This is a genomic window from Pseudoalteromonas sp. A25 (genome assembly GCF_009176705.1).
Lineage (GTDB): Bacteria > Pseudomonadota > Gammaproteobacteria > Enterobacterales > Alteromonadaceae > Pseudoalteromonas.
The window spans coordinates 2932885-2990555 of record NZ_AP021846.1; the positions used below are offsets into that span (position 1 = coordinate 2932885).

At 41.8% G+C, this 57671-nt stretch carries 48 protein-coding genes (2 of these 48 only partly in view); 24 read left to right on the forward strand and 24 right to left on the reverse strand.

The features are described 5' to 3' along the window. On the reverse strand, positions 1-3405 hold the 5' portion of the coding sequence (locus GDK41_RS12655; protein WP_152086740.1) for an ATP-binding protein. It extends 312 nt beyond the left edge of the window; the window shows 3405 of its 3717 coding nt (coding positions 1-3405); it begins with the start codon at positions 3403-3405; the stop codon falls past the left edge of the window. 115 nt (positions 3406-3520) lie between these two features. Then, positions 3521-4927, reverse strand: a complete 1407-nt coding sequence (locus tag GDK41_RS12660; RefSeq protein WP_152086741.1) for a PhoH family protein — start codon at positions 4925-4927, stop codon at positions 3521-3523. A gap of 274 nt (positions 4928-5201) precedes the next feature. Between GDK41_RS12660 and rapA the strand changes: the two genes are divergently transcribed. Then, complete coding sequence (rapA, locus tag GDK41_RS12665) at positions 5202-8099, forward strand: RNA polymerase-associated protein RapA (protein ID WP_152086742.1); 2898 nt, start codon at positions 5202-5204, stop codon at positions 8097-8099. Between the two features lie 113 nt (positions 8100-8212). Then, positions 8213-8866 (forward strand): bifunctional tRNA pseudouridine(32) synthase/23S rRNA pseudouridine(746) synthase RluA, encoded by a 654-nt coding sequence (gene rluA, locus GDK41_RS12670; protein WP_152086743.1) that lies wholly within the window; start codon positions 8213-8215, stop codon positions 8864-8866. A 136-nt stretch (positions 8867-9002) separates the two neighbouring features. Here the strand turns inward: rluA and GDK41_RS12675 are convergent, their stop codons facing one another. Further along, the gene (locus tag GDK41_RS12675) at positions 9003-10319 is read right to left on the reverse strand and encodes an amidohydrolase (RefSeq protein ID WP_152086744.1); all 1317 of its coding nucleotides are present in this window, start codon (positions 10317-10319) and stop codon (positions 9003-9005) included. Positions 10320-10958: 639 nt separating this feature from the next. Between GDK41_RS12675 and GDK41_RS12680 the strand changes: the two genes are divergently transcribed. Continuing rightward, complete coding sequence (locus GDK41_RS12680) at positions 10959-12101, forward strand: S8 family serine peptidase (protein WP_232056460.1); 1143 nt, start codon at positions 10959-10961, stop codon at positions 12099-12101. A 52-nt stretch (positions 12102-12153) separates the two neighbouring features. On the opposite strand, the gene GDK41_RS12685 is transcribed toward GDK41_RS12680, so the two are convergent. Then, on the reverse strand, positions 12154-12879 hold the full coding sequence (locus GDK41_RS12685; RefSeq protein ID WP_152086746.1) for an XRE family transcriptional regulator: 726 nt from the start codon (positions 12877-12879) through the stop codon (positions 12154-12156). Between the two features lie 261 nt (positions 12880-13140). Here GDK41_RS12685 and GDK41_RS12690 point away from each other — a divergent pair, with 261 nt between their 5' ends. The 4 genes from GDK41_RS12690 to GDK41_RS12705 all read left to right on the forward strand — a co-directional run bounded on the left by GDK41_RS12690 (position 13141) and on the right by GDK41_RS12705 (position 16086). Then, complete coding sequence (locus GDK41_RS12690; protein WP_152086747.1) at positions 13141-13395, forward strand: helix-turn-helix domain-containing protein; 255 nt, start codon at positions 13141-13143, stop codon at positions 13393-13395. Between the two features lie 19 nt (positions 13396-13414). Then, on the forward strand, positions 13415-14002 hold the full coding sequence (locus tag GDK41_RS12695) for a lysophospholipid acyltransferase family protein (protein ID WP_152086748.1): 588 nt from the start codon (positions 13415-13417) through the stop codon (positions 14000-14002). Between the two features lie 126 nt (positions 14003-14128). Next, positions 14129-15409, forward strand: coding sequence for a Xaa-Pro dipeptidase (locus GDK41_RS12700; protein WP_152086749.1), 1281 nt, complete (start codon positions 14129-14131; stop codon positions 15407-15409). A 164-nt stretch (positions 15410-15573) separates the two neighbouring features. After that, a complete protein-coding gene (locus GDK41_RS12705; RefSeq protein WP_152086750.1) occupies positions 15574-16086 on the forward strand; it encodes a TIGR00645 family protein in 513 nt (170 codons plus the stop codon). Positions 16087-16370: 284 nt separating this feature from the next. Here the strand turns inward: GDK41_RS12705 and GDK41_RS12710 are convergent, their stop codons facing one another. After that, positions 16371-18356, reverse strand: a complete 1986-nt coding sequence (locus GDK41_RS12710) for a S8 family serine peptidase (RefSeq protein ID WP_152086751.1) — start codon at positions 18354-18356, stop codon at positions 16371-16373. Positions 18357-18693: 337 nt separating this feature from the next. Here GDK41_RS12710 and GDK41_RS12715 point away from each other — a divergent pair, with 337 nt between their 5' ends. Both GDK41_RS12715 and GDK41_RS12720 read left to right on the forward strand, forming a co-directional pair. After that, positions 18694-19083 carry a hypothetical protein gene (locus GDK41_RS12715; RefSeq protein WP_152086752.1) on the forward strand — a complete coding sequence of 130 codons (390 nt, stop codon included), beginning with the start codon at positions 18694-18696 and terminating at the stop codon, positions 19081-19083. A gap of 462 nt (positions 19084-19545) precedes the next feature. Next, the gene (locus GDK41_RS12720; RefSeq protein WP_152086753.1) at positions 19546-21225 is read left to right on the forward strand and encodes a hemolysin D; all 1680 of its coding nucleotides are present in this window, start codon (positions 19546-19548) and stop codon (positions 21223-21225) included. Between the two features lie 49 nt (positions 21226-21274). Here GDK41_RS12720 and GDK41_RS12725 read toward each other — a convergent pair whose 3' ends face one another. Further along, positions 21275-23431, reverse strand: a complete 2157-nt coding sequence (locus tag GDK41_RS12725; RefSeq protein WP_152086754.1) for a hypothetical protein — start codon at positions 23429-23431, stop codon at positions 21275-21277. A gap of 334 nt (positions 23432-23765) precedes the next feature. Between GDK41_RS12725 and GDK41_RS12730 the strand changes: the two genes are divergently transcribed. The 6 genes from GDK41_RS12730 (at position 23766) to GDK41_RS12755 (ending at position 30748) form a co-directional block, all read left to right on the forward strand. Then, positions 23766-26018, forward strand: coding sequence for a cytochrome-c peroxidase (locus GDK41_RS12730; RefSeq protein WP_152086755.1), 2253 nt, complete (start codon positions 23766-23768; stop codon positions 26016-26018). Positions 26019-26164: 146 nt separating this feature from the next. Beyond that, positions 26165-26521, forward strand: a complete 357-nt coding sequence (locus GDK41_RS12735; protein WP_152086756.1) for a RidA family protein — start codon at positions 26165-26167, stop codon at positions 26519-26521. Between the two features lie 189 nt (positions 26522-26710). Beyond that, a complete protein-coding gene (locus tag GDK41_RS12740; protein ID WP_152086757.1) occupies positions 26711-27232 on the forward strand; it encodes a GNAT family N-acetyltransferase in 522 nt (173 codons plus the stop codon). 542 nt (positions 27233-27774) lie between these two features. After that, a protein-coding gene (locus tag GDK41_RS12745; RefSeq protein ID WP_152086758.1) for an IS3 family transposase occupies positions 27775-28883 on the forward strand; the annotation gives its coding sequence in 2 pieces (ribosomal slippage) (positions 27775-28021 and positions 28021-28883; 1110 coding nt in all). Positions 28884-28924: 41 nt separating this feature from the next. Next, complete coding sequence (locus GDK41_RS20245) at positions 28925-29098, forward strand: hypothetical protein (RefSeq protein WP_172971616.1); 174 nt, start codon at positions 28925-28927, stop codon at positions 29096-29098. 495 nt (positions 29099-29593) lie between these two features. Further along, on the forward strand, positions 29594-30748 hold the full coding sequence (locus GDK41_RS12755; protein ID WP_152085814.1) for an IS110 family transposase: 1155 nt from the start codon (positions 29594-29596) through the stop codon (positions 30746-30748). Between the two features lie 388 nt (positions 30749-31136). Here GDK41_RS12755 and GDK41_RS12760 read toward each other — a convergent pair whose 3' ends face one another. From GDK41_RS12760 to GDK41_RS12785, 6 genes are all read right to left on the reverse strand, one after another. After that, positions 31137-31469 carry a hypothetical protein gene (locus GDK41_RS12760; RefSeq protein WP_152086759.1) on the reverse strand — a complete coding sequence of 111 codons (333 nt, stop codon included), beginning with the start codon at positions 31467-31469 and terminating at the stop codon, positions 31137-31139. A 278-nt stretch (positions 31470-31747) separates the two neighbouring features. Then, a complete protein-coding gene (locus GDK41_RS12765) occupies positions 31748-32164 on the reverse strand; it encodes a hypothetical protein (protein ID WP_152086760.1) in 417 nt (138 codons plus the stop codon). 10 nt (positions 32165-32174) lie between these two features. Continuing rightward, positions 32175-32522, reverse strand: a complete 348-nt coding sequence (locus GDK41_RS12770; RefSeq protein ID WP_152086761.1) for a hypothetical protein — start codon at positions 32520-32522, stop codon at positions 32175-32177. A 125-nt stretch (positions 32523-32647) separates the two neighbouring features. Then, complete coding sequence (locus GDK41_RS12775; protein ID WP_152086762.1) at positions 32648-32869, reverse strand: hypothetical protein; 222 nt, start codon at positions 32867-32869, stop codon at positions 32648-32650. Between the two features lie 87 nt (positions 32870-32956). Beyond that, complete coding sequence (locus GDK41_RS12780) at positions 32957-33880, reverse strand: hypothetical protein (RefSeq protein WP_152086763.1); 924 nt, start codon at positions 33878-33880, stop codon at positions 32957-32959. A gap of 121 nt (positions 33881-34001) precedes the next feature. Further along, positions 34002-34526, reverse strand: a complete 525-nt coding sequence (locus GDK41_RS12785) for a hypothetical protein (RefSeq protein WP_152086764.1) — start codon at positions 34524-34526, stop codon at positions 34002-34004. A gap of 355 nt (positions 34527-34881) precedes the next feature. Between GDK41_RS12785 and GDK41_RS20375 the strand changes: the two genes are divergently transcribed. Then, on the forward strand, positions 34882-35145 hold the full coding sequence (locus tag GDK41_RS20375) for a phage integrase N-terminal SAM-like domain-containing protein (protein WP_232056461.1): 264 nt from the start codon (positions 34882-34884) through the stop codon (positions 35143-35145). A 192-nt stretch (positions 35146-35337) separates the two neighbouring features. Here GDK41_RS20375 and GDK41_RS12795 read toward each other — a convergent pair whose 3' ends face one another. Then, positions 35338-36213: a LysR family transcriptional regulator gene (locus tag GDK41_RS12795; protein WP_152086765.1), complete on the reverse strand. Its 876-nt coding sequence runs from the start codon at positions 36211-36213 to the stop codon at positions 35338-35340. Positions 36214-36232: 19 nt separating this feature from the next. Further along, a complete protein-coding gene (locus GDK41_RS12800) occupies positions 36233-37216 on the reverse strand; it encodes an NAD(P)-dependent alcohol dehydrogenase (protein WP_152086766.1) in 984 nt (327 codons plus the stop codon). A 265-nt stretch (positions 37217-37481) separates the two neighbouring features. Here GDK41_RS12800 and GDK41_RS12805 point away from each other — a divergent pair, with 265 nt between their 5' ends. Next, the gene (locus tag GDK41_RS12805; RefSeq protein ID WP_152086767.1) at positions 37482-37967 is read left to right on the forward strand and encodes a PaaI family thioesterase; all 486 of its coding nucleotides are present in this window, start codon (positions 37482-37484) and stop codon (positions 37965-37967) included. Between the two features lie 3 nt (positions 37968-37970). Here the strand turns inward: GDK41_RS12805 and GDK41_RS12810 are convergent, their stop codons facing one another. Continuing rightward, a complete protein-coding gene (locus GDK41_RS12810; protein ID WP_152086768.1) occupies positions 37971-38273 on the reverse strand; it encodes a DUF1330 domain-containing protein in 303 nt (100 codons plus the stop codon). A gap of 349 nt (positions 38274-38622) precedes the next feature. On the opposite strand from GDK41_RS12810, the gene GDK41_RS12815 reads away from it, so the two are divergent. Next, positions 38623-39399: a substrate-binding periplasmic protein gene (locus GDK41_RS12815; RefSeq protein ID WP_152086769.1), complete on the forward strand. Its 777-nt coding sequence runs from the start codon at positions 38623-38625 to the stop codon at positions 39397-39399. 9 nt (positions 39400-39408) lie between these two features. On the opposite strand, the gene GDK41_RS12820 is transcribed toward GDK41_RS12815, so the two are convergent. Then, a complete protein-coding gene (locus tag GDK41_RS12820) occupies positions 39409-40092 on the reverse strand; it encodes a hypothetical protein (RefSeq protein WP_152086770.1) in 684 nt (227 codons plus the stop codon). 140 nt (positions 40093-40232) lie between these two features. Here GDK41_RS12820 and GDK41_RS12825 point away from each other — a divergent pair, with 140 nt between their 5' ends. The 3 genes from GDK41_RS12825 to GDK41_RS12835 all read left to right on the forward strand — a co-directional run bounded on the left by GDK41_RS12825 (position 40233) and on the right by GDK41_RS12835 (position 44832). Beyond that, the gene (locus tag GDK41_RS12825) at positions 40233-41408 is read left to right on the forward strand and encodes a helix-turn-helix domain-containing protein (RefSeq protein WP_152086771.1); all 1176 of its coding nucleotides are present in this window, start codon (positions 40233-40235) and stop codon (positions 41406-41408) included. A 64-nt stretch (positions 41409-41472) separates the two neighbouring features. Continuing rightward, the gene (locus GDK41_RS12830) at positions 41473-43800 is read left to right on the forward strand and encodes a TonB-dependent receptor (protein WP_152086772.1); all 2328 of its coding nucleotides are present in this window, start codon (positions 41473-41475) and stop codon (positions 43798-43800) included. A gap of 99 nt (positions 43801-43899) precedes the next feature. After that, positions 43900-44832, forward strand: a complete 933-nt coding sequence (locus GDK41_RS12835; protein ID WP_152086773.1) for a bile acid:sodium symporter family protein — start codon at positions 43900-43902, stop codon at positions 44830-44832. 106 nt (positions 44833-44938) lie between these two features. On the opposite strand, the gene GDK41_RS12840 is transcribed toward GDK41_RS12835, so the two are convergent. From GDK41_RS12840 to GDK41_RS12860, 5 genes are all read right to left on the reverse strand, one after another. After that, positions 44939-45385, reverse strand: a complete 447-nt coding sequence (locus GDK41_RS12840) for an Hsp20 family protein (protein WP_152086774.1) — start codon at positions 45383-45385, stop codon at positions 44939-44941. 246 nt (positions 45386-45631) lie between these two features. Next, complete coding sequence (locus tag GDK41_RS12845) at positions 45632-46651, reverse strand: S41 family peptidase (RefSeq protein ID WP_152086775.1); 1020 nt, start codon at positions 46649-46651, stop codon at positions 45632-45634. Positions 46652-46788: 137 nt separating this feature from the next. Further along, positions 46789-47172 (reverse strand): MmcQ/YjbR family DNA-binding protein, encoded by a 384-nt coding sequence (locus tag GDK41_RS12850; RefSeq protein ID WP_152086776.1) that lies wholly within the window; start codon positions 47170-47172, stop codon positions 46789-46791. A 37-nt stretch (positions 47173-47209) separates the two neighbouring features. After that, positions 47210-47860: a nicotinamide riboside transporter PnuC gene (gene pnuC, locus GDK41_RS12855; RefSeq protein ID WP_152086777.1), complete on the reverse strand. Its 651-nt coding sequence runs from the start codon at positions 47858-47860 to the stop codon at positions 47210-47212. 131 nt (positions 47861-47991) lie between these two features. After that, positions 47992-50103, reverse strand: coding sequence for a winged helix-turn-helix domain-containing protein (locus GDK41_RS12860; protein WP_152086778.1), 2112 nt, complete (start codon positions 50101-50103; stop codon positions 47992-47994). A gap of 130 nt (positions 50104-50233) precedes the next feature. Between GDK41_RS12860 and GDK41_RS12865 the strand changes: the two genes are divergently transcribed. After that, positions 50234-51316, forward strand: coding sequence for an efflux RND transporter periplasmic adaptor subunit (locus GDK41_RS12865; RefSeq protein ID WP_152086779.1), 1083 nt, complete (start codon positions 50234-50236; stop codon positions 51314-51316). Beyond that, the gene (locus tag GDK41_RS12870; protein WP_152086780.1) at positions 51316-54393 is read left to right on the forward strand and encodes an efflux RND transporter permease subunit; all 3078 of its coding nucleotides are present in this window, start codon (positions 51316-51318) and stop codon (positions 54391-54393) included. Before GDK41_RS12865 ends, GDK41_RS12870 begins: the two co-directional genes overlap by 1 nt. A 51-nt stretch (positions 54394-54444) precedes the next feature. On the opposite strand, the gene arfA is transcribed toward GDK41_RS12870, so the two are convergent. Beyond that, positions 54445-54624: a ribosome alternative rescue factor ArfA gene (gene arfA, locus GDK41_RS12875; RefSeq protein ID WP_152086781.1), complete on the reverse strand. Its 180-nt coding sequence runs from the start codon at positions 54622-54624 to the stop codon at positions 54445-54447. A 400-nt stretch (positions 54625-55024) separates the two neighbouring features. Here arfA and GDK41_RS12880 point away from each other — a divergent pair, with 400 nt between their 5' ends. Beyond that, positions 55025-55963, forward strand: a complete 939-nt coding sequence (locus GDK41_RS12880; protein WP_152086782.1) for an alpha/beta fold hydrolase — start codon at positions 55025-55027, stop codon at positions 55961-55963. Between the two features lie 230 nt (positions 55964-56193). Here GDK41_RS12880 and GDK41_RS12885 read toward each other — a convergent pair whose 3' ends face one another. Further along, positions 56194-56634, reverse strand: coding sequence for a DUF2799 domain-containing protein (locus GDK41_RS12885; RefSeq protein ID WP_152086783.1), 441 nt, complete (start codon positions 56632-56634; stop codon positions 56194-56196). Positions 56635-56643: 9 nt separating this feature from the next. Continuing rightward, on the reverse strand, positions 56644-57671 hold the 3' portion of the coding sequence (locus GDK41_RS12890; protein WP_152086784.1) for a tetratricopeptide repeat protein. Its footprint extends 349 nt past the window's final position; the window shows 1028 of its 1377 coding nt (coding positions 350-1377); its start codon lies beyond the right edge, outside the window; the stop codon is at positions 56644-56646.

Below are 57671 nucleotides of genomic sequence, written 5' to 3' on the forward strand. Positions count from 1 at the left end.
TTGCCCATCAAAAAACGAGGTCTCACTCTTGATGTATTGCTGTAGCGTTTGGTGAAGCAGGTTGTGTGCCACTGGCTTGGTTAAATAGTCACTCATGCCTACTTCTAGGGCTTGTGCTTGCTCACTCGTCTGAGCATTTGCCGTGAGCGCGACAACAGGCTTAGTAAATTCAGGTAGTGCTTCTTTGAGCATATGCGTTGCTTGAAATCCATCAATACTCGGCATATGAATGTCCATAAATATAATGTCAGGCTGCAACGCACTTACTACATCAACCAAATTAGTCGCAGAATTCAGAACAACAACATTTGCACCTAATGTGCGCAACATATTCTCGGTGATATCAAGGTTAAGACTATTGTCGTCAACAACTAGACATAAACAGCCTGATATCTCTTGTTGCATTTGAGGCGATTCTGACGTCATTTGCTGATGTGTTAAAAAGCAAAGAACACTTTGCGAAAACATTATTTCGGGTTCACACATCACAGTCGTTGAACGCAGTGTTGGTAAAGAAAAGCTAGGATCGGTCGTGATCACATGCTTTAAACTTCCAACCTGTTTAGGCATATACTGAGCAAGCGCATTCGCTTCGCTGCGCTCACAAATCACTAAACTTTTATACGCTTTTTTCACTAGCTCTTGTGCGGCTTCATTGGCGCTGTGTACAACGCAAATATCGTGCAGGCCAAGTAAGTGCTTTACCTTATCTTTGCCACACAACCACAATACTGGCGCATGTTCTTGGCGTATCGCACATTCTGCCTTGTCAAAATTTAAAGAAAACGAAAACTCGCTCCCTTTATCAAGTTCACTCGATAATGAAATACTTCCCCCAAGTAGTGAGACTTCATGTTTTGCAATCGCCAACCCTAAACCAATTCCCTCATGCTGACGCGATAAAGACTCATCACCTTGCGTGAATGCATCAAACAAACGCTGTTGATCCTCGATTTTGATTCCGATACCAGTATCTGCCACACAAAAACGAATTAACTGCTGCTCTTTATTGTCGGTGATCACTGACAACTTCAACGTGATACTCCCTTTTTGCGTATATTTAACCGCATTGTTGAGTAAGTTCAGCAATATTTGTTTTAGTTTGTTTACATCACTTTGTAATATCGGCCAAACTCGTTCATCAATTTTAAGGCTCAGGGAAAGTTGCTTTTGCTCACTTAAAGGCGCTATCAGCTCTTGGCAATCCTTAATTAATGTTGCAACACAAAACGGTTCGATACATACCGCTTGTTTTTGCCGCTCCACTTTGGCAAATGTAAGAATACTATCAAGCATACTAAGCAACTGGTGTGATGCATGCTCCACCTTTGCTAACATCCCTAAATGCTGCTCGCTACAGTACTGCTTTTTCATTATTCCCACCACACCTTGGATCACATTTAAAGGCGTACGGATCTCATGACTGATGTTAGCGATAAAGCGACTCTTAGCTAAAGTAGCACGCTCAGCATCAAGCTTTGCTTGCGTTAGGCTTGTAATGTCTTGCAAATGCAACACGTAATATTTTGCAACCTTCGCTTTATCCCACACAAGCGATACACTTAGCTGCAGCCAACTGTATGGTGGCTTTTGAGAAATACTTAGCTCTAATACATTTTTAGTATTCTTTAGCAACATGCTCAGTATATGAGAAATCGCTAAATAGTTATCTGAAGAAAACAATGAAGACAAGTGTATATTTGGCTGAAATCCGCTGCACTCAAGATACCGACGTGCCGCTTTATTCATTGCTAACACTTCTTTTTCCAGAGACACTAAAATAACGCCATTGGGCGCATACTCCATGGCAGCTTTAAAGTTTTCCTCGGAGGTTTGTAATGCTTTTATCGCTTGTTGTTGGGCACTAATATCCCGTGCCACTCCCAGACTGCCTAATATCCCTCTTTGTGAATCTAAAAAAGGACTCAGAGTTAACAGGTAGCTTTTGTCGTCTAACACAACGGTTTGCGTAATGGCTTGCATTTGCTCATGCATTTGTTGTTCGAGTGACAATAATTCAGGGTATAAACAGGTAATTTCATGCAACTCACGCCCTACTAAAGACGACTTTTCAATCCCTAAAAACAGTTCAAATGCTTTGTTACAACCAATAAACGAACCATCGATATTTTTAAAATAAATCAGATCAGGGACACTATCTAGCACGGTGTTTAGTAAAGCAGCTTGGCGCTCTTTCGCTTCCAAAGAACGTGACAAAGCCTTTTTTTGCGATTGTACTTGCTCATCTAATATTTCGTTATTGCGTTGTAATTGCTCAAGCAAGCTTTGCTTTTGAGTTATGACTTTTTTTACTGTTTTGAACCATGGCTGCCAATCTGTAGGGACAATATAATCAAAAGTACTTTTTGGCGTTTGCTCTTGATGTGTAAGGTAGTTTAAAAAGTAACTAACAGGACGAATAAAAATACGGTTGCCTAACCAACTTAACAACACATAAATGGCAACCATAAAGGTCATCAAAAAGCTAAATTCAAGCAATACCTCAAATAAAACAGGCTTAATAAACTGCATCTCATCTTGTTCATACACCACATCTATGGGCCCATAACCTCGCAGCGAATACAACTGCACACCACCTAACCATGGAATAGCATTGCTGGTATTATTTTTTGGCCTCAGCTCTATGTATTCATCATTGAGCAAACTGCGTTTATCAGAGTTTAACAAGCTCACCTTAACATGCTCTACCGTCAGCTCGTTTAACCAATCCGCGATATCTTCACTGTCGTACACCAACATCGCATATTCACCCTTTGCATCGCCACTTTGCTTTGCAACACTAAAATAATACTTATCTTCGATTTTTACTCGCTGACTGCTGCTGAGATTATATTTTGAAAAGTCAGGGGCTAATTCGCCGTCGAGCATGGCGCTGAGTAGATGGCTAGTATCGGCGTTCCTTCGTCGAACAAAGGCAAATTGCCCTTCTTTTACATAAGCGATGGCATCTAGCGAAGGGATGAGTGATAAAGCAGTATTGAATGCAGGTCCCAGCGCAAGTATTTGCTGCCAATTATCGGGCACACTCGCATCCTTTTGTAAAGTTCTGCGAACCACAACTTCACCTCCATCAGCTGCAAGTTTATGATAATAACTACCTGTTTTATCGAGCGTTTGCAAAATAGATTCTTCAAACTGATAACTCAGTGGCAATTCAATGCTGGTGAAAATATTGTCAATTACATTGCTGGCCTGCGCCGACTTTTGCTTCACCTGAGAGTCAATGGCCTGATAATAAGCTTGGTGCTCTAAAAAAGCTCGATTTAGCTTAATGTGGTATAAGTGTAAACATAAAAATCCAGCGACAAATATCGACATAAATAACCCCGCCAAAGCAGCTCTTCGATATTTTTTTAGCGGAATAAAGTCTTGCGTCTCGTCCATTGCAGCCAAAGTTCTTATTGTTTATTAGGCAGAAACATTACCAGTAATGAAAGGATTGTCTATTAAAAGTAGTTCAAAGCAGGCTGCAATGTTGCAGCCTGCAAGTGTTTATTGACTATAAGTCTTCTTCTGCAAATGACGCTAAACGACTACGTACTACGCCATTTAAATTAATTGTGGCACTTCCCTCAAAGTGTTTAAAACGCTCAACTAAGTAGGTTAAACCTGATGTAACCGGCGTTAGATAATTACTATCAATTTGCGCCAAATTACCCGTGCATATTAACTTAGTGCCCTCACCACAGCGCGTAATGATTGTTTTCAACTGTGATGCGGTCAAGTTTTGACTTTCATCTAAAATAACAACCGCGTTTTGAATACTTCTCCCTCGCATAAAGTTTACGGATTTAAATTGGATGTTGGCTTTTTCCATAATATAGTTTCGGCTAGATATAGGACTTTCGTCATTTTTATGTAATACCTCCAAAGTGTCGGTAATAGCCGCAAGCCAAGGTGCCATTTTCTCTTCTTCAGTCCCGGGCAAAAACCCGATGCTTTCAGCAATCTCAGGTGTATTACGCGTCACAATGACTTTATCGTAAATACCTTTTTCAATAATCATTTCAAGCGCACTTGCTAATGCTAGCAACGTTTTACCGCAACCGGCAGGCCCTGTAAGAATAACTAACTCAATATCAGGGTCTAATAGTGCATCTAGCGCCATACCTTGATAAATATTCTTTGGTTTTACTCCCCATGCCATTTGGTGCATTAAGCGCTCTCGGCTTAAATCTTTCAAGGTAATATGTTCATCATCATAGCTATCCACTCGCGCTGCAAAGTGCTCACTATCATCAATGAGGTACTCATTGCAAAATACGTCAGGCAGCAGCGCTTTAGGTACGTGGTGCAAAGTGTAACGACCTTGCTGCTGCGAAGTGCATTCGCCTACATTTTGCCAAAAATCACCACTGATCTTTAAAAAGCCAGTGCTGAGTAACTTAATGTCATCAATTAACTGATCGGTACGATAGTCCTCTACAAACTTAAGCCCTGCTCCCTTGGCTTTAAGTCGCATATTGATATCTTTAGTAACTAAAACAACCTTCTTCTCACTATATTGTTTTTGTAAGCGCACCGCACAGTTAATAATACGATGGTCATTCTCGTTACCTGGTAACCCTGAAATGCTATCAGGAAATAAATGATCATTCACAATAACCAACTTGCCTCGTGCAAGTGGACCATGTTCTTTATCAGATTGAATACTGGGTAATCTCACTCCTTCTAGCATTTGTTCGGGGGAGGCATCTTTTAGTACATCGTCAAGGCTACGAATAGCGATTCTGGCGTCACGACTAACATCGCGCTTTCTATCTTTAATGTGATCTAGCTCTTCAAGTACTGTCATGGGAATTACCACGTCATGTTCTTGAAAGGAAAGATAAGCGAGGGGCTCGTGAAGTAGTACGTTGGTGTCAAGTACGTACACTTTTCTGTCTAGGTCTTGATCTTTTCCCATAGCGCATTCCTGTCGTTTGCAATTAAATATGCTATACCCAATACATTTGTAGGCAATGCCAACAATTTGCATGGCTATAATCCAAGTTTAGTCTATTTGTCATAAAAGTCTGTTTCATGACAGCTAACTGCTCACTAATCAAACAAACAGCGAGACTCTTAGCTTTTAAAATAAATAGTCTTTTATAGGCACATTCAGTATCAATAAACAAGATTGAACAACGCCAAGCGAACGGTTAACATAGCCGCCTTTTTTCTGCTAAGACGAGACAAACATGAATTTTTCCTTAGGTCAGCGCTGGATCAGTGATACTGAGTCAGATTTAGGATTAGGTACCATCGTGGCTTTAGAGGGTCGCCAAGTCACTATATTGTTCCCCGCCAGTGGAGAAAATCGCGTGTATTCAATGCAAGAAGCACCTGTTACGCGAGTCGTATTCAACCCAGGCGATGTTATTCGCCATGTTGAAGAGTGGGAATTACAAGTAGAAACGCTTGAGCAACAAGGTGATCTGCTTTGCTATCACGGTATTCGTCTCGATACGCAAGAAAAAACCTCATTAAAAGAAACTTTTCTTGACCACTTTATAAAGTTTAATAAACCGCAAGATAGGTTATTTGCCGGGCAAGTTGACCGTTTTGACCGTTATACGTTGCGTTATCAAACTTGGCAGCATCAATTTAATCGCCAACAGTCTCATTTAAAAGGTGTTGTTGGGCAACGTGCAAGCCTGATCCCCCACCAGTTATATATCGCTGATGAAGTCGGTAAGCGATTTGCGCCTCGCGTGCTGCTATCAGATGAGGTAGGTCTTGGTAAAACCATTGAAGCCGGTATGATTTTGCACCAGCAAATTTTGACTGGCCGTGCCAATCGCGTGCTTATTGTGGTGCCAGAAAATTTGCAACATCAATGGCTTGTGGAAATGCTGCGCCGCTTCAATTTACGTTTTTCTATTTTTGATGAAGAGCGCTGCGATGAAGCCTTTGCCGACTCACCCAATGTGTTTGATACCGAACAACTCGTTTTAGTTAGCCTAGAATTTATAACCAAAAAGCGCCGCTGGTTTGAACAAGCCACTCTAGCTGATTGGGACCTTTTGGTGATTGATGAAGCACATCACCTGACCGTCACCAAAGACAAGCCGAGCACTGAATACTTGCGCATGGCGGAGTTAAGCCAAGATATCCCAGGCCTCATTTTATTAACCGCAACACCAGACCAACTTGGCCACTATAGCCACTTTGCGCGCCTGCAGCTTCTCGACCCTGACCGCTTCTACGATTACGATAAGTTTGTAGAAGAAGAAAGCCACTACAAAGAAGTGGCTGAGGCAGCCAATCAACTGTTGCATGATGGGGCGCTGGATGACAAGGGCCAAGCAACAATTATCGAGTTATTAAAAGAAACCGATATTTCAAGCTTACTATCTGATGCGCAGGGCGGTGATGAGTCGGCAAAGCAAGAGATCTTATCAATGTTGTTAGACCGCCATGGCACAGGCCGGATCTTATTCCGAAATAGCCGCAGTGGCATTGAAGGATATCCAGGGCGTAAGTTACATAGCTACCCCGTTGAGCTCCCTAAGCAGTATAAAACGGCCATGTCTGTGCTCGGCAGCATGGGCGGAATTCAAAGTGCTGAAAAATCAGCATTAAGAGCCCTCTTTCCAGAAAAGATTTTCCAAGAATTTGAGGGGGAAGGCAGTGGCTGGACCGCATTTGATCCGCGTGTAAATTGGTTAATTGACACCTTAAAATCGCTTAAACATGAAAAGGTTTTATTGATCTGCGCACAAGCACAAACAGCGATTAGCTTAGAACAAGTATTGCGTGAACGAGAAGCTATTAAAGCAGCCGTATTCCACGAAGGCATGTCGATTGTTGAACGTGACAGAGCCGCAGCCTTTTTTGCTGATGAATATGACAGCGCGCAAGTTTTGCTGTGTTCAGAAATTGGTTCAGAAGGCCGCAACTTTCAGTTTTCGCACCACCTAGTGCTATTTGATTTGCCGCTGAATCCTGATTTGCTTGAACAACGCATCGGCCGCCTTGACCGTATTGGGCAAAAGTTTGACGTGAATATTCACGTACCTTACTTTGAAAATACGGCGCAAGAGGTATTACTGCGTTGGTATCAAGAGGGCTTAGATGCATTTGAAACCACCAGCACAACAGGGCAACTATTGTATAAAGAGTTCTCTGAAGAGCTGTTAGAGCTAATTAGTGAACACAATTGCGATGAAGAAAGCCTAGACCCATTACTTGAGCAAGTAGCCAAGCAAAATCGCGTACTGCGCTCTCAAATGGAGCAAGGCCGTGACCGACTATTAGAGCTGCACTCAAGCGGCCAAGGTAAAGCCGAAAAACTAGTGAGCGAAATCGAGCTGCTTGATGATGATGTTGTACTCCCTGCATACATGATCAATGCGTTTGATATTTTTGGTGTTTCACAAGAAGATAAAGGTGAAAACACCATCATCTTAAAGCCTACCGAGCATATGCTTAACCCGTCATTTCCTTGCTTAAAAGACGATGGCATTACAGTCACGTTTGACCGCGCAACGGCTTTATCACAAGAAGATGCCCATTTTATTAGCTGGGATCACCCGATGGTACAGGGCACCATGGATATGATCTGTGATGATGATTTTGGTAGTGCATCAGTAGCCCTTCTTAAGAATAAAAAGCTTCCTGTTGGTACTTTTTTTGTTGAGCTAATTTTTATTGCAGAAGCTTCGGCTCCTAAGGCACTGCAGGTAGGTCGCTTTTTACCACCAACCCCTATTCGTATTCTATTAGACAAAGCGGGTAACAACTTGGCAGCAAACGTTGCATTCGATGCATTTAACAGCCAGTTATCGGCTGTTGGACGCCAAACAGCTAGCAAATTAGCGAATGCATTACAAAGCGCTATTCACCCCCTGATCACCAAAGCGAACGAGTTGGCATCTAACGAACTTGATAGTATTCAAGCACACGCCCAGCAAAAAATGCTCGATGTGATGAACGATGAGCAAAGTCGCTTGGTGGCACTCAAAACCATCAACCCAAATATTCGAGATGAAGAGATCAAAGTATTTGATAAACAACGCACCGAATTAACGAGCCATATCTCCAAAGCTCAGCTCAAGCTTGATGCGATCCGTTTAATAGTCGTAACTCACGACTAACTCTTTTAAATGGCCAAAAGTGATGTCTCATTTTTGGCCATTTTTTAGCACCACTTTGCTTATAAACAAAACGCCGCTAAAATAGCGTGCTGAAAGACTCAAAGGGCTTCATTGTGCTGTTAAACTATGCGCCGCCGCGCGACCCCTACCTCGACGTTTTGTACCAAGATGATTATATGCTGGTGATAAACAAACCCAGTGGTTTATTGACGGTACCGGGCAAAGATCCAAAACATGCCGATAGTGCAATTAGCAGAGTGAACACGGTGTTCCCCACCGCTCGTATCGTACACCGTTTAGACATGGCCACTTCTGGTGTGCTTTGCCTTGCGATGAGTAAAGAATCACACCGCTTTTTAAGTATTCAGTTTCAAGATAGGCTAACCAAAAAGCACTACATTGCTCGTGTGTACGGCAAACTTGAACAACAAAGCGGTTCGGTAGATTTGCCACTGATTTGTGACTGGCCGAATAGGCCAAAGCAAATGGTTTGCCATGAATCAGGCAAGCCGTCTTTGACACATTTTGAAGTATTAAATTATGAAGCGCATGCAACCCGAGTAAAGCTCACGCCAATCACCGGTCGCTCGCACCAACTGCGTGTTCACATGCTCTCGCTAGGCCATGTTATTTTAGGTGATAGGCTATATGCCAAAGACGAGGCCCTTGCAGCCGCACCTCGATTACAACTGCATGCCGAAATGCTGCAAATTCGCCACCCACAAACGGAACAATTAATGACCTTTGAAGCGCCTGTGCCTTTTTAGCAATTTTTAAAATGCTTAAAGGCTTAGAAGGCGCCTGAATTTAGGTATTTCTCAATACCGCTTTTACAAAGCACTTTCACTGGTGATCACAAAATTGTGGCCAGTGAAAGTAACGCCAAGTATCAATCAATTTGCTTTATTCACGGTTAACATTAAATAGGTCTAACGCACTGGCGGTCATCGCTCTGACACCCGTATGGATGGTTTTAGCATAATCGGGCGCAAATTTACTTGAATGCAATGAAGGTAAAGTTTCGCCACTGCTTTGCGCTTTTTCATACAACATCGGTTCAACCCCACCTAACCAAAAAATCGTGATCGGCACATCTTCATCTGTTAGGCCATACAATCCAAAATCTTCACCAGCCATTACGGGTTCTGATTTCCAGACATTATTTTCACCTAGCTCATTTTTGATTGCCTGCGTGACGCGTCCAGCAAGTACGGGATCATTATAGGTAGAAGGGATTGTTTCTTCTTCGTGAACATAAACAAGCGGCGCCATTTCATCGGGTAGTCCCGCGCTAAGTGCTATTCCTTTGGTCAAGCGCTTAATCGTCGCAATTTGCTGTTCTCTTACTTGTGGATCATAGGAACGCAAAGTCAACTGCAATTTAACTTCATTAGAGATGATATTGTGTTTAGAACCACCATGAATAGAGCCCACAGTAATAACCGATGGCTGTAACGGAGATATTTCCCGACTCGTAATGGTTTGCAGTGCAAGGACGATACGCGATGCTAAGACAACTGGATCCACCGTGGTATGAGGATAAGCACCATGCCCTCCCTTACCTTTAACAGTAATATCTACCGAGTCTACATTCGCCAATGCATAGCCAGGTGCTATTGCGACTTTTCCAGCAGGCACTGAAGCACTCACATGCAGTCCTAAAACATGATCCGGTTTGGCAAACTGGCTAAACAGCCCTTCTTTGAGCATGGCTTTGGCGCCAGCACCAACCTCTTCGGCAGGTTGAGCAACCATCATTAAGGTTCCTTGCCAGTTTGATTTCAATGCAACCAGTTGTTTGGCAGCTCCAATAAAGCTTGTCATATGAATATCATGACCGCAGCCATGCATCACTCCCACTTCATTATTGTTGTTATCAAGCGTTTTTACTTTTGATGCGTAAGGCTTTCCTGTTTGCTCAACAATAGGCAGACCATCTGTATCAGCTCTGATCATCACCGTGGGCCCATCGCCGTTTTTGAGTAACCCCACTACGCCGTGTCCACCCACATGCTCAGTCACATCAAAACCTAGTTGCTTCAACTCTTTCGCTAAACGCGCGGCGGTGTTTTTCTCATGGTATGACAACTCAGGATTTTGGTGTAGATGCAAGTATAGTGATTCAAGCTTGGCCATATCATTATCTACATTGCTGGCCAAAGATGTTGCATTGGTATAACTGGCGAACAAGACACACAAACTTAATAGTCGTTTTTTCATTGTTATTCTTCTCAATGTGATGACGCAAGTTGACAAACTACCAACTTCTTAGCAACCACACAACATACTATCTATTTAACCTCAGCTGCGGATAAGAGTTTTGATAGTTCACAAGAGAGACATTGCAACCCCTTCAATATCCAATGCCTTGATAGTGAGCTAAATAGCTTTATTGGGCAAATTCTCTTATGTGCAGCTGAGGTTATTTAGCTCGCTAGAATGATCAATGTATTAATAAAATTGGTATTATGTGCAGCTGAGGTTATTTAAAGAAGGCGTGGTCGTTACGCTTAATCAACTAAAAACTTAGCGCTCTCACTGTTGCAAACCGAGTAACACAAACAGCGGTCTGACGCTTCATGTCGGGCAGTGGGTTGTACCATTTTTAAGAATTATCCGGCTTTAACCACTTAAACTTGACGATGCACAAAGGCAACCAATAAGCATAATAAAAGCAGCATCGCTCACAGTAATGGAATATCTACCCAATAAAAATGCTAAGAAAAATCATTTATGCACCCACTAAGGGAAATATGCACTTTTTCTTCATTTCAACTTTGACAACTGTTAATTAAAGGCTAACTTTGTTGCAACCTTTACAAAAAGGTTAACAATCTAATAATTATAAATAGGAACAACATGATGAAAAAATCTCTTCTTACTTTGTCTATCGCCTTTGCAATTAGCAGCACAAGTACGTTTGCTCAAGAACCAAGTTACCAAGGTGCTGCTGCTGATATTGAAATAGCCAACACCTGTATCGTGCGATTCAACGATGGTATTTCAAAGTTTGATGTTGAGGGAAAAGCGCGCGGCATGGTTGCAAAAGCCAATGCGCAAGCTAAACATATTTATAAAAACAGTATTAAAGGAATGGCTGTAAATATGAGCTGCGACAAAGCAAAAGTTGCTTTTTCAGGTAACGCTGATGTGATGCGCTTTACACCTGATGGCATTGTACACGCAAGTCCTGCAGCAAAAGGCAAGCCTGGTGGCGGTGGTAACCAAGCACAACAAACGCCTTGGAGCGTAACACGTGTAGGGGGACCCGTTGATGGTAGCCAATATACAGCTTGGGTATTAGATACAGGTATCGATCTAGATCACGCTGATCTAAATGTAGACACAAGTAAAGGTTTCTCTGCATTCAACAAAGGTCGTGACGCGGGTATGGATGATGGTAATGGTCACGGCACACACGTAGCTGGCACTATCGCTGCCATTGACAACAACATTGATGTAGTCGGTGTAGCAGCGGGTGCCGCTGTTGTGCCTGTAAAAGTGTTAGACTCACGAGGCTCAGGTAGTTGGTCTGGCGTGTTAGCGGGTATCGACCACGTTGCAGCCAATGCAAGTGCTGGAGATTGCGCAAACATGAGTTTAGGTGGCGGTTTTAACCAAGAGTTAAACGATGCAGTTGAGAACGCAGCGCAACAATCAGGAGCATTCTTTGTGGTTGCGGCTGGCAATGAGAGTCAGCACGCTGGCAATGTATCGCCTGCAAGCGCGTCACACAATCGAGTTTATACTATCTCGGCAACCGACTCTAATGACAACTTTGCAAGCTTTTCTAACTATGGGAATCCACCTGTAGATTATGCCGCACCAGGTGTGGGTATTTTATCAACGCGCAGTGGTGGCGGTACGACGACTATGTCTGGTACTTCAATGGCTTCACCCGCCGCTTGTGCCGTTATTATGATGAGCAACGGTAACCCAAGTACTGATGGCAGAGCAATCGGCGATCCAGATGGTAATGCAGATAGCATTGTACATCTATAAATATAAACTTTAGCAACCCCAGTGCTGGTGTGCCAAATGGCACACCATTTTATTACGCGAGATCTTTTCCAATCCACACTACTTTGCCAATGATCTCTAACTGCTCAAGCTCATGTGGCTGGATGTGCTGATCAACATATTCTTTGTTATCACTTATCAAGCGCACTGAACCATCTAGATACTGTTGTAAGCGTTTGGCATAAAGCTCTTCACCAAGGCGCACCACATAAATTAACCCTTCACTGAGCTTTTTATCCGACAAATCAACCAAAATGGTGTTGTTGTTATGGATAGTCGGTTCCATAGAGTCGCCTTTTGCAAAAACAACCGCTAACTGACTTTTATCGAGACCTTTATAATCAACCCACTTTTTTCTAAACGCCAAGTGTCGCTCAATACGCGCAGTGCCATTAAATGCGCCGTGACCGGTACTAACGGAAATATGATAACCAGGTACTAAAATAAACTCTTCTTCAAACTCATCAACACTAACTACCCGCTGACTCAATAAAGGTGACTCATAATTACTACCTGACGCATCGCCTACGCCTTTAACTAACCACATAAAATCAACACTCGCGTGCTCAGCAATGCGCTCGATAACACTCAGTTTTGGATCTTCACCTTTTAATATTCTACGCAGTGTACCTTCTGAAACACCAATTTTTGACGCAAAGGTGCGAATACTGTCTGGCTTAATGGCTTGCTCAACACGCGTAGAGAATGACGCACCATCGGCATCATTACTTACACTCTTACCGCTATAGTTTTCAGACATATCAAAGTTTCCCTTATTTTTAAGAGTAAAAAATTTCGCGTTTCATGACACCGATCAAATAAAAAGTGATGTAAAAACCAAAATAACATTTGAAATGCGTAATTTTTAGATCTAAAATTCAAAAAAATACGCAAAACAAACATCAAGCATTCCTTTCCTGCTTCGATTAATGCGTATTTAGCGTTGGATTATACATTAAGTTATAACGCTTTTCACTGAAAAATAGCAGCGTTGCGTAATAAATGAAGGAAACTATGAATTATGCTCTCACACATAAATACTGACACACATAAAACCCCCAAAGGGGCCGATATCTTAAAGTTTGCTCGAAAATGCAGGGGGTTCACCCAAGCCGAATCAGCCGCGAGTTATGGAATAGAAGAGCGAACACTGCGACGCTGGGAAAACAACGAGTACAATCCGCGTTGGAATGACGTGATAGGATTGCTCGAAGATGTATACTTGATGGACGTGGCAAAAGTGATCCTCGGAATGACGCACACCAAGGAACCTTAAACAGCTAGAGTAAACATCGATGAAAAATATTCCCGAACAGATCCCCAGAACATCTGGAGCTTTACCCCGCATGTTAGGCATGTTGGTATTAAAAGTATTGGGGTGGCGTATTGACGGCACCTTTCCTGCTCAGCGTAAATTTGTTGCAGCCGTCGCCCCTCATACTTCAAATTGGGATTTTTTTATCGCTATTGCCGTAAAGCTGAGTTTAGGGGTAAAGATTAAGTTTTTGGGTAAGCATAGTATTTTTATAGGTCCCCTAGGCTGGCTTTTAAAAAAGCTTGGCGGGATCCCGGTAGAGCGCAGCCATAATCACGGCATAGTTGAACAAGTTAGTGATGCATTCAAGCAATCTGATTCATTAATTTTAGGTATTGCACCTGAGGGCACACGCAAAAAAACATCGCGATGGAAAAGTGGTTTTATATACATTGCCAAATCAGCCAATGTGCCCATTGTTCCTATGGCACTGGACTATAGAACAAAGACCTTCGTGATCATGCCGCCATGCTATATCAAACATGATATCGATATAGAACTTAACAATATAATCGCTTTATTTGATAAAGAAATGGCTAAATACCCAGAGCAAGTATCGGGCAACTAACTGAGTAAATTGCCTTAACCCCAGATAAGTAAAGCTGCTCAATAACGTTATTTTGTCGCATGCGGCTCGCAGCTTTGCTAGGAATGCTTAATACTCAGTCAACCATCAATAGAAATGACTGATAAAATGAAAAACGCTTTATTGAACTCACTGACCTCACTACTATTCATCTGTGGCTATGCGCACGGACAAACCACAATCATCAATGCAAAAGCCTATATCGACGTTGAAACCGGCAAAAAATTTACTAACCCAAGCTTACTAATTGAAGACAACCGCATTGTAAGAGTTGCCAAGCAAGGTGACATAAAGTCACCTCAAGGTGCCACAATTATTGACCTAAGCGATAAAACCCTGCTGCCAGGCCTGATGGATATGCATGTGCATTTAACCAGCGACCCTGCGGACAACTTTTTGGCAGCACAAAACTACTCGATACCTAGAAAAACAGTTAAAGCAGTAAAAAATGCCCACACAACCTTAATGGCAGGCTTTACCACAGTACGTAATTTGGGTGCTCCGGGCTACAGCGTCATTGCCACTCGCGATGCTATCAACGCAGGGGAAATCGATGGACCGCGAATTTACAGTGCTGGCTATTCTATTTCCATTACCGGTGGCCATTGCGACGACAACTTCAGTGCGCCAGAAAAAAAAGCCGTATCAGGTGGTGTGGCCGACGGACCGTGGGCAGTGCGCGCCAAAGTTCGCGAAAACATTAAGTATGGCGCCAATACCATCAAAATTTGTGCAACAGGCGGGGTATTCTCAAAAGGTACTAAAGTCGGAGTACAACAATTTAGCGAACAAGAGCTCAAAGCCGCAGCAGAAGAGGCACACTTAAGAGGTTTAATCATCGCTGCTCATGCCCATGGTACCAATGGTATTAAGGCCGCAATTAGAGCTGGGATCGATAGTATAGAGCACTGTAGTTTTATGGACGATGAAGCCATAGCCCTTGCAAAACAACATGGTACTTACCTATCTTGCGATATTTACAATACGGAATATACCCTAGCATTTGGCGAAGCCAATGGCGTACCAGAAGAAAATATCAACAAAGAAAAACAAGTCTCTACAGCGCAAAGAGAAAGCTTTCGACGTGCTGTTAAAGCGGGTTTAAATATGGTCTTTGGTTCCGATGCAGCCATTTACCCTCATGGTGACAACGCCAAGCAATTCTCTCGCATGGTGCAATTTGGCATGACACCACTGCAAGCAATACAATCGGCCACAATCAACAGTGCTGCACTGTTAAAAAACCCTGAAATTGGCAAAATATCAGAAGGGTATTTAGCCGATATCATCGCTGTAGACGATGACCCACTAAATAAAATCAATACGTTAGAAAATGTCCGCTTTGTTATGAAAGACGGCAAAGTACTTAAATACACAACCCAAAACTAAGCCATTCTTACAGTGCCCCACAGACGGGGCACGAACAATTGCGCATACTTATTCAGCCGTAGCACACACTCCCGGTAGAGTAATTATTAGACGGGCAAAATAGCGCTATAAATTAGGCGTGTTTTTGCCTATATTGCTGCTATCTAACATATAGTGAGAGCACCATGAGAGAGAAAATAGAAACTAACTTCGAAAGAATGATTTATGCTGGCAGGTGGCTACTTGCGCCTTTATTTGCAGGGTTGTTTGTCGCCATTATATTGTTACTCATTAAGTTTTTTAAACTGCTCGGTGTTATGGTACTCAACACGCTCAATGCCACCAACGGGCAAATGCTGATCAATATTTTAACGTTAGTTGATACCGCTTTATTGGCCGGTTTGCTTATCATTATTATATTCAGCGGCTACGAAACATTTGTCTCAAAGTTAAATATCAACCAGCACGAGGATCGCCCGTCTTGGATGGGTAAAGTGGGCTTTTCAGGACTCAAAATAAAGTTGATCAGTGCCATTGTTGCCATATCAACCATTGAACTGTTGAAGGTTTTTATTGATTGGCGAAGCTATACAGAAGACCAACTTTTTTGGAAAGTCGCCATACACATGACGTTTGTGGTGTCTGGCATTTTGTTTTCTATTACCGACTTCATCAATAGTAAAACTCAGCACCATTAATGCATTCAAAAGTGAACCATATTTAAAGCCGCTTCTTGAATTTAAACTTCCTTAGTTTTCGCAAAACCGAGAAAGCCCGATCAAAATCGGGCTTTCTTGTTTAAGAGCATCAACGCTCTAGGTCGGCTGATTTACTTAATTCAAAGTTCCATCTTCACGCAGGGAGCCAAAACTTTATCGATAGCAAGGCAAAATTTAGTTAGTGATATGTTCTAAAAAAATTTTAACCCAACTAACATAAGTTTTAGTTCCTTAAAAATGAAAACCGAAGTAACACATTGATATTAGTTACAAACGCCAAGATCTGTCCATACTTTCCAACTATTACCTACATTAGAGTGCTGCGCTGGGTTTTTGTTTATATTCCACCAGTTGTTGCGATATTTCTTACCTTGATAAGATACTAACGTACCGCGTGATGTGTAAACTTGTGTTGCTGACCAAGGGGCAATACCCTGACAGTCACCACCAGTACTGTCATCAGAAACAGTGATAGTTTTCGCAGCGTTAGCGGTTGCAGACAGATTATCAGTCACAGTTAAAGAAACTTGGTAGCTGCCCGCTTGTGAGAATACATGCGCTGCAACGGCACCAGAGTATGCTTGACCATCTACTCGCCATTCATACGCGGTTATTTGGCCATCTGGGTCAACGCTCGTACCAGCATCAAATTGACAACTTAATGCCTCACATGATACCGAGAACGCCGCTTGGGGTAGCTGATTTTTGCTGCCACCACCACAGCCATTTGCGGTTAAATAATCTGATGCCGCTTTTGCTTGCACTAAGCCATAGCCAAACTTGTGGTCACGTCCCGCATCACCTAAATCGATTGCAGTTGCAGTGAGAGCTTGGCGGATCTCAACGTTACTACACTGGGTATGGTTGCTCCATACCAATGCTGCAACACCAGCAACATGGGGGCTTGCCATTGATGTACCCGACTTTTTATCATAATCCGAAATGGCCTCAAGCTGCACATTAACCTGTTGTTTTAATAAGCCTTTTAATGCTGCGCCCGCGTCTCCTGACATACCTAATACCGGAATAGTCACCCCATGGTTTGCATCGCCTAAAGTGCCTGAAAAGCTTGTAGCAACATTATTATAAATGACCGCAGCTACCCCGCCGCCCGCTTGACAATTTTTTGCTTTGTCGGCAAATGACGCACCACCACGTTCAATTAAGCAGATACTTGCCGGCGCTGTACATTGCGCTAATCCTTGCTCACAATCCACCAATGATGCCGTTACGTTCCCTTCAACTGAATGGGTCATACCTGAAGCCTCAAAAGCTTGACCCAATCCACTGATGCTCGCAACGATACCCGTCCCCCTTGGCACGGTTGACAAAACTTCAGTTCCTGGAGCTGAAATTTCTACTTGCGCGTTATATTGAGATGACTCGTTCTTTTGGCGTTGCTCGTCGATATTTGCAACCGACATCACATTGTCATAGCTGGCTGGATAACTCAGTGAACTATCGCCACCATTACCCGCAGCCGCTATCAACAGTACGCCTTTGTCGTATGCCGCATTTAAACGCTCCTCTAAATATTGGCTTTTACCTGCACCACCTAGACTCATGTTGATCACATTCGCGCCATTTTCAACACAATTATCGACAGCACGGCCTATTCGGGAGTTGTAGCCTTTTTTGCCATTGTCATCGAATACACGCACCGCATGAATGGCAACTTTATCGCTGGGTAACACCCCAACCACGCCTTCACTATTATTGACCGCTGCGACGGTACCCGCTACATGCGTGCCATGGCCTGAGCCATCGCGATACCACACTCCTACTTCTGCATCAGCAAAGCCGGTTGCATTTTGTGGTAAATCTGGATGACCAAGGTCGTAACCTGAATCAATAATACATACTTTCAACAGATCAGCATTCGCATCAGAGAGCAAATTTGCCTGAACCTGTGCAATACCATAAGGACTGACCTGAGCGTTAGAAAGCATTTCATACTCAAAGTCTTCTTCAATATAATCAAACTGCCCTGAGCGTTTAAGCATTTCAACTTGCTGCTGGTTAAGCGTGATTGTTGACACCTCAGCAAAAGATGTTTTTGATAACGTATCTAGCTTATTATCCTGTAATACCCTTTGTATATTATCTGCGCCAGCCAAAGTAGACTGTGCAATCGCTTTGAGGTTATTACGCTTTACGATGTATGTTTTTGAGTCACTTGCAGTTGCAGACATACTACTGGTTGCAAGTAATGAGATTGCTAACGCACTGAGGGCAAATTGTTTGTTCATTATGATTATCCTACGTTGACCTTTACTGTTGTTATTTATCGCGGTCCAATGCGTAAAAAGCTCCGATGCAGAGTTCTGCTTACAAGGCGTTAACACCCTGATAGAGGTACAAACTAAACAACCGAACAACAAAATGCAATATAAAATTAACTAAAAAAACACAAAAAAATCATCTTAGAAATTTAGAACTAAAAGTCTAAAGTGGAGAATTCAATGCCAACCTAATAGCAACAAAGAAGAGAATGTCAGCTCTACTAGCCCCTTAAAACAGTTAAAACTTGCTGGACGTTTTGACATCAACTAAACCTTAAGAAGAACGACTCTCCTTCGAGATAAAATGAGCAATACGTCACAAAAAAAAGCATTTTCTTATTCTGTAGATATCTATCACAATCTTGGTTACATATTGGTAGTTGCACAAGGTTGTGGTTCTAAAAGTGATATCAAAAATATGTACCAAACCATTGGTAAAGCAGCAAAAATTGCCAAAATTGATAAGCTCATATTGAACGGAACACAACTGACTTTAGACTACAGTGGCAGTGACGTCATAAAAGTACTTAAAATGATTGCCCGACTCTTTAATCATTTCTATATTGCTCGTGTTATCACACCCGCCGATTTCAAAAGCGATTTAATTGATGTATTTGCACAAAGACACGCTTTAAACATCAAAAGCTTTTTTAATGAGCATGATGCTTATGAGTGGCTCATTACTCAGTCTTAAAATAAAATTAATTTACATTATAGTTACAAAAAAATTCACCTCAATACTCACGTTTTTAAACAAACATAAATACCCCGCCTCATTACTATACACTTGGTCAAAATACAGCCAATCTATCAGCATGCTTTTTACTCTGACACGCTTCCACCTAGTTATGAACCTAGCTTATTATGAACCTTCACAGTGTGGGTGCTGTCACTTGTATTAATGTACCGTCCATGCTTTCAATACGCCGCTCTCAAACGCCAATCGAACAAGGTTATATTCAGTTACCTCTGATGTAACCACAAGACCTAGACACCAAAAAACAAGGGACAAACAACAACATAAAGTAAACGAAGTTTAATTAAAGAACCAATAGTAAAAAATTTGTAATAAAAAGAGATTTATATTAGTGTCGCTCTCGAGTAAATACTCGGAACGTATTTATCGATAAAAGAAGTAAAACACACGGGAGTACACATGAAAAAACTATCTCTTTGCCTAACTTTGGCAATATCAACAGCGCCTAGCTTGGCATTTACTCAGCTAGGCGGCAGTGGCGCAATGCCAATGGGCCATGAGTGGCTAACTAGAACAGCGGCGCTCGAACTACTCGATGCTGAGCATATTATCGCCCCAGATCCAAATGATCCTCGTTTAACTTGGCAAAGCGGCCTCGCAAAAAATACCGATCTTAATGGCGCTTATAGTGAGGTTTCTGAATTTATCTCGACCCCTAATAACAATAAAAATTATCAGCCTCGTTTTGATAACGTGTATGCGGCGATAGTTGGAGAACGTTGGGTTGATATTGCAGGATTTAACGTAACCAATGCCAGTGCAGATCCAACAGGCCCAAATTGTTTTAGTGCAGTATCACAAGAACCGGCTGACTTACAGCAAGATCATTTTATGCGTCGTTATGATGACATAGGTGGTCAAGGTGGTGTAGATGCCGCACGACGAGCTCAACAAAGGTTCGTTAATCACTTTGTTGACGCTGCAATGGCTGAAAACAAGCGTATCAAAGTGTGGGATGGTGGCGGCTACTCAGCACTTGCTGAAGTCGACCACAACTATTTTCTATTTGGCCGTGCAGTACACTTATTCCAAGATTCATTCAGCCCAGAGCACACTGTCAGGTTACCTACAGATAACTATGAAAAAGTTTGGCAAGTAAAAGCATACTTATGCTCAGAAGGGGCTGAGCAACATAGCCATGACACCAAAGACATTTTGAATTTCACTAGCGGTGATGTGATTTGGAAAACACATACACGCTTAGAGTCAGGATGGGATAGCTACAAAGTCAGTAGCATGAAGCCAGTTGCGTTAGTTGCCTTAGAAGCAAGTAAAGACTTATGGGCTGGCTTTATTCGTACCATGGCCACTCATCGTGAAGAACGTGAAGCGGTTGCCAAAGCAGAAGCACAACGCTTAGTTGATAACTGGCTATCTTTTGACGAACAAGCCATGCTGAACTGGTATGACAATCAACAACATCGTGATCACACCTATGTACTGGCACCAAATGAAAGCGGTGTGGGTAAAACACTCAACGAATGTATGTTGGAGCTTAATGTTGGCACCACAAGCCAAACGCAGCGAGTTGCTGAACTTGAAGCTCAGCGCAGACAATGTTTATACAACATAGAAGCCGAACCAGGTTATGAAGACTTGTATGACCCTCATATGAGCATGCCCTATAACTGGCGCTGGAAATCTCTAACTTGGCAAACACCGCCTAGCGACTGGCAAGCATCAAAGCAACCAGCGGATAAAGGCCAAACGATCACGTTTAAATCGGCTTTAAATGCGCAATCAGTCAAGTCTAATGGTGCTTTGCAAGATGGCGCAAAGTTAATTACCGCACACGGTGAAGCCCTTGAGTTTATCAAGGTGCCAACCCAAGACGGTGCGTTTTATCTAAGAAGTAAGCACCAGCCCGAGTTATTTTTTAGCTATAGCGCCAGCTCTTCAGGCTACGCCAAATTAGTCAACTCTCCACGCCAAGCAGCTTATCGACTGATTTATCAAGGGGGAGTGTGGAATATTAAAAACACCCATTGGCAACAGTACTTTTGGGCTGACGATAGCAACATCTATTTAAATCGTCACGGCGACCCACAACGTACGTCAGCAAAGTGGATTATTGAATAGTATGTGCTCCAAGAGTCAGTGACGTCTTCACTGACTCTTAATTTGCTTGTTAGCTTTCTTTTGGCGTTAGTAAACAATGCATAAACACAACTATGTTATCTGCATCAATAATTGAAAGAGGGACTAAACTTGTTTTGTTCAGTGCTTGAAGTTGCTCTTTTGACATTGTATTCAAATTTGAAGTTATCAAGTTAACAAGTGTTGATTTATCAGCCCCTAACTGTTGCTCTGTTAAGGCATTCAGCTGTGTTCTTATCAACTGTCCTAACTGGGCTTTTGTTGACGTTGTTGCTTGCGCTTGTGTAATTGAAATGAAATTACTCACAATAAACGCGGCCAGTCTTTGCTGAGCAAGATTAACCCCATTGCTGTTGCACTGCTGAGGTGACGCTTTGAGCGTATCAAGAAAATGAAACATCTCTAAGTTAATCGCTTTTAGCTGAGTTTGAGTCAGCAGGTGCTGACACACTTTTTGATCAGGTTTTATACTACATTGCGTTAGTTTGACCTTTTGTTGCTCGTCCAGTAATGCCTCCAAAAAGGCGAGCAATTTAACCCCAGCGTTTACCACTGAAGTGCTGTCTAGCTCCGGCTTTTCACTTTGGGCTAATTGTATCAACTTCGCCACAGTGTGATGAATATCTCTCAAAATAGTACTTAATGTTTGATAGTGCCGAGTTTGTTCATGCTTTTTATAGGCACTAATTAACGTCGAGGCGATAGTATTGCCAACCGTTTTGTTTGTATAAGCTTCTAACTTAAAATCTAGGGGTAAAACGGCGTCCAAACTACCTTTGTATCCAAGCTTTGTCAGTAACAAACGAGCATGAGAAATAACATTTAATATTTGTTCATTTGTTAACATATAAGGGCAAGGATCTTTCTCAGCATCACACGATTTATCGCTAATAACCTGAGCCAGAGAATTCTCAAAAATATGGGCTGAGATCTCGAATTGGTCTAGTAAACTCTGTTTATTTTTAGCTGAGTAAAGCGCCATGGATGACAGTGGCGCTTTGAGGTTATCAAGCGTGGTGGCTTGATAATAGGACTCTGTAAGCTTTTCAATATCTTTTTGTAGTTGTTCTGCGTTTTTAGGTAGGCTACCCGAAAGTTCATTAAGCAGTTCATTTAAAGTTTGAGACTTATCTAATGTACGAGGAGAAAAACCTGATTGAACTTGCAGTGTCATATACGTATTGTCACGATAGTCTTTATAGCCATGTGTCTTGCCATCACTTGAACGAGTGCATGGGCTGTAATCTATAGTTTCCGTAGCTTTCTTTTTCTCTACATCACGGTATTGGGCTAAATTGGCATCTTTGTTGGAGCACTTTTTCACAAGTCTCCCAGTTAAACTATCAAACTTGAGCTCATCCCATATTTGCTTCTCCTGCTCAAGCTCTATGGTTTTTTTCTTTACAAAAGCAAAATTGCCTGCCGATATTGTTGGAAATGCATAGCCCTTATCTGCTCCATCAGGCATCATTGTAAAAGTATACCTAAATATCACATCATCGCCGCCGCCACTGAGTAAGCTTGAGCCTAAGCCATCCAATACCGACAATACATTACTCGCGGGCGCAAATTTCTGCTTACCTATTTCCGCAAGCTTCGTCAGTAAGGCTTTTTGCTCTTCGGTCATGTTATCCAACTCTATAATCGCAAGTTGGATAATCAATGGCCCGCCTTGATACTCAATCGGTCCATACACGGGTAGATAAGAAAAATTCAAATATTGTTTAGCCTTTACGCCATTAGAAAAATAGACCACCCTACCCTTAGCATCGGAACTTGGTCCAAATTCCAAGCCACACCCTTTAATACCTTGCTCACAGACGTTTGCAATAACCGCTACTTCAGCATTGGTTGCGACGCCACGTATGGTCTCCATGGTTGACTTAGATTCAGTTGCATCTTGAATAAACGCTTGCATTAAATGCACCGAAATCGATTCTCCCTTCCTAATCATTGGAACATCGGTGTACTTGCGATGTAGAGATTCATAACAATTGCGCGAAAACCCATCACGAGTATGTAAAGATTGCTGGTATAGCTTTTCACTACACGCGCCTTCATGTAACGAAACAGTAGCAAGGCCGCTGACTGTGCGTACGTAATCAACCTCCCCTTCGTCAATAGTTTTACATGAACTGAGCACTAAGATGATTAAAAATACAAAGCCTTGGCAATATGTCTGGTACATACAAAATATCCTTTTACAAGCGGCTACTTTTGAAAGCCATCAAAATATAAACAAATTAATAATAGAGCATTTTTTGATCAGCCTGAGTTACTTGTCAACAGAACAATACAAACTCAGATACTTCTAGCACCCGCCAATAAAATTAACCCAAAATTAACTTAAAAACTAACCATTGCATTAACCAGAATATAATGACAACCAAAAGAACACAAAACAAAATTAAAAACAACAACTTAAAATAAGACTGGCAATTTATTAATCCCATTATTTGCAAACAAAAAATTAACAATGTAACTTAATCTGTGAGGACCACTCCATCTCAAAGGAAACTAACATGATAAAAATAACCAGAAGGATTGCTTTGCTTGCCAGCCTATGCGTATTAACACACCATGCGGTTGCCATTGAAGCCTCTTCCAAAAACCGTAACCTTGATAGTTTGGACGACAAACTCGCCCAACTCATCGCACAACATGAACTCACCGGCGATCTCACCACGGGGGTGAATATTCCCGCTGTGGATGACCCAGAAGTAAAACTCGGCAAACTGCTGTTTTTTTCTAAAGCACTCAGTGGTAATAAAGATGTGGCATGTGCCAGCTGTCATCACCCGTATTTAGGCGGTGGTGATGCGCTGGCTTTGCCTGTTGGTACGCTCGCAAAAGATGCCAATGTTATTGGCCCAGGAAGAGAGACCATTACTGGGCAGCTTTATGTGCCTCGTAACTCTCCTACTATTTTTAACGCTTGGACAGAGAAGCGCAGCTTATTTCGCGATGCTAGAGTTGAGTTTTTAGATTGGTTAGCGCCAGAAAAAGGGATCAGCACACCTGATGTGCCTTACGGTGAAGCCGACCCACAGGCAGGGTCAAGTCTACTTGCAGCACAATCACGCTTTCCTGTGATCACACCAGGTGAGATGCGTGGTTTTGACTTTATGGTTAACCAACCGAACGAAGCTGTTAGAGCACATCTTGCCGCACGTATTGGTAACTATGGCAGCGCACAAGGTGAGTTATTTAAAAATAACTGGCGAGCACTGTTCGAACAAGTTTATGGCAACAACCAAAACTCACAAGAAGTGGTCACTTATAGCAACATCATGAAAGCCATTGCGGCGTATCAAAAATCGATGAACTTCACTAATAACCCTTGGTTTAAGTATATTAAAGGGGATAAGTCGGCAATGACTGAATCGCAAAAGCGGGGGGCATATTTATACCTATACTTACCGCCACCGCCGTCTGATGGTGGATCCCCGCCTGACTTTATCCCCACACAATGTATTGGTTGCCACAATACAGATAGTTTTACGCAAACGAAGGTATCTAACTATCATAGATTGGCATTTCCACAAATTGGTCCTGGTACTGGGGCTGGCATCACCAAAACCAATGACCTTGGGCGCATGCACCGTAACAACAGCGAAGCAGATATGTTTAGTTTCCGCTCAGGTACGCTACTCAATATTGAAGTGACCGCACCATATGGTCATGCAGGTAATTACGATACGCTTGAGCAAGTCATGGAGCATTACAATGACTATCGAGCAACCTTGCGTGATTATTTTGATAACAAACGCTGGTGTGAACAAGCTCAGTTTAAACACGCAGCTGATTGCCAAGCGTTATTCATCGATGCAGAAATTAACACTGAAGCGGCAGCCAAAATAGTAGATGATGAAATTGCAGACGGTGCACCAGTACTAGTGCCATTGGAGCTCACCGAGCAAGAGTTAGCCGATATAGTTAACTTTATGAAAGCACTCACCGACCCATGTGTAAAAGATGCCGCTTGTTTGCAGGCGTGGCTACCACAGCCTGAAGAAGGTGATCCAGATGGATTGCAACTTAGAGCTGTTACAGATTTAGACGTACCACTGTATTTGCCAACGAACTGTCAAGATGGAGATACCGTCAGCTCAGGCGATAAGCTCAAACTTGACCAAGGTGAATGCATTAGTGGTAAAGCACAGTATTTCAAAGTAAAAGTAGATAAAGATAATACCACCTTGTATTTCAGCACGCGTGATGCACAAGCTACAACTCGGCTATTTTATAACAAGTCGCATTGGGCAGACCCCATCAATGCACAAGTAAGTTCAAAAACGGTTAAAAATGAGCAAGTACTGCGTGTTACGGTTAATAAAGGCGTCCATTATTTAAGCGTGATAGATACACATCCGTTTGAAGGTATGATGATAGCAACTAGCGTTGATAGTGCCCAGCACGAGGGCTCAGAGCAACCTAAGCCAATCGCAAACCAATGTTTAAATGCGCCGAGTGTTCATTACGGCCAACTGTTTGATGAACAGCCCGTATGTATAGGCTCTGCAGAAGCACACTTTTATATCAAAGTCAGTGAACCTAATAGCCAAATTGAGATCCGGACCCAGCACGGCATTGGCAACGGTGATGTATTCACGGGTCAATTTTGGCCTTCCCGACACTTTTATGAGTTTACTTCACAACAAAACGCAAATAACGAATACCTTCGTTTAGACGGCCTACAACCGGGTTGGTACTTTATCAGTGTACTAGGTGATGGCAGTAATCAAGGTGCAACCATAGAAGTAGATATTAAATAGCCGCAACCAAGTAGTTATAACTTAGCACCTTAAAAACTAGGTTATCCATTCTCTGCATGACCAGCCTAGGCTATCATGCAGAGCATATTTTTATAACAATCCGCTTTATAACCTAGCGCTGCAACACGCTTTTTGAGGATAATTTTATGACTATTACACGCCAACACACCAATCAACGCATGAGCCGAATCGTCACTCACAACAATACCGTATACCTATGCGGACAGGTATGCAGCGATGCTACACAAGGGATCACCGAGCAAACTCAAACCATGCTTGCAAAGGTAGATGACCTACTCGCTCAGGCAAATAGTGATAAATACCATTTGCTTAGCGCCACAGTGTATATCAGCGACATGCAATACTTTGCGCAAATGAACGAAGTTTGGGATGCGTGGGTGCCAGAAGGTCATGCCCCTGCCCGCGCTTGCGTGCAAGCAGCTATGGCACGCCCCGAATTACTTGTTGAAGTATCGGTCGTTGCCGCTGTAAAAAATAGCTAACAAACAAAGGCCCACCACGGAGTGGCCACTCCTTGGTGGGCACTTCTCCAAACGAAGCCTTGCAAAGTAGTTAAAACTTTCCCAGCCTATTGTCTCTTTGCGCAAAACTCGCTTATCGCAAATATTAGCCAACCCGCTTTTGATTGGCTAAATGTATAAGCAGATTAACCAGCTTAGAGTACCTATCACATGATCATCAGAGCCGCCTCTTTAGACGACCTACCAAATATATCGCAATTGCATGCAGTGAGTTGGCAAGAAAATTACCAAGACGCGCTATCAAGTGAGTATTTAGCCAACCAAGTGTTTGTAGAACGAGCCGCTCTTTGGCAAGGCCGACTGAGCGCACCTTTAGCCAATCAACTGGTATTAGTGGCTGAAATTGAAGGAGAGTTTTGTGGTTTTATTTGCGTATTTGGCGCACACCATGACACCTACGGCACCATCATCGATAACTTACACGTAAAATCAGCGGCAAAAGGGCAAGGCGTTGGCTCCAAGCTACTAACCGCAGCATTTAATTGGGCACACCAACACTACCCGCAGCACAATATTTACTTAGAAGTTTTAGCCTGCAACCCCAAAGCAATCGCGTTCTACCAGTTTAAAGGCGGTCAAAATATTGCCTCTGGCTATTGGCATACCCCATGTGGCAACCAAGTAGAAGAGTATGTATACAGCTGGCCTGCAAAGCGCCCCCCTGCTAGTTAATGGGGGTGTTGTCGGCAGTTTGACTCCCGAGTGGTATAACGCGGTAAGTCAGTTGTTTTTGTCGGATGGCGGCGCTGCGCGCCTTATGCCGACCTACATAAAAGGTAGGTTGGAAAAGCCGAAGGCGCCTTCCGACATGGTATTTTTATAGTGAATATAAGACGAGCAACTCCTATGAAAAATTCGAATACATCGACGCAGCTCATTTCGACACGGTAGATAAGTAGTACCTGCAAAATGACAATTCAAATTTAACAAGACGAAGCGAACCATGCATTGACTCATGGGACATCTGCATTGCTGACTCATGGGACATCCACTTTAAAAATGCATTGACTCATGGGACATCCACTTTAAAAAGACATAAGAAAGAACCTTCAACAAGCTATCAATGATAAAACAACTGACTTTGTCACTAGATATTATCAACATGACTCATGGGACATCCACTTTAAAAAGGCATAAGAAAGAACTGTCCACTTCCCTTAACATGAGACATGTTTAATTAGAGTTTTCTGTAATATCACAAACAGGAGACAACGATGAAAAAGTCACGTTTTACAGAATCTCAGATCATAGCTGTGCTCAAAGAAACCGATGCAGGTATGAAGGTTGAAGAAGTGTGCCGCAAGCATGGGATCAGCAGTGCAACGTATTACAACTGGAAAGCCAAATATGGCGGGATGGAAGCGTCAGATGTTAAGCGCTTGAAAGAGCTTGAAGAAGAAAATGCCAAGCTCAAAAAGATGTACGCCGACGTCAGCCTAGAAAACCATGCGATAAAGGAGTTATTCGCAAAAAAGGGTTGGTGACAGCGCAGAAGCGAAGTTGCGCCAGCATACTGGTTCAAGCGGGTATAAGTATTTTAAAAGCGTGCAAGTTTGTCGGTATTGGTCGCGCTACCTACTACCGCCCAGAACGAGACTGGCGAAAGGCTGACGCAGCTGTCATTGATGCCATCAATGCAGGATTAAAAAAGTCTCCCAGAGCAGGGTTCTGGAAATGCTATGGGCGTCTTCGTTTTAAAGGTTATCCGTTTAACCATAAGCGCGTTTATCGGGTGTATTGCCAAATGGGTTTGAACTTAAAGCGCAGAGTGAAACGCGTGTTGCCAAAACGAGTTGCACAGCCATTAGATGTTGTCGCTCAAGCTAATCATCAATGGGCCTTAGATTTTATGCATGATTCTTTATACTGCGGAAAACGATTCAGGACGCTCAATATTGTTGATGAAGGCACTCGTGAGTGCTTAGCTGTTGAAGTAGATACCTCATTACCAGCGGAACGAGTTGTTCGAACGCTTGAACAACTCAAAGCAGAGCGCGGTTTACCGAAACAAATTCGAGTAGATAACGGGCCTGAATTAATCTCAGCACGTTTAACTGATTGGTGCGAAGCGCATAACATCAAATTAGTTTATATCCAGCCAGGGAAGCCACAGCAAAACGGGTTTGTTGAGCGGTTTAATGGCTCATTTAGACGAGAATTTTTAGATGCTTACTTGTTTGAAAGTATCAATCAGGTAAAAGAAATGGTGTGGTTCTGGCGATTGGATTATAACGAAGAACGAACACATGAAAGTCTTGGTGATCTGCCACCCGCAGCTTACCGAGCAAAGTTGGAAAACTCTAGTTTACAGGTGTCTCACTAACGGGGGAGTGGACAATAAAGCCTAAAAAGGCTAGCAGATGTATGCCTATTAACAATGCAAAACCAGCACCAAAAGCTGAAAACGCTCCTGCATTTCCAGAGTTTTCGTCTATTGAGCCAAGTAAGCCTGCTGCAATAAGTATTGCTCCTACGAATGCAACACAGCTAAGTGCCAAAAATGTTAGATATAGTAGCCTGACCATCCGTGCTTTATAACGCTTGCCGTAAACGGCACAAAACAGCAGGCTAAAATTAGCGACGAAGGAGCACAAGCCTGCTGTTTTGTGTCCTTGGTTTAACGGCCTTGTTAGGTGCGATTTTGATCAATATCGTGACCACAGTTATAACAATTTGAAGATGGTAAGCGATATTTGTAAAAACCTTGCATTACTTGATTTCTATGACACTTTTGGCAGGTATAACTTAAAGCTTTAATTACTAATAGAACACCAAGAACCATGCTACCGATATAAAACGGGTTAACAAAGAAGTCATCAACGGCTGTATGTTGGAATTGGTAGCCTATGATGCATAAGATTAACAAAACCAAATATATTTTAAACTGAACACTACGCTTCAATTTAACCTCTCTTTCACCGGAGCACCTAGACATAATGACTCCCACACGGTGCTAGCCTCCGCATTTTCGTGGGTTAGCTTAAAGCCAGAGCCATAATTAGTTTGTCAAATAACTAAATAGCAGAGGCTAGCATGACTAAACATAACATACTTTTCATTGGCTTAGATACTCATAAAGAGTTCATTGAAGTTGCCTACATCGAAGATAACCGCGGCGCACAACCCATTCATTTCGGTCGCATTTCTTCTGCTAAAGTCGCTATTAAAAAGCTTATCAGGCAATTTGAATCTAAATACCCAAACGCAACTCTGCATTTCGTTTATGAAGCTGGCCCTTGTGGTTACTGGATTTATCGCTTAATCACTTCTCTTGGGCATTGTTGTTACGTTGTTGCACCTTCGCTTATTCCTAAAAAACCTGGCGAGCGTGTAAAAACTGACAAGCGTGACGCACTTAAACTGGCTAAATTACTTAAGTCTGAAGACTTAACTCCTATTTATGTGCCTGAGCCAGAAGATGAAGCTATTCGTGATTTATCTCGTGCTCGAGAAGTCGCGATGAAAGACTTAAAAGATGCGAAGTACCAGCTAAAAGCACTGCTTCTTCGCAACAATATTAACTACGCAGGCACTGCAAACTGGTCTCTTAAACACTTACGTTGGCTCACTGAACTGGTGTTGCCACACCCCGCACAACAAATCGTTTTACAAGAGTTTATTCAAACTATAAACGAGCGAACTGCACGATTAGAGCGACTCGACAATGAACTCTCTCACCATGTTTGTCAATGGCGATACTACCCTGTTGTTAAAGCCATTCAGGCTATGCGCGGCGTTCGCTTACTCGTGGCCGCTGGCGTTGTGGCTGAGCTTGGCGATTTAACCCGTTTCGACCATCCGCGTAAATTGATGAGTTACCTTGGCCTTGTACCAAGTGAGCACTCGAGCGGTGGTAAAAGGCACATTGGCGCAATTACTAGATGTGGCAATGGTCGCGCAAGGCGCTTATTGGTCGAAGGTGCTCATAGTTACCGTCATGCAGCCAACATATCGACCGAGTTACAAAAACGACAAGAAGGTTTACCAAAACAGATTGTTGATATCGCATGGAAAGCACAATTAAGACTGTGTAAACGTTATAAAAAGCTCATTAATAAAGGCAAGCATTACAACTTGGTTGTCACCGCCATTGCCCGTGAAATGATTGCTTATATCTGGGCAATCGCTAAACAGATTGTACTCTCACCGATAAATCATAAATTACGATTATCAAGAGTACCTGCTTAATATGAACGAATTAGAGTTAATGCATTGGGTCAAGCATCGGGTGTGGCACAACCACCGACGGCGTTAGGATGGCAATGTTGTTACCGCGACATTGAACCACGAACATAGACTGAAGATAGGTGCCACGTCGAGCTAAGTAAGGTCTGCTCTGTTACTAGAAATAGTAATAACCAACGAATACCAGCATGAAAACCGACGAAATTACTTGCTTCATCCTATGCGTTAACTCTCTCTAATTCGAGTTAAGAAATTATGGCTTATAGTTAGGCAAGGCTCAGTGTGTTTAACTTGACAGTGGGAGTCATACCAACGCCGCCTTAAGCGGTGAGTGGCAGTTGGCTAAAATGTGAAGCGAAGCGGAATCGAGCCAACTGTTACGAATCCAACTTTAAGGCTTTGTTAACTGGACTATTTTAAGAATCTTATTCTTTCGTCCATCTAGTACATAATCGATTGAAACACACTGGCCGTTTTTTATGAAATTATCTTTATGTAACTTTCCATGAAAATAAGGGCCGACATCATAATTGCTAAAAGTAAATTCAACATCATCAATACTGAATGACTCAATTAAGGTGCCATGTTTAGGTGTTTGTTTTTCATAGTTGCTAATACAACCTTGAACTTGCTTAAACTCTTTACTTTCAATGATATTACTTACTTCAACTTTATCAGAGTAATTAAATATTTCACTAATAGTAGCCAACAGACATATACCCACAAAACCTCTAACCAAGCTTACTCTTTTTATTTTTGTTATATCAGCGGCTACTTGAGATACAACTGGAAACTTAAGGACCAAAAACAGTAATACAAAAAAAGGGATTAGGCTTAAGAAATGGTCAATACTTGTGTTTATTGTTGGTTCAAAATATACACTCAATTGTCACGAGTCCAGTTAACGCCCTAATAATGGGCAAAAAATTGTTTGCTAAAATGTTGAGGAACGAAAACAGCAAACTGTTTTTTTGTCCTTGTTTATTAGCTTGTTATATGCCATTACAGCGTTTCTATCAACTCAAATTTGCTTCTTAACTTAGTATCCAACAAAGCAAATATATTGTCAGTTTTAGAGTCGTAGCTAATTTGCAACTTTGATAATTCTTCGATGTCCTCATCATATAGAGGTACAACGAATTCCATTGAACAGTAACCACTGTCATTCGAAAACTCTCCTGAACCTACGATAAAATTTTCATAGTCCATTTTTCCCGAGTTAACCAATGGAATCAGCTCGTCAAAAATAAACTCTGAAACACTGACATTCTTTGAGTAGTCCTTCCAACCACATTTTGGTACTAAATGATGAGTTGGCAACTGAGCCTCCTTGGCATATAACGCCCGCATATGCGGAACAAAATGCTTGACTATAATTGGTGAGGTACGAACCAAGCCAAGCTTTTTGGTTCCGCTCATAATGCGCTTGTTATGTTTTTGAGCTCAATAACATTTTTGCTACAGCCAACCTAATTTGCTGAATTTTACTCAGCCCCTGTTTGTATTCGGGAAGAGTAAAAGTTTCGATAGTTGGGTTTTCCAAATCATCTGAGTCGATCTCAACTTGCCCGATTAGTCGGTTCTCTATTAATAGCAGGTATACTTCGCTGGTCTCATCAGGAAATCCTCTTAGAACTATAACTTCCTGAGGGTTGATGCCTAACTCAGAAAGCAGTTGTCGCAAGTAATACGCTTTCGAATTAGTAAATGTACTTGAAGTTAATGCTACTAACTCTGCTTCAATATCCTTTTCTGTTTTCGAACCAACTAAATTCAACTACCAATCCTCAGAAAAACATAACGCCAAGCTAAGCGGAAAAATACTGTTGGCTAAAATGCGCGAGGCACGAGCAGCAGCCAACTGTAATTTTTCCGTTTAAGCGCCTTGTTATATGTTGTTAACTATGCTGATAAATCAAACGTAACACAGCCCTGACCAGCAGCGGCGATCCTAACTAAATCTGCGGTTGATTTAGAGTTAGCTCCAACTATTGTAATTTGAGCCCCTTTGCCTGAAGCTGCAGCACAAATTCTAACAAGATCTGCGGTTGATTTACCCGATGATAACGTCATTCCGCCACCTGCGGCTGCAATGCGTACCAAATCTGCGGTTGATTTACTCATATTTAAATCCTTCTTTGATGATTGAAAACATATAACGCCTTACTCACCGGAAAAATACGAGTGTAGCGAGTATTTTGTCCGGTGCAGTTAATTGTTAGGGCTTTCTGATTTGAAATATTCAACCAATTGATTGTATTCGGCTTTATCGGTTTTCTCAGATTTAATGAACCAATCATTGGCTAGAGAATCATTCTTTTCTAGAGATCGAATTTTAGCGATAAAGAACTGCAATGCTGCCTCGCTATTCGAGTTAATTCGCGGTGCTACCTTCAAGGTTTTCTCCAGAAAGTCTCCGTATTTGGGTATTTTAGTTTTATCTACCTCAGACTTGGCCATTGAGTAAATAAAAGGGCCTTGATTGTAATAGTAGATTTTATCATTGCTTACATAATATTGAGCAATCTCAGGTAAGCCTACAACCGCAGCAGCTATTGCCAGATTAACACCTTGCTCGCTTCTTGAACTTAAAACGTTTGTAGTTAGTGCTAAGGAAACCGTTACAGCTGCCATTATTGCTGGTGTAACTATTCCGCTTGCGATTGAAAAGTAGCCTTTATCTGCCTTCTCTCCTTCTTCGATTAATTTGAAGTTATCAGGGGAGCGAACAGTTATTTCTGGTTTATTGGGAATTGAGTATTTCCCCTCCAAGATTAAGGTGATTGACAAGTAGTCCTTGAATTTTAAGAAGGGTATCTTAATTTCCAAAGTATCTTCACTCTCTATCACCTCATAATCCATCCCTGTAACTGTTTTTACTCCACCGTTTTTAATCTCAGAGCCTCTTGCTCTAAGTTTTACTACAATGTCTTTAACAGTTTTTGCAGACGGATTTGAGATCTCAATGATATTTGCGCCTATTTTCTTGTCATCTAAGTCGATAGGGATAGATTCCTTGATGGAATATTTGAGCTTTGGTCTTACCCGTTTGAAGTACTCCAGTAAGACTCCTGCTAACACCGTTACCAAAAGAGTGATAAAAGCAGTAATTGCTATAGATCCGATATTTTCCATTTACTCTATTTCTCTCAGTTTTGGTGCCCTAACGCTTGCCTAACCGGCGTAAAATAGCAGGCTAAAATTAGCGACGAAGGAGCGCAGCCTGCTGTTTTGCGTCCTTTGGTTTAGGCACTTGTTATATTTCAATTGCTTGAGCGATGAATTTTACTTGATTTCGAGGTATCACTATTTGTTGATACCCAGCACCAGCAGCCACTTTCTCTGACATAAGTATATGGTCGAACGGAGCTACAACTTCAAACCAGTCGTTAGAAACTGAAACGAAAGAGTCAAATTCAAACTTTGACAGATCAACAATTTCACCAGTAATCCAATCTATTGCATTTTCGGCAGTACAGATAACTTCGTGAGTAGCAGTTGCTTTATGGAAGAATACTCGACTATATTCAGCTGCCTCATAATCACTACCATTCCCGTAAATTGTTAGTGACTCTTGAGAAGAGCATACGGTGCGCTCAACTAATAACTCCCAGTTTGCTTGAGCCCAATCATCAAAGAAATCAGTAAAAGGAACTAGAAACTCTCCACTTTGTTCCGTTTCTAGTTTATGCAACTCGTATGCTCTCGAAACTAAGCTGAAGTTTTGATTTAAGAACTTAATAAAGCTATCAATGCTTGTATTTAGTAGCTCAATATTCATTATTTACTCTTAAGTACCCTTGAAATATAACAGTGTATTAGCGTGAATTCGCGTTAATGTCTTACCCACTATCACTACATCACACCAAATAACAAATTTAATTACGCCGAATATTAGCATGTTAAACTCTATTTTGTCCTCAAAAAACCAACAACCACTCTAGAACAAAACGAGAATCTACTTAAACGAGAATGAGTCAATTTATCTTAAAGTTCAAATCTAATTAGAATCAATTAGATAGGCCACCTTTCGAGTCTTCGGTCGTAAAATCGAAACAAAAATTAACGGGGTCTCTAGTTGCAAAATTTAATGCCTTAAATTATACCTGTATAAAACCACAGTAAATGGATTTACTATGAACAAGTCACCTTTTTTGGAATCGGTACGCATTGAGCTTAGAACTCGTCGCTATAGTTTGAAAACTGAAAAAGCTTATCTGCATTGGATAAAACGGTTTATTTTGTTTAACGATAAGCGCCACCCAGAAGGAATGGGTAATGTTGAGATTGAGCGCTTTCTTAATCATTTAGCTTGCAACAGGCTGGTAAGTGCTGCAACGCAAAACCTTGCGCTATGCGCCATCATATTTTTATATCGCTATAAGAAATTAAAGGTTTAAATTACGCTTCTAGCCAAGTAGAAAAAGCATTGCCTACCGTACTCACGCATGATGAAGCGATAAAAACAATTAGTCATTTACATGGCAAGAAAACTCATGGGACATCCACTTTAAAAAGACATAAGAAAGAACCTTCAATCTCTATTTGGTGGTGTTAGAATGCAGTGCAAAGTTCATAATGCAGGCTGTTTTTTACTTCTCACTGATTTGACCATCAAAGGTTGCCTTTGTTTTCATAAGTACTTTATAAAGGTAATCTTTGCATACCTTCACTCGCGCAGTATCTCGCAAATCTGCATGGCTGAGCACCCAAATCCCCCACTTTGACTCTGGCAGCTGAGCATCTAACTTCTGCACATGCGTATGGGGGTGACTGCGTACCACATAGTGAGGCAAACGCGCATACCCCACATTTGCTTCAACCGCTTTATACATTCCATATAAATCATCAAACCTGGCAACGATTCTTGGATTATGAAGATGCTCTGTTGCCCAAATAGGTGGTGTTACCTCGTTAGACCAACATACAATCGGCGTGTAACCACACGTTTCAACTTCACCGCGATAAATCCCATTGTTTAATTTGGCAACTTCACGACCAATCAAATATTCAGGTGGCGCAGGCGTAAACCTTACCGCTATATCAGCTTCTCTCGCTGCGAGGTTTTTAACCCCTTTTGAAACGATAAAATTCAATATGATATTTGGGTAATCACGTTGAAACTTTGCCAATGGCTTAGCCAGACACATTTCATATAAATCATGAGGCAAGGTAATGGTTATTTCACCACTTAACTGTTGATCTCGCCCTTGCAGCAAACGCGCTATTTGCTGGTTTTTTTGCTCCAATTCTTTCGCTATTTCGATGATATCATTGCCAGCCGAGCTGATCTGATAACCGGTGTTTGAGCGCTCAAATAAAGTGACTCCTTGCTCTTTTTCAAATGCTTGGATACGTCTTGCAACAGTCGTATGGTTAACGTTCAGTTTTGTCGCTGCAAGGCTAACACTGCCGCATCGCGCTACTTCTAAAAAAAATCTCACGTCATCCCAATTATACATCGACATTGTCTCTCACTTGCCTGGGTTATATTTGCTCTGTAGCTGGGTCAATTGTTAACACTATTTTTCCCACAGCCCGAAAACTTCTGCTACGCGACAGCGCTTCACGTATCTGCGTTAAAGGGTAAACTCTATCAATTTTAGGGACCAATTTGGCTTGCTCGATCAGCGTAGTAATATGATTTAACCGCCTTGAAGATGCCGAGACAATCACACAAAAGTATCTGCGCTTGGATATTCCTAGCTTGGCACCTAGATATGAAACCGCACTATATAAAAATGTTTTAGCCTCAGGGATCGCATTCACAAACCGGCCCTTGCGCGCTAAAAATCGTTTAAGGGTTGAAACCGAGTAGATGGCCACGGTGTTAAGTACCACATCAAAGGTTTGCGAACACTCCTCAAGTGCCCCCTCATCATAAGCTATCGTTTGTTTTGCCCCTAGACTTTGACATATTGCCTCATTTTTCTTGCTACATACAGCAGTAACGTGTGCCCCAAATGCCACAGCGATTTGTATTGCAAAACTCCCTAACCCGCCACTGCCCCCAATAACCAATACCTTCTCATTGGGTCTCACTCTCGCAAGCTCTGATAACGATTGCCATGCTGTAAGCGCACACAATGGCGTTGCAGCCCCTTGTTCAAACGTAATAGTGTCGGGCATTTTTGCTATGTATTGCTCCTTTACAGCAACAAACTCTGCAAATGCACCCAACCCGTGTGAAGGGTCTTTCATACCATATACTCGGTCCCCCACCTGAAACCGCCTAACATGCTCCCCCTTTGCTACCACCACGCCGGCAAAGTCACTCCCCAGAATAAAGGGTAAACGCGGTACACTCCACGGTAATTGATATTTACCATCGCGGATCAGCCAATCTCTTGGATTGATACTTGCCGCTCGATTTTCAATTAGCACCTCTGAAGCCTTTAATTTAGGCCGTTGACATTGCCCTATTTGTATCACTTCATTACCACCAAAAGTACTTTGATATACCGCTTTCATACAGTGCTCCTCATCTGCTGCGCAAAAGTGTATCGCAAATTAAAATTTTGCCATTTACCAATTGACGCAGATGGCATCTGCAATAATGCACACACCTCAAAGCATGTTTGTTGATACACTAAAAATTGATTTAAACGCAGGCTTATTTAAGATTTTGTTCAACATCTGTGCTCTGTTTATCGTGATCGCACCGCCGAACATAGACAGAACTCGTTTATTCTAAGCAGATAGTTTGGAGCCAATGTATAAAAAATAGAGCAATAACATGACCACAACTAATGAATCTTTTGAATCGCGCCTATGGCGTTGGGGTGCCAATTTATTTCCTGCCTATCGACGAAGTGGGGGCAAGGTGACGTTTGTTGCTGCTAACTTTCAAGAGGTACATGTTTCAATTAAAAACACTTGGCGCACTAAAAATCATCTGGGACTAACCTGGGGTGGCAGCATATACGCTGCAGTTGACCCCATTTTTGGGGTGATGCTACACAAGCTGCTAGGCAATCAATGGTATGTGGTTGATAGTCAAGCAACTATTCACTTCTTAAAAGGGCTAAAAACACATGCTAACGCACAGTTTGTGATCACCAACCACGAGCTACTGAAAATAAAGCAAAGCTTAGCGCAATCAAATAAGGCTGAGCATGAGTTTATTGTAAACATTATTGCTAATGGACAAGTTCACGTAAAATGCACTAAAAAGGTGGCGATTAGGCCCAAAAGAGTACACTCTGATGAGCCTAGCAAATAATGACTACTCGACGTAATAACGTCTCAAAATAAGGGTGTTCGACACTGAAGATTCAAAAAATTGCGACTTAGCATTTAGATATCTAGCATCATTAAAAAACTCATCAGCCACTTGTTCATTTTCAAAGTTAATCGTAAAGACGCGATTGATCTGTTGGTCAATTTGCGCAGATAATACCTGTGAAACCTCAAAATCAGCGCTAAAAAAACCGCCTTTATCATTTAAAATAGGTGCCATTGCCGCTCTATAGCGGCTGTATTGTGCTTGGTCGCTCACTTGAAGCGCCACTAACATTTCAAATCTCATTTATATCCTTTTCTATAGTATTGTGCGCATTTAGGCAGCTCAAACACGATATAAACAAACCGACTCATTGCTGATGAAGTTAACTCAAACAGTATGACTGTTGCGCTGCGGTTTCAAATAATCCAGAGAATCTAAATTAACCTCAACTCGGGATAAGCAACCTAAATGATTGATTAATTGGGCAACAGTATAAGGAGGTTGCGAGTCACTTATGAATAACCAACAATGCACACTGGTTCTGCATATTTGCAAACCAACTATGGTCCAGCGCCACAGTTCCTATCTTTTATTTACAGCTCATACTGCGTCTCGGTAAGAATATTTAACCCAAACTAATAGCAACGAGCATATGCCATCTATACTTAAAGCTATCTCTGTTATCACTGCATTATCCACATTGAAACGATTGTATTACTCGCTATGGGCTTGGTTATCACTGTTGCTTTTAAGTATGTCGTTTGCATCTGCTCAAAACGCTTCGCTAACGCCGATTACTTTATCTACTACTAACGACCCAAGAACGCCCTTATATCAACAAGCTACTCAAGTGCTCAAGGTCGCTTTCGCAGAGCTAGGTTATGCCTTGCACGTTGTAACACTGCCAAATAAACGCAGTTTAAGCTGGGCAAATACAGGGAAAGTTGACGGTGAGTTATTTCGTATCAGCGATTTAGACTTGAGTTCACTGAAAAACTTAGAGCAAGTTGAACAAGCTATTGCGGTCGTTGACCAATCTGTGGTTGGCAAGAGCCACCTAAGCATAGATGGCTGGGCAAGTATGAAAAATTATACTATCGCTTATGAGCGGGGTACGGCATTTTTAGATAAAAACCAAGCTCGCTTTAAGGGGGTAATTTTAGTCGATGATTTTCATCAAGCTATTGAGCTGATCAGCATGGCTCGCGCTGATCTCACTATAACCAGCAGTGCAACTGCTGAGCGTTTACTCAGCATATCTCCCATTACATTTGCTGATATAAAAGTTCACACGCCACCGCTGGTTGAGATAAAACTACACACCTATATTAATAAACAATTACACCCAAATCTTGCAAAGCGGCTAGCTCATACCCTATTCAATATGAAACAAGATGGCCGCTTTGAACAATTGAGCCAAGTACATTAACCAAACCCCTTACGCACTGCGCGTAAGCCTGCTCTTTAACTGCGTGACAACCCCACTTACTTTAATAAGCCAATAAAGCATGATCAGTAGAATAATCGCGTCAGCATACTCAACCAGCACAAAGTTTGCGACGGCTTCAGGGGCACTTTTCAACCCTTGACCAACAAACGACCCAACGGCGATAAACATGGCAAAACACATACGCCAAACATGACGTGAAATGCGCATTTTAGAAGTGAGTGTTTGCACACGCATATAGCGTATATCAAGTATTGCACTGATCAGAGGCAAAACCCCAAACATAATATATGGCTCGATTGAAACCCTTTGGTAAAGGCCAGTTTCTGACTGAGCTGCCCAATAGGCACATACTAAACTAGACAAACCTATCAACAACGAAGTTATCATCATAGCGATGTTATAATAGCTGCGCCGTTTATCAGCCAACTTGAACACCCCAACACCTGTAAGCACTAAGTACATGGTATACAAACCAGCGAATACCGTAATGATCATCGGCATTAAATAAGCAATCACAACGCCCGATATGGCCATCAAAATCATCGTAACTACAAACCAGTTGCCAAATTGGATATGCCGCGCCTTTCCTTTTTTAGTGAATAACGCAACATAGCCTGCGATAACAGCAATCGCGCCAAACAAAATATGAACATACAAAACAGTCGACTGCATCTTAATAGCTCCTAAACAGTTGAAAATTCAAATTGGCATCATGGTAAGCTAACATTATATTAAAAACGTCCAAGCCACATAGCGAAGACAAAAAACTTGAAAAACAAAAAATAAAAGCCCATTTATCAATGGTATAAAAAATGACAATTAATCAGCAAAATGTATTAGAGATACTTTTTTCGAGCTTATCGCTAGGCGTAGGCAGCTTTGCAATGCACTTATTCTTTGACAAAATCAAGCAGCAACCGTTTTACTTACCATTACTATTACTGCTGCTAGGGCTAACCATAATCAGTGCATCAGGCATTGTATTTTTTGCCTTTAACAACGCTGTGATCACTTATATTGCCATTTTGCCACCTTGTTTTTTAATGTTGGCACCAAGCCTTTGGCTGTATACCAATGGATTAGTAGCCAGCGAGCCATGGCAGCTCACTGTGGCCGCTCTCAAACACTACCTGCCAGCAATTGCCAGCCTCATATTAACCTTTACGCTATTGCTAACACCCAGCGCATTGCTTAACAAAATGTTCTTCAGCAATGAAACGATTACCGCAACTGCGCACTCTACATTCATCAGTATCGCTATTATGGTGACCATCGCCGTTTGGTTTATTCAAACCATTGCTTACCTTGTCAAACTCAGCAATTTAACACGACGCTATCACCAACAACTCAAAGATGTATTTTGTGATTTAACCAACAAAAAATATAAATGGCTGATTTATCTAACCATAACCATGCTTATAAACTGGATATGGGCTGCTTTGGCGGTGGTATTTGATAGCAGTGACAACCTTATGTTTTCGGCACATTGGGGACAAGCTCTGTGTTTAATCACAATTTGGGGGTTAAGTTATTACGGTTTAAAACAACAACCGGGATTCAATAGCCTTTATCAGCAAAAACAGACACTCATTACGAGCGAGTCATCAGAAAACGATACCACACGCTACCAACGCTCAGCACTCACACAAGAAAAAGCACAACAAATCGCAGATAAAGTTCAGTGTGCTATTGAGCATGATCAGATTTATCTCGACTCAAGCCTGACCTTATTTAAATTGGCAAAACACCTCAATGAGCCCAGTCAATATGTCTCTCAAACGCTCAGCCAGATAATGCAAACGTCCTTTTTTGAATGTATCAATAATGCTCGAGTAGAAGCTGCAAAAGTAAAGCTGCTATCCGGCCAAGGAAATGTGTTAGATATTGCAATGTCTGTTGGCTTTAACGCACGCTCTTCTTTTTATAAAGCATTCAAAGCGGGTACGGGACAAACGCCAAGTCAATTTCAAAAAAGTCATCATTCGTAACTCATCACCTCTATAAAATTGACGCTATACTTATCAAGTAAAGCAACAAAATAGGGGTGTAGTAATGCGGTTAAGCTTAACTGTAAACCTGATCTTGAGCTGTGCGATATCCGCACAATTTTCTGTTGCGTATGCAAGTAGTGACGTTGACCTTTTTGCTCTCGATTTGACCGAGTTGCTCAATGTCACTGTCGAAGCTAGAAAAGTTGAAGAAAACTTGCAAACGACCCCGATATCAGTGTCTGTTATGTCTGGCGAGTTTTTAAAGCAAAGAGCGCTTGATAACTTAGTCGATGCTGCTTATTTTATTCCAAATATAGATATCACCACCGTTGGAGAAAACTCCGGTTGCACACACTGTGCGGGCATCACCATTCGCGGCGTTGGCCAAGTAGACCCCATACCGACCACCGACCCCAGTGTTGGTTTGTATATTGATGGCGTATATCACGCACGCGCCGCGGGTTCTATTATCAACTTTTTAGATATCGATAGAATCGAAGTTTTGCGAGGCCCGCAAGGTACGCTCTATGGCAAAAACTCGATTGGTGGGGCTGTCAATGTCCTGACCAATAAAGTGAGTGATAAGCAGGATATTCGTTTCAATATCACCAGCGGTGAATATAACCGATTAGATACCTCACTGTTAGTAAACATGCCTTTAAACGAGCAATGGGCTACTAGAGTTGCTATCGCCAAATATACTGAAGATGGATTTGTAAGGCGCTTAAATGGTGATTTAGAGGGAGGGCAAGATGAATTTAGCCTACTAACAAAACTAAAATATCAACATGATGACGCATTGAGTGTTGAATTTAGCATTGATAGGCAACTACAAAACAATGGCACATCGCCATCGGTACTGGCAAAGAAAAATGATGATGCCAGCTTAATCACGCTGTTTAATACCATTGCCAATGAGTCTCCCGCTGTGAGTGCTATTGAGCCTTTGCAAATATTTGACGACCCATTTTTAAGTGCAGCAACAACAGAAAATGAAAACAGACTCGATCAAATAGGCTTTCGCAGCACCATTGAGTGGGGGTTAAGCGATACCATGCACCTTAAAACCATCTTGAGCTATCGATCTTTGGATGCGCTATATGGTAGAGACTTTGACAATAACCCTGTCAACATTGGCTTTACCCATGATGAACAAACGCAGCGCCAACGTACCATTGAGTTCAACTTATCCAGCCAGCAAACTGAACGCTTCAAGTGGTTATTAGGGTTTTACGCTATTGATGAACACATCGACTATGACTTTCGCTTTGTATTTTTAGAAGATCTCTATTTGGGCCTTGAAACACTGCAAGGTCCACTTGATGGCTCACCTTTAGCTAACCCCACTAGTATCGGAGGCCCAGGTAACCCTTTTAATGTTGGACTTGATTTAGACAATACCTTTAACAACGAGGTAGACAATCAAAGCATGGCATTGTTTGCCCATACTAATTATCAACTTACTGAAAAATTAACAGTAACCTTAGGTGGACGCTTAACATGGGAAGATAAAAAACAACAAGTTGTGACTCGCTTAAATGTTGCCGACGTTATCGCAATCAACCGAACTGATCAAAGCCCTGAGGGAGCAATTGAGAAAAGCTGGCGCGTATTTTCTCCTTTGATAAGCCTGCAATACAACTTTTCACCTGAAGCTATGGTATTTTTTAATGCATCAAGAGGATTTAAATCTGGTGGCTTTAATGGCGTAGCCAACACACCGATTTCTGCGCGACCATTTGAACCTGAGTATTTAACTTCTTACGAAGTTGGTATGCGCTCTCAGTGGCTAAACAACAAGTTGCGCGTTAACGGCACCGCGTTTTTGCTTAAACACAAAGACATGCAATTGCGCGGTGGTGAATCAAATGAAGATTCAGGTGTGGAGATATTCATCGACAATGTGGGTAATACACGAACAAACGGCGTCGAATTAGAAGTTGAAGCGCTGATAACAAACACCACTCACATCAGTGCAAGCTTGTCATACACCGACGCTGAGTTTACCGATGTAGGCACCGCCACAGAAGTAACCACTGACAGTGAACTGATTAAGACACCACGCTGGACTGGCGCATTAAGTATTAAAAAAGATTGGCATATCACTAAGGGAAAAAAACTTACCACACGCCTGAGTTGGGCATATCGTAGTGAAGTATATAATGATGTATTTAATAATGAACATGCCAAGCAAAAATCGCTTTCATTACTCAACCTTTATTTGCAGTACCCAATCACCCAACAGCTTACCGCCAGTGCTTTTGCTACAAACTTAACTGACGAGTATCACGTTATTGGGGCAAATGATTTTACCAGTGCATTTGGTGTGTCGGAGTATTATTTAGCGCCACCACGACAAGTTGGCCTCTCTTTTAGCTATCAGTTTTAAGTACTCAGATGTGCAACGCCATTAAATGCAACATAGCATTTAATGGCGCCTCGCTATATCATCATGACTATAAAAAGCTAAATCAAGGCAAACACTTATATGACTCTACCACTGCAGTTGTTTCCTCTGTGGGCCATTTTACTCAGTGCCATAGCCTACCTGTTCCCCGAGCTGTTTATCGGTTTTAAGGACGCCATTATTCCTGTGCTTATGTTCATCATGCTGAGCATGGGCCTGACACTCACAGCCCAAGACTTTACAAATGTATTACACAATAAAGCGGCTGTGCTTATTGGTGTTATTTTACAATTTACAGCAATGCCTCTGCTCGCTTTTGGTATTTCAAGGTTATTAAGTTTTGATACCGAGTTGCTCATTGGTATGGTGCTTGTTGGTACTGTAGCTGGTGGCACAGCCAGTAACGTCATGTGCTATTTAGCTAAGGGCAACGTGGCGCTGTCAATTTCTATGACGGCGATAAGCACGTTACTCGGGGTGATTTTAACACCGCTATTAACCAGCGTTTTAATTGCTCAAGAGGTCGATATACCAGTACTAGCCATGCTGTTCAGCCTTTTAAAAATAGTACTTTTACCAGTTACTTTGGGTGTGTTAATCAACACTTTTTTTGCCAAGCAGCTATCACAAGCTAAACCATTTTTGCCCTTAGCATCTATGGCAGCGATCATTTTTATCATTGCCGTCATCGTCGCGCTCAATCACGCAAAGTTGCAAAGCGTAGGCTTGATAGTATTTAGCGCCATCATACTTCATAACGGCTCTGGACTACTTCTGGGTTATTGGCTACCCAAACTGTTCGGACAAAATGAACAAGTATGCAAAACCATCGCCTTTGAAGTGGGTATGCAAAACTCAGGTTTAGCTGTGGCATTATCAATGAAGTTTTTTACCCCTGCATCTGCCATTGCCGGCACCTTATTTTCAATTTGGCACAATGTCAGTGGCTCAATCCTAGCCGGGTTTTGGAATCGTCAAATAAGTGAAGAAGATGCCAATAAAATTAGCCATTAGAGGTTCATTTTAGAATAAAGCCGCCCATTGGGCGGCTTTAACGGATCATCAACATGTAATACCAATTTAATGCAATTGGTATAAAGGAAGCTAACGCGGATTGGCGCTATTTGTTTTCAAGCAATTTACTTGCGCCAATTTCAATTTTGCGTGGCTTTAACGCTTCTGGGATCTCACGCTCTAAGTCAATAATTAACAGGCCATTTTCAAGCTCTGCGCCCAATACTTTAACATGATCACCAAGTTGAAACTTGCGTTCAAAGTTTCGCTGCGCAATGCCTTGGTGAATAAATTTTCGGTCTTGGCTTGGCTCTTTGTCCTGCTTCTCACCTTTCACCAATAATGCATTGCCTTCTGATTCAAGCGACAATTCCTGCTCGGTAAAGCCCGCAACCGCCATGGTAATTTGATACTTATCACTGCCCAACGCCTCAATGTTGTAAGGCGGAAAGCTTGGCTGTTTTTCATTTCTGGCAGCAGCATCCATTAATGATGCTAGGTGGTCAAAACCGATGAATGAACGGTAAAGTGGAGATAGATCGACTGTTTGCATAATTTGTATCCTCATAAAGCAATAACTAACACTGTTTACTCTTTAAAATAAACCAATAAACAGCATACAAAACAAAATGTTATATTGTTTAGGACCCTGTCGGCGTCCTCACAAATCTATCTATGGACTACAGCAAAATTTTTCAAGCTAATTTTTTAAAAAAATTACAATCAATTGATTTTTAACGCTTTTTATTTCAGCCTTTTGACTGCGTAACAACACCCCACACTTATACATAAAAAGGCTTTAGTGATGTTGCTTAAGTGTTTTTAGCGCCAGCTCGATGTCATTTAAGTGCCGTGTATCTTTAGATATGCCACGAAGATGCTGTAACGCTTTACTATAAGCCACATCAAGCGCCAGATCGGACTCTACTTTCACGTGCGGAATGACACCAACCCCTTCCCAGTTACTTTTAGTCACGGGGTTAACCGCCATAGACGTTGGCATCGCAACTCGCATATCCGACGTTAAATTGATAAAACGCCAAGGGTTTGCCCCACCTTTAGTGGGTTCACCTATGATAGTCGCTCGCCCAAGGTGTTTAAAGTTATATGCAAACTCTTCAGCTGCCGAAAACGTTTTGTTACTGGTTAATATGTATATAGGCACATTGGGACGCTGCTTGCCAGCAACGGGAACCGTCCAGAACTCACTCGTAAGGCCAGTATCTCGTGAGTAAAAGCTATTGAGATGTGTTGGCTTGTCTAAAAAATAGCTGCTGATCAACTGCACCATAGTGGCATCTCCACCACCATTATTTCGTAAATCGATAATGATACTGTCGGCATCCTCCAGCAGCGTCATGGCTGAATGAACTTTTTGTTTACTGCGAGGCGTAACATTAGCAAATCCCCAAAATGACAGTAGCCCAACATTCGCAGGAAGGATCTCCACTTTTTCAAAGCCAAAATTTTTACGCTCTAATTTATCAAACCAAGATTCATATCGTTGTTTAGAGCCTTTTTCGGTCGTATCTTTTTTAGGCACTATAGATAGGCTTAAATGTTGGTCAAACTTTTTAAGTTCTTGGTTTAGTAGTAACAGCAAAGCTTGATCATCTGCAGCAGTTTTAAAAGCATCCGTGTTCGAAAGTGCTTTTAAGGCGGATACAATTTGGGGGATCTTCTGTTCTTGCACATAGTTCTGCTCAATACTGCGCGTTAACTCTTGCACGATGGATGTTTTCACCCGCTCTTGAGCACTAGATACACTTGAGACAACCATCCCCAAGCCCACTAATATCAGTGATAAGTGGCGTTTCATAAATGACCCTTGTTATTGTTTTATTGTCAGTTAGCCATTTATGACACGATATCAAATAGTTAGTTCAGTGTTTGTGTTAAATAATCAGTGGGCACAGCTAGGATACACAGCGCCTTCATAGATGGAGTAATACCAATTTAATGCAATTGGTATAATAAAGAGGTTTGCGCTTTTTTTGGCATTTTCTTAACGACTAATAAATAAGAGTTATCAATCATTCGCTCGATTTCTCCTTGTGGTATCGAGCCATCTAGCAATACTGTATTCCACAAACGCTTGTTCATGTGATAACCGGGTAATACAGAAGAGAATATATCTCTAAGTGCCTGTGCTTCGTCAGGATCACACTTAAGGTTTATTCGCCAAATGTTACTATTCTCTCCTCCCATGTCTTTACCCAGAGCTAGTGTGGCAAACATTTTACCTTTAACTTTATACACATCGACACCCTCACCAAATGGCTGACTTACCGTAGCCTCAGGTTTATTTAAAAAGTATTGATGAGCTTGTAGATGATCCATAACCACTCCTTTGATATGTTGCCCTGTGCACTGAGTATTAGGTGTTTATCGCGGTGCAATCTCGCATCGACTTTTGCCATTGATAATAATTAACCGCAGCCAGTACCGTATAAAATACAAATAACACGACAGTAGGAAAGTACCCTTTGCACACATAAAGATAAATCGACAGTGCATCAATCACAACCCAATATAACCAATTCTCAAGTATTTTTTGAGCAAGTAAGTAGGTCGCAACAACACCAAAGCAGGTAGTGAGTGCATCAAGATAGGCAAAATCAGCGTGCGTATAATTATCCATTATAAATCCAACACCAAGTGAAACAGCCGCAGTGCTCCCTATCAGTTTAATATTTTTAGACAGTGACCATGAAGATACAGGTAATGGCTGTTCTTGTAAGCCGTTAGGCTCTGCACTGAGCACTTGACCTCGTTGCCATTGCACCCAACCATACACCGCCATTGCTAAATAGAAGAAGTTCAATAGTGATTCCATGAGCAATGCACCATTAAAAAACAAAATGGTGTAAATCAATGTACTGATCCCCCCCGCTACCCAACACCATGGACTTTGCTTCATTGCAAGCAGCATATAGGCAACAGATAATGATACCGCCACATACTCCCAAACCGACATAGCTTGAAAACCGCCCAATACATGTTGCACAAAGGCTACTAATTCATTCATTTTTTACTTCTCGATTGGATCATCACTTGTTTGCGTTTGACATAGGCTCGTTGCTTCACCGTTTGCTGTTGCAAGCCTTATATCTCGTATTCAAAAGAGCTACAGCAGTCACGCTGCCAATATGTTATGCCTCATGGCCAGTGTACTTTCACCAAATCACTATCAGCCAACAAAGAGTGAGAGACTAAAATTTTATCGCCACTTGGGTGCAAACTAAATTCTGCGTCCCAGCTATTTTCAAACAATAGCTTTCGCTGGGTTTGCCCCGTATTAATATCATATCTATTGAGGTATACATTTAATTGTACAGCCTCACTCCAGTAGACATAATGATCTTGAACACGCCAATTGAGTGGCCCTACATGACTCAGTTGGATAATACGATGCCTGTTACCTGCGCTTGTTTCTAACCAAAGTTGATACTTACTATCAGCGACAAAACTAACACCATTGGCTACTTCTTTTCGCTCAGTGACTCCACTCTCAATTCTTTCCTTTTGCGCAGTTAACAAGTCGTAGCGATATAACACATCTTCAACCCCTTCAAGCCTCGCATAATAGATACTTTCTCCGTTCCGGCTCCAATGGGGTATACCGACCTGTTCTTCAGCAAGGCTGATACGGGTAAACTTTTTAGACGCTATATCCAACACAAAAATACGTTCTTCAATTTTTCCAGTGAGTTTGGTTCCTGCGGGGTTTAATGATAATCGAGTCACAATATGCCTTGCATTAAACGTGTGCAGTATTTGCTCTTTACCATGGATATCTAACGACTTGATGTAGGCCTGTTTAGAATTTTTACTCGTGAAATAAATTGTCTCACCGCTGTGGTCATAAATAGGGTTAAAGTCGGCATTAGGATCAGGAAAATAAGACAAAGATGTTACCTTAGCGTCACTAAACGGATTTTTAACTTCTAAGCTGTCTTTGTAATTCATCTGGTGTTGACGCATAAACAAGCAGTTATCGCCACAAGAATAAAACGCATCATTTAATCCTGGTGTGCTGCCTGGTTGTTCAGTTAATTGCTCATGATTTGTATCATAATAATATACGTCACCTTTAAAACTACTGATGGCTAGGCGCTGCGATGAGTTTTTCAGCCACACCAAGTTAGAGGCAAAAAAGCTCAAATTAACTTCACTGACAATATTTTGCTGTTCGAGATCGTGTATCAGTAAGTGATACCTACGCTCTGACATATTACGAATAAAAGCCAAATAGCGTCCATCGGGTGATAACTGAGCAGCATAATCACCATAACCTTTAACAAATGGAAAAGTGATCTGCTGGAGTTGATTTTGACTGATAGAATATCGATAAATGGCGTTTTGTCTTAAGCTATTCGAACCTGACGACAAAGCACTAACATATAACGTATCGCTGTCTTGCCCAAAAGATAGAGGAAATACATTCGCCAATTCAAAGTCTAATGCTTTAATATCGTACAAGCCGCGCTCATCATATCGAGCTACAAAGCTTTTGATTCCTGCGGGAGTGTCTTTGGTATAAGTGACATATGCGCCATCATTTGAAAAGAACGCTTTTGAATAACTATCTTTATCGAATGACAAACGATGGACCAAACCGGTATCTAAATTTTTTCGATAAAGCGCATACGGGCTATCATTGTTTTCTCGATAGATGAATAACACCGAATTATGAAGCGGATGATAACTGCCATTGATTTCAGATCCAGACATATGAGTAAGACGCTCAACTCTAGGTTCTGAAGGCTTAATTGGGTTCACATTTTCAGCAGGTGGGGCCACAACATAAAAATAAACGCCGCAAAATATCAGTATAAAAACAACCAACTGCGCTAACAAAAAGTGCCGCCATTGGGGTTGCTGTGCAGCAAAACTGAAAATACCAACTGAGCTTTGCCGCGCTTGGTCGAGAGCTTGCACTGGCGCTATCAGTACATAGCCTTTCATGGGAATAGTCTTAATATATTTAGGCTCTTTCGCATCATCACCCAAAGCGACTCGTATCTTTTTTACCACGCGGCGAATAGCATCATCGCTCACCTGCCTGTTGCCCCAAACGTTTTCTAACAACGTTTGTCGTGATACGACTTCACCGGCGTGTTGTATTAAGTAATACAAAAAAGCCAAAGGCAAGGGTTCTAACTTAATTGCGTCATCCCCAAAAGAAACATCACCCGATTGAAAGCACACGAGCTTGTCTGCCACTTTATAATTGGGTGCATTTGTGAAGCCAGATTTTAATTCATCCATAATTCAACAACTTAAGGTTATGACTTTTTGTGACCACTCCAGTCTACCGCTAAGTTCATAAACCGTCCATGGTTAATCACAAAGAAAAGTAGATGATGCATTTAACACAACAAATGTTTTTGGAAAATCTATGAACACGTCATTTTTGCATATGCTGATCGCCCTCATTTTATCTATAATTGGCACGCTTGTACCTTTATATTGCCAAGCAAGCAATGCACCTTTGGTAAAAACAAAACCGATTAAAGTATGGTCAAGTGGTTTAGAGCACCGTTTAAATTGCCTCGTTTCTTTACCTTTTCCACTAAAAATCTCAAGTGACGTTGATGCGAAAGTGTCATTTGTATTGCCAGCAGGCAGTTTTGCAAAGCAAGGTTCTCTTATCGCTTCGCAAGATGGCAGTTATCTTGATTTTGAGCTAACTCAGCTACTAAAAAAACAGCAAATCGAAAAGTTAAACATGACGCATGCACAGCAAGAGTTTGCGCGTTTATCCAAGCTCAGCAAACAGCATGTATCTGATTCTGAGCTCAACCAACTCGCTCTGCAAAGAGATACAGCTAAGCTTAATTACTTGAACTTGGCCTCGCAAATTGAGGAACTGCAAAAACGACTCGCAAACCTTGATCATTTTGCACCGAGTGATGGCTACATTCTTGCTTCGTTGGTTTCTCCTGGCGAATTTATCGCAAACGGGGCACCCATCGTAGAGTTTGCAGCACAACACGGCAAAGAGCTGACTTGTGAGTTACCACAAACGTTACTTAATACATACACACACCAAACCAATAACAAGTTTATGCTCGACACCGGTGAGCACCTCACGCTTAAACGCAGTGCTGCAAGCGTAGATAAAACGAGCCAAATGCTAGACCTATATTTTGCCAGTAAACAACAGTCATTTTTTGACTTAAAAATAGGACAACGATTACAAGTAACCATGCGCTCGGCACAGAGCAACCTGAGTATCGTTCCTGCAGAAAGTGTGATCCTCGCACATGGTCAAAACTATGTCTGGCAAATTGATAAAGAACTACGAGCTTTAAAAACACCAGTAAAAATCGTCAAAAATTTAGGCAACTCATTTGTTGTTCACTCGCAACTTGTTAACACAAATCAAGTAGTGAGCCTTGGACAAAATGGCCTAAAAGACCAAGTAAAAGTCAAAATAATCGATGCCCTAACAACAGTAAAAACGGCGGAGGTAAAATAATGGCTATTCAACTTTTGCTGGCAAAAAATAAATACACTTCAGTGGTACTAGCTGTTGCTGTACTGATCTGTATTTTAGGGGCCGTTGCTGGCAGCAAACTCCCCAACGCCTTACTTCCTCCCATCGACCGACCAGAAATAATCGTATTTACCAACTGGCCAGGAAAAAGTGCACAAGAAATAGAGCAAACTTTAATTGCTCCTTTAGAAAATACCCTCGCGGGACTTGCTAATAACACCCTAATTGAGAGCAATATATCCAACGGTACTGCCTCTACACGGCTTGAGTTTAAAACCAATACCGATATGGATGAGGCCTACATGCAAACCTTGAGCAGCATTTCTCAGGTGCCTAACTGGCCTGCCAACGTCGCTCCCCCTTTTGTGCTAAACCAAGCCAATGGCACTGGGGCAACCCTTGCAACTGCCATGCTCTATGCGCAGCAACCCACATCAGAACAAGCCTATATCGATGCTTTTCGCAATATCGTTTACCCAGCTTTGATCAAGGTCGAAGGCGTTGCAGGCATTGCCACATCTAGTAACCCGATTGGGCAACGCATTGATATTGAAGTAGACATGGAGAAGCTTGCGCAGCTGCAAATTCCTCTTGCAAAGCTTCAGGCACCGCTGCGTTTATTAGCCGACCGCTCTGGCAGTACACTAAAACTCGGTGAGCGTGAATATGAACTGCATTTTGCCGGTCAACTCAGCGCAGAAGCGCTCAATAACTTAGCAATTTACAGCACCGACTCTCATGTAGTGCGTTTACAAGATATTGCAACCGTACAAAAGCGCTTAGAACAAGACTGGCGTTTTTCGTCTATGTTTGGCAACAGAGCGTTCTACTTTCGCTTAGACCCAAGTAAAGATGTTAACGCGTTGGCGACGGTATCGGCGGTAAAAGCCATTATTCATGATTTAAATGAAGGGCCTTTAAAAACGCAAGGCATGACACTCGCTTTAAGCCGAGATGATTCTAAAAGCATTCATAGTGCCATTAAACAAGTGTATATTGCTTTACTGATAGGCGTGTTGTTATCCACGGCAGTGTTATTCTACTTTTTATGTAACATCAAAACCGTCAGCTTAGTTTTTGTCAGTATTCCTGTTTGTCTTGCCAGTGTACTACTTGCCATGTTGGCGCTAGATTATAGCCTTAATGTTATTTCTTTAGCGGGTATGGCACTATCGATTGGGTTGCTACTAGATGCGGCGATAGTGGTAGTAGAAAGTATTGAGCATAAAATCGAACAAGCACCTGATGCGCCCTATCTAAGTAATATTGCCGCAGCGGTAAACGAGGTAAAAGCCGCGATTTTATCTTCTACTTTCTCATCAATTGTGATTTTCATACCCATTTTAATGATTTCAGGTCCTGAAGCACAACTGTTTGAAGATTTAGCCTTCACGATTTCCAGTGCATTGTTTGCATCACTTTTAGTGGCTTTAGTCCTGATTCCCATACTCGCTCGCTATTTTGTAATAAAACCCGCCAAAAAATTGGTCAAACAGTCGCAACGCAGTACTAAGTTACTCACATTAAGTGCTAAAAACGCCACGTTACGCACAATCACATTAGTATTGTGCATCCCCTTGGCTTTAGCAGGTATCTACTTTACTAGCCCACCATTAGATGTATTACCCGCACCAAAAAGCCAAGTTGCACTGGCATTTATTAGCTACTCAGATCCCCTCTCACCAAGCGCCGTTGAGCAGCACATTGCGACACCTATTCTGAATAGAATAAATGCGCAAAAGGCAAACCCTGACGCACCGAATTACGATGTGACGGGCATGTTCTGCTTCCAAGGGGGTTGCTTACTGTACTTTTATCCTCCCGAAGAGTGGGAATATGGGGCATTTAAAAACTGGATATCAACCCAGCTCACACACGATATTGCCGGTACGCGTGTATTTATCAACCAAGGCAATTTACTCAGTTTTGCGCTACCTAACAGCCGCCAAACCCAGCTTGATTTGCAGGGCGCATCACTTGAGACACTTCAGATCCAAGGCAAGTCTTTACTTGAGCAATTACAAGCGCAATTCCCAGACGCGAATATACAAGCGCAAAGTGAACTAGATAATCAAAGTGCCCGCATCGCTTTTGCGCCCAAATATGAGCAATTAGTGCGATATGGCATAGACAATAGCTTTTTAACTCAACACTTACAGCTACTTAGCCAAGGTGTGTATTTAGGCCAGTTTGCTAGTCGTGGTGAAAACCAGCCATTTTATTTAAAATCTCAACAAAACCAAGATTTAGAGCAGATGCTTGCCACGCAAATTGTTATTCCTAACTTTGGCTTAGTGCCCTTGTCTGAGCTAGTGGATGCCTCGTTTACATTAGCCCCCGCAAGTTTACTGCGAGTTAATCAGCAAACCACCGTATCGCTTAACCTATCCCCTGCTGAAGGTGAGACCGTAGGCGCGTTTTACGCAAAGGTAAGTGAGTATGTACATACGCTACAGCAAACAACTGAATTTAATGGCCTATCAATAAAGGTAAGGGGGAGCGCCGATAAATTATCCAATTTTATCAATGAGTTTTTAAATATGTTTAGCTTATCTATGGTGATCTTACTGTTTTTATTATGGCTTGCACTGAACTCATGGAAACTCACTTTTGCGGTCATTGCGAGTATGCCTTTGGCTATGGTGGGGGGAATGTTGTGCCTAAATCTACTTAATCTATTTAGCCCACAAAACCTTGATATGATCACCCTAATTGGCTTTATTATTTTAATGGGGTTGGTTATCAACAATGCCATCTTACTTGCCAACAAGTTTCAAGCGTGTGTAGCCCAAGGCCAGCCACAACAAGAAGCAATTTTTAACGCTATCCAAGCGCGCAAACGCGCTATATATATGAGTACTGGTACTAGTATATTTGGCATGTTACCGCTGATGCTTAACCCCGGTGAAGGATCTGAAATATATCGCGGCTTAGCTGCTGTTATTATTGGCGGGATGACGTTTAGCGCGCTATTCAGTTTAAGTTTTATGGCAGCGGTTTTGTCGCTGCCAATGTTTAAACCTAAAACCGCCTCAGTAAAACTAGCGGCTGTGGCATAACGTTAACTAAACTATTATTGCTAAAGAAAAAAGCCTTATCTTAATGCGCGCTTATGCTGCCTTAAGGTAAGGCTCTTGGCCTTTATGTTTTGCATTACGTTTAAAGCTGCCTTTACCTTTTTTCGCCTTTTCTACTTTTGCTTTAAATAGTGTGCTGGTTACCAGCGCTTTTAATGCGTTATCTTTTATATCGCCACGATGATGATCGTGAGCATGTGTTTTTTTACCCATTATAAACTCCAAATTGTTTAATTTAACGCCAGTGGCGCGCTGCGATTATTGGCTGTTTGTTGTTAATATGCAAGTATTTTTAATAGCAAGATGAAAGTATTTTTTCTCTATAAAAAACAATAGGTTTCATTTTATGTTTAGAGAAAAATGCAAAGAAACTCAGCGTAATGCAACCCGCCGGAGGAGTTGACCTTCCTCTACTTGGCAACACCGCTACAGACACCGCCGCCTTTATCAAATGGCCTCTTCACTCTAAACTTTTGTTATAACCCATCATTTTAAACAAGTGACGCATCAGGTTAGTTATTAGCATAAGTTTTTATGATGTTATAAAACTTACATATCCAACTGGCTATACTAACCTCTACAAAGAAAAGTGATAACACCATCGAGTCTGATCATGCCCAGCATTGCAACCTGTCACGGTATTACGCTGAACTATCAAGATGAAGGATCATCCGATGCGCCCGCAATTATTTTGATTATGGGATTGGGTGCGCAAATGACCGTATGGCCTGATTCTTTCTACTATGGGCTGGTGAACAAAGGTTTTCGCGTGATCCGCTTTGACAATAGAGACACCGGCCTATCATCGCAGCTTGAACACTATGGTCGACCCAGTTTAATAAAAGCTTGGCTCAGTCGACGACTACCAATATCCAGCAAAGCACCCTACACCCTTGAAGACATGTGCCAAGACGTATTAGAGCTGATGAAAGCGCTTAAAATCAAAAAAGCACACTTAGTGGGCGCTTCAATGGGTGGCATGATAGCGCAATTAATTGCCGCCAAGCACAAGAAAAAAGTCCTCAGTTTAACCTCTATTATGTCATCTAGCTCTGCACCTTCGCTATCGCGTTCAAACTTAGCCTTACTGCTGAAACTTGTACGTTTAAAACCGATGGCGAAAACGCAAGAAAATGCCATTGAATATTTGGTAAAGCTCAATCAATTAATTGGCAGCCCCGATTATCCGCAAGACGAGCAAATGCTCAAGCAGCAAGCGCGTCTGAGTGTCTCTCGCGCTCATACGCCTGATGGCTTTAAACGGCAATTAGTCGCACTCACCCACAGCGAGTCAAAAGATCATTTACTAAAAAAAATAAAAGCACCCACTTTGGTTATTCACGGCTTAGCCGATCCCATTATCCCGCTCTCAGCGGGTCAAAAAACCGCACAACAAATAAACAAGGCAAAGTTAAAGATTGTACCTGGAATGGGCCACAATTTTCCGCCAGAATTAATGAAAAAACTGACCAAATGGGTCAGTAAACACGTCAACAAAGCAGAGCGTAAACGGCTTGAAAAAAAGTTAAAAAACAAACCAATTGGAGCTTAGTTATGGCATATTTCTAAAGTATGCTAGAAACGCTTTTATAAGTAGGGTTATTAAGTGAGTAAAATGCATAGCCCCTTACAATAACAGCAGGCTGAGGCAGCTCAAAGCCAATTAAAAATTTAAATATTGGCGTAACGGTACTGTTCAATTGAGTCAGCTAATCGAAGCCACAAATCAAAATGATTATTCGACTAGCTTAAACAAAATCCAATTTTTATAACAATGCTGTTTTACCCTCCAATCCCTTTGTACTCTGAAGCTGTTTGAATTTCATCTCTTGCTTGCTGTGTTCGACGCAGCTTTCGCAAGTTTTCTTCCCTAACCGCGAGTCCATTAGCATAACCTTTATTAAAATCTTCTCTCATTTCAAGAGGGCAATTATTATTATTTGGAAGCCCTTCAGAGGCAACTTGCAACCCATTTCCATAGCTACAGAAACTTTTTATCCCAATTATGTAACCTGTTATAAATTCAGATTGCGCTGAATTATTGAGGTTGCCACAGCTACTCTTATATTTATCAAAATCTCGGACCGATTTTCCTTTTTCTCCAACAGACAGCCCCAGCGCAGCCCAACCTTCAGAAGGGTTACAATCAAGACTTGTGGTCGTTGTAGTATTACACCCTACAAGGATCAAAGAAATAAAACTCAGTACTAGTACTTTTTTCATAGTTCCACCTTAGATTTCCATCTTTTGTTTATCGACTAAAATCACTTTTTGCAGAATTTCAACTTGTTCCTCAATACCTTTAGTATTGGGAAAACGATTTTCTACATTTTTCAACACAGAAAGTGCAGCTTGATAATTTTGCATGTCTACATACATTTGAGCGCGCCCTAACATGGCATGACGCTGCGTTTGCTCTATGGCCTCTGCTCTTAAAAACATCGTTTCAGCTTCAATAAGTGACTTCTGTGCAGACAAAAAACTGGCAAACGACAACAAGGCTAAGCCATTATTTGGATCTTTATTGATAGCACTTTCATAGTAGCTTTTAGCTGCATCTTTCTGATTTTGATTACGCTTTAATTCTGCGGTATATAAGAAAATAACGGATTGCTTAGCATCATTATATTGCTCCGAGACCTGCATCAACTCATACAATACTTCTTCAACGTCACGCCACATCTCACGCTGATTCAACCAAGACAAATATGCTCTCAAGCTATTTAAATCAAGTTCTTCGGTGTTTACGTGGGCTTTTATTAACTCAACTGCTCTTGAAAAGCTATCTTGTTGTAAGTGTAATTGGGCTGCAATTTTTAAGTTATTAATCCGTTTGTCACCCAATAAAATAGCCATTTCTAGAGAAGCCAGCGCCTCTTTATTTCGCGACTGCTCGAGTTGCAATACCGCCTGAGCTAACCAAAGTTGACTATTCTTAGGCTCTTTAACCAACAAGTCCGCAAGTAGCGCTTGTGCGGCTTCAAACATTTTTGCCTGTGTAAGTGATGTCAGTAAGCCCTGACGCCATTGCTTATTTTCTGGCTCAATGGCTAACGCTTGCTGATAAGCAGTGATAGCGGAGAACGGTCCGTGTTGGGTCAAATTTAAATAGCCAAGTTGACCATATACTTCAGCCTCTTTTGCCCCAAGCTCTATCGCTCTTGCAAAATACTCTCGCGCCTTGGTGGTTTTATTTTGCAACATATACAATTGCCCCAAATCAACATGTGCGCGTACTAATTGGGGGCTTCTTGATAATG

Excerpts from the sequence above, each read along its gene's own strand:
- GDK41_RS12660 (WP_152086741.1), bottom strand. The coding sequence starts at position 4,927 with ATGGGAAAAGATCAAGACCTAGACAGAAAAGTGTACGTACTTGACACC.
- rapA (WP_152086742.1), top strand. The coding sequence starts at position 5,202 with ATGAATTTTTCCTTAGGTCAGCGCTGGATCAGTGATACTGAGTCAGAT.
- GDK41_RS12675 (WP_152086744.1), bottom strand. The coding sequence starts at position 10,319 with ATGAAAAAACGACTATTAAGTTTGTGTGTCTTGTTCGCCAGTTATACC.
- GDK41_RS12680 (WP_232056460.1), top strand. The coding sequence starts at position 10,959 with ATGATGAAAAAATCTCTTCTTACTTTGTCTATCGCCTTTGCAATTAGC.
- GDK41_RS12685 (WP_152086746.1), bottom strand. The coding sequence starts at position 12,879 with ATGTCTGAAAACTATAGCGGTAAGAGTGTAAGTAATGATGCCGATGGT.
- GDK41_RS12690 (WP_152086747.1), top strand. The coding sequence starts at position 13,141 with ATGCTCTCACACATAAATACTGACACACATAAAACCCCCAAAGGGGCC.
- GDK41_RS12695 (WP_152086748.1), top strand. The coding sequence starts at position 13,415 with ATGAAAAATATTCCCGAACAGATCCCCAGAACATCTGGAGCTTTACCC.
- GDK41_RS12700 (WP_152086749.1), top strand. The coding sequence starts at position 14,129 with ATGAAAAACGCTTTATTGAACTCACTGACCTCACTACTATTCATCTGT.
- GDK41_RS12705 (WP_152086750.1), top strand. The coding sequence starts at position 15,574 with ATGAGAGAGAAAATAGAAACTAACTTCGAAAGAATGATTTATGCTGGC.
- GDK41_RS12710 (WP_152086751.1), bottom strand. The coding sequence starts at position 18,356 with ATGAACAAACAATTTGCCCTCAGTGCGTTAGCAATCTCATTACTTGCA.
- GDK41_RS12715 (WP_152086752.1), top strand. The coding sequence starts at position 18,694 with ATGAGCAATACGTCACAAAAAAAAGCATTTTCTTATTCTGTAGATATC.
- GDK41_RS12720 (WP_152086753.1), top strand. The coding sequence starts at position 19,546 with ATGAAAAAACTATCTCTTTGCCTAACTTTGGCAATATCAACAGCGCCT.
- GDK41_RS12725 (WP_152086754.1), bottom strand. The coding sequence starts at position 23,431 with ATGTACCAGACATATTGCCAAGGCTTTGTATTTTTAATCATCTTAGTG.
- GDK41_RS12730 (WP_152086755.1), top strand. The coding sequence starts at position 23,766 with ATGATAAAAATAACCAGAAGGATTGCTTTGCTTGCCAGCCTATGCGTA.
- GDK41_RS12735 (WP_152086756.1), top strand. The coding sequence starts at position 26,165 with ATGACTATTACACGCCAACACACCAATCAACGCATGAGCCGAATCGTC.
- GDK41_RS12740 (WP_152086757.1), top strand. The coding sequence starts at position 26,711 with ATGATCATCAGAGCCGCCTCTTTAGACGACCTACCAAATATATCGCAA.
- GDK41_RS20245 (WP_172971616.1), top strand. The coding sequence starts at position 28,925 with ATGCCTATTAACAATGCAAAACCAGCACCAAAAGCTGAAAACGCTCCT.
- GDK41_RS12755 (WP_152085814.1), top strand. The coding sequence starts at position 29,594 with ATGACTAAACATAACATACTTTTCATTGGCTTAGATACTCATAAAGAG.
- GDK41_RS12765 (WP_152086760.1), bottom strand. The coding sequence starts at position 32,164 with ATGAGCGGAACCAAAAAGCTTGGCTTGGTTCGTACCTCACCAATTATA.
- GDK41_RS12775 (WP_152086762.1), bottom strand. The coding sequence starts at position 32,869 with ATGAGTAAATCAACCGCAGATTTGGTACGCATTGCAGCCGCAGGTGGC.
- GDK41_RS12780 (WP_152086763.1), bottom strand. The coding sequence starts at position 33,880 with ATGGAAAATATCGGATCTATAGCAATTACTGCTTTTATCACTCTTTTG.
- GDK41_RS12785 (WP_152086764.1), bottom strand. The coding sequence starts at position 34,526 with ATGAATATTGAGCTACTAAATACAAGCATTGATAGCTTTATTAAGTTC.
- GDK41_RS20375 (WP_232056461.1), top strand. The coding sequence starts at position 34,882 with ATGAACAAGTCACCTTTTTTGGAATCGGTACGCATTGAGCTTAGAACT.
- GDK41_RS12795 (WP_152086765.1), bottom strand. The coding sequence starts at position 36,213 with ATGTCGATGTATAATTGGGATGACGTGAGATTTTTTTTAGAAGTAGCG.
- GDK41_RS12800 (WP_152086766.1), bottom strand. The coding sequence starts at position 37,216 with ATGAAAGCGGTATATCAAAGTACTTTTGGTGGTAATGAAGTGATACAA.
- GDK41_RS12805 (WP_152086767.1), top strand. The coding sequence starts at position 37,482 with ATGACCACAACTAATGAATCTTTTGAATCGCGCCTATGGCGTTGGGGT.
- GDK41_RS12810 (WP_152086768.1), bottom strand. The coding sequence starts at position 38,273 with ATGAGATTTGAAATGTTAGTGGCGCTTCAAGTGAGCGACCAAGCACAA.
- GDK41_RS12815 (WP_152086769.1), top strand. The coding sequence starts at position 38,623 with ATGCCATCTATACTTAAAGCTATCTCTGTTATCACTGCATTATCCACA.
- GDK41_RS12820 (WP_152086770.1), bottom strand. The coding sequence starts at position 40,092 with ATGCAGTCGACTGTTTTGTATGTTCATATTTTGTTTGGCGCGATTGCT.
- GDK41_RS12825 (WP_152086771.1), top strand. The coding sequence starts at position 40,233 with ATGACAATTAATCAGCAAAATGTATTAGAGATACTTTTTTCGAGCTTA.
- GDK41_RS12830 (WP_152086772.1), top strand. The coding sequence starts at position 41,473 with ATGCGGTTAAGCTTAACTGTAAACCTGATCTTGAGCTGTGCGATATCC.
- GDK41_RS12835 (WP_152086773.1), top strand. The coding sequence starts at position 43,900 with ATGACTCTACCACTGCAGTTGTTTCCTCTGTGGGCCATTTTACTCAGT.
- GDK41_RS12840 (WP_152086774.1), bottom strand. The coding sequence starts at position 45,385 with ATGCAAACAGTCGATCTATCTCCACTTTACCGTTCATTCATCGGTTTT.
- GDK41_RS12845 (WP_152086775.1), bottom strand. The coding sequence starts at position 46,651 with ATGAAACGCCACTTATCACTGATATTAGTGGGCTTGGGGATGGTTGTC.
- GDK41_RS12850 (WP_152086776.1), bottom strand. The coding sequence starts at position 47,172 with ATGGATCATCTACAAGCTCATCAATACTTTTTAAATAAACCTGAGGCT.
- pnuC (WP_152086777.1), bottom strand. The coding sequence starts at position 47,860 with ATGAATGAATTAGTAGCCTTTGTGCAACATGTATTGGGCGGTTTTCAA.
- GDK41_RS12860 (WP_152086778.1), bottom strand. The coding sequence starts at position 50,103 with ATGGATGAATTAAAATCTGGCTTCACAAATGCACCCAATTATAAAGTG.
- GDK41_RS12865 (WP_152086779.1), top strand. The coding sequence starts at position 50,234 with ATGAACACGTCATTTTTGCATATGCTGATCGCCCTCATTTTATCTATA.
- GDK41_RS12870 (WP_152086780.1), top strand. The coding sequence starts at position 51,316 with ATGGCTATTCAACTTTTGCTGGCAAAAAATAAATACACTTCAGTGGTA.
- arfA (WP_152086781.1), bottom strand. The coding sequence starts at position 54,624 with ATGGGTAAAAAAACACATGCTCACGATCATCATCGTGGCGATATAAAA.
- GDK41_RS12880 (WP_152086782.1), top strand. The coding sequence starts at position 55,025 with ATGCCCAGCATTGCAACCTGTCACGGTATTACGCTGAACTATCAAGAT.
- GDK41_RS12885 (WP_152086783.1), bottom strand. The coding sequence starts at position 56,634 with ATGAAAAAAGTACTAGTACTGAGTTTTATTTCTTTGATCCTTGTAGGG.